The following is a 57671-nucleotide window of genomic DNA, read 5'->3' as shown; positions in this document are numbered from 1 at the left end:
GTTTCACCGCAGTTCCTGTACCTACTGTTGAAGTTGTTCCAACAGTTACATCAATTATTCCAGGACAGACACTAGATTTATCTGTCACTGTCACGGATAAAGATGCTAGTTTTAAAGATGAAAAAGTTTATTGGTGGTATAGTCTTGACCAAAATACTTGGTATCCTTTTTCTGATGATGAAGATGAAAGCATATCAATACTTGGAGGTATGGGAGGAGCTGAAAAGAATTTTATTTATAATAAAAAAGCTGAAAACCTATACATAAAGGCAGAATATAAGGGAAATGCTGTTTATGGTGAAGCAATAAGTAATATTGTTACAATTCACTATAATCCTGAAAAAATATCATTGAATATGAGTTTTACTGAAAATAATTTTATCCGAAATATTCCGAATAATATTAAGGTAGAGATGAAAGACAGTTCAAATAAACCAATAGTAGGATATGATATTGAATTTTGGGAAATCCCTGTGACTCTTGATAATGATTATGACATGACAGGAATTGAAGCAAGAAGAATAGGAGTTGCAAAAACAAACAATGAAGGAGTAGCAATAAAAGAATATACTCCGATAAACAGAGGAAATTTCAGAATAAAAGCAATATACAAACTAAGTATAAATGTACAGAAATACGATGCAACAGAAATAAGTGATACGATTCTTGTACAAAAAAGAACAAGAAAAGTAATAACAACAATTGAACCAACATATAATGAAAATACAAAATTCCAAATACCCTTAATAATTCAAGATGAACTTGATCAAACGCCACTAAGTGAAACAGTAACATATTCATACCAAAAAACAGGAACAACACAGAAAACAGAAAAAACAATCACAACAAATAATGAAGGAAAAGCAACACTAGAAATTCCCGCACTTTCTGAAGGAACATATGTGCTGAATATACAACTTCCAAGTACTGCAGAATATTACAGGATAGATACACGGAGAACTCTAAAAGTAACTAAAAAAGAAATACCTGAATTAAATTTCTATGATATTACATGTAAAAAAGGTGAAATTACTACAATTAACATTAAAGCACCTTCAGATTATAGAGGAAAAATTGAACTTAAAACGGTTCAGACAAATAAAATAATAGCATCAATAACACCTACAGATAATGATAAGGGAATCCTTGAAATTAATACAATAATTGATGAAGATATCGGAAGATACAATTATAAACTTGTTTATGCGTCTGATTCAAAGTACTCTGGAGGAACTACAACAGACTTCCAGGAATTGAAAATTTACGGTAGCTTCAGCATTAGTTGTGCTAATGCAGTAAATGGAATTATTGAAGCAAAAAGAAAAATAAATCTACTTCTTACGGGAAGAATAACTGATTTATACAATGAGGATTATACTGGTAGTGTATCATGCTGGATTAATGGTGAAAAATTTGCAGATCTAAATGTATCAGAAGGATATTTTGGAAAAGATTCTGAAGGAAATATGATCGAAGGAATTTCAATTAATATCGATGATTCAAGAATAGAAAACGGAAAAAATGATCTTAAATTAATCTGTAGTGACCAAGAAACAGGAGTAATTACTGAAAAACCTTATACTCTAAATGTAACCCGTCAAGATGATTTTGTATTCTATGCTGTTCAAAAAGAAAGTGTTTATGATGCAAATGCTGAATTTAAATGCTATTATCCAAGTGATGCAACGGGAAAAATAGAATTTTATGAAACAAATGCAAACGGAGAACACCTTGAATCATCACCGATTGCAACACTTAATGCGGTAGGTGGAACAAATCAGACAAACGGATTAAAGGCAATACTCAATCATCAAAAATACTTCTTAAATAAAAATAAGGCTGGTGGAACATATTACTATACCGCTAAATTAATCGATGATCCGAAATATGTAACATCTGAAACAGTACCCGCAAGATATTATTATCACGTAAAAGCAGTTATAACACCTACAAGTACTGATATAAGAGCAAAAGAAAATGAAAATCTAACAATAACTTTAACTGTGAAAGATTCATTAAATCAACCACATACTGGAACATTGGACTTTGAACTTACATATAATAATTCAACAACACAAGGAACAATAGATGTAACAAATGGAGTAGGTACATACACAGTTCCAAAAGAAAAAACGAAAAGTCATAATAGGAAATTCAAATAATATAACCAAAATAGTATGGAAATATGAATCAACAAGTACCGGAATAAATGATGATCAAAAATCAAGAATAAACACAACGCTTGAAACAAGAATATATAATATAAGTGGAGAACTTGCAGGATACTTTGTAAATAGTAGTAGTGGATTTAATGATAGTCAATTTAAGGAAATGGTTCAAGATTCAAACCATACTGATTTATTTGTATTTTATTCATGTCTCCCTACTGAATCTAATACAAATTATCAAAATGTCTATGCTAAAAAGGATACAAAGCAATTCAGAATTCACCCAGTAATATCAGTATTTCCAAATTCAGGAGATATAAATGATACAACAGGATACAGTACTGAAAGGCTTGACCTGGTTAAATCAGCAATAACAAAAGTTCTTTCAGATTATCCGGACTCTGCTGGAATATGTCTTGATTATATGAGATATAAAAGTGGGCAAGTGATAGATACAAGCCACATCAATACAATTACTGGGGTGATGAAACAGCTTGTTAATCATATTAAACAGCTTGAAAAAACGAATCAACGAACATATATCATCACTGCAACAGTTTCTCCCGAAGTTTATTCAAATGAGAATTGGAAATGTAACTATTATAATCAAAGCTATAAAGAGTTTTCTCTTGCTTGTGATTATGTGCTTCCGATGTTGTATGTTTATGATTATGTTAGCAATTATAATTCTGATAAATTCTATGCTATGCAAAATATCTTTAAGAAAATTATTTCACTTGCCGGAAAAACTACTGCTAAAAATAATTTTGTAGGTATTCTACAGACGTATAATGAAAAAACAAGTCCTATCACAAGACTACCGGTAAAAGAAGTGATTTATAACACCATGGCAACTTATATGCTTGCAGAAAACGGTTACCTGTATTTCAGAGCGGGACTTACTAGTGGACTATATACCACTCCTTCACAAGTAAGAAACTACAAATCAAATACAGGTGCAGGAGCTAACAATAAAGTTGAAAGAAATGTAGTAATAAAACTCGAATCAACAACAATCAGTAAATCAACAACAATCAGTAAATCAACAACTGAAGGAATAAAATTCAGCATTCTTGATACATACGGAGGATATGTAACCGGAGGAACTGCAACAATTTTCATCGATGGAACAAGTCAAGAACTCACAAATCCGGTTAGTTCATCCCAAAAAACAAGTCTTGCAGTTGTTGACCAAAAACCGCTTACTTTCAAGGTTAAGAATTTGACTACATTTTCTACTGGAAAGCATACTATCAAAATAGGATATAATGGAAATGCAACAAAAGGAATAAAAAGTGGAACATTAAATGAAACTGAAGTAACATTCACAACATAGGAGAATAAAAGAATGACAAGATATGTATTAAGGGCATTATGGAATAGTCCGGAAGATAGCATATATACATCTGCAAAAAGCAATGTAATTATAGTAACATGTCTGAACCCTCAATTACAAATAAATATAGCACCTACTGAATATACGGTAAAAGAAGGTGGAAAAATAAAATTTAAAGGTTCGGTCGTTGATGAATATGGAAATTAAGTTGAAGGTGACACTGGACTTAAATTTTATGTTACTACTCCGAGTGGAAATCAGTATATAGAATCAATAAATCCTACTGATAATGATAATATTGAATTTGAATACTTATTTTCAGAAAAAGGGGATTACGAAATATATTTCACAGTGAATCAGTATACAAGTCCTACCGGTGAAACATATAATGCTAACACTTCAAATAATATCAAAATTAAATGTGGAATAATTGAAACAAAATTAACCCTAACAAGCGATAGAAATACAAAAACAAATTATGGGCGGTGTAATGTAGATGATAAAGTGACTTTAAAAGCCAAAATTACGACAAATGATAATAAACCATTATCCGGTAAAAAAATAAACTTTTTCACTGAAACACCATCATATAAACTTCTTGGAAGTGTAACAACGTCAGCAGATGGTGTTGCATCATTAATTCTTCCTGTAAGTGTTGTAGGAGACAATAAATATAAAGTTCAATTTGATGGGGATGATCAGTATAAAACAAGTAGTAGTGAAAATTATACAATTAATGCGATAAAACATTCAACTAAATTCATGCTAGATAACCCTACAATATACAATGGATGGAAAGTCCGTGGAAAATTTGTAGATGAACAAGAAAGGGGGATAGGATATACAGAAATCCATTTAACAATAATTGATCCTTCCAATAATACAAAACTTTTTGACCAAACAATCCGAACGAAAGCGGGGGGAATATTTGAAAGTTCACCCCTAAATCCTACTTCAAATACGAAAACATTAAATGTAATTCTTAGTTTTATGGATTCAACAGGAAGATATGAAAGTATTACTTCAAATCAAAAAAACGATAAACTACAGCCCCCAAATATCATACAAAACAGTAACATTTAATATAATAAATGCAAGTTCAAAAATACCTTACAGATCATGGACAAATCTAACGAATATTCATGAAGGAGGAAAATATATACAATGTGGGTCAAGCTGTAAAGACGCATATGCTATTGCGGGACGAAATGGAACAAGACATACGCCCGCTCCTCTAAAGATAAACAACTTTAATTTTGATATTCCGGATGAAGTTATGATTTCAAGTATTAAAGTCTCAATAAAAACAAGAAATAGGAGTTGTAGTAGTGCATCAGCCCAGATAAAAATTCCCCGACCTACTATTGCTATAAACTCAACATCAGGAGGAAAAAAAGCAACATTCAATAATGGAAATGAATACATACCACTAAATACTTTTACGACGTGTTTTGCTACTTTTGAAAATATTAACCTTGCAAGTACTATCCTGAATGATCCTAATTTTTATGTTTATATTTCTTTTTCAAAAAATACTTCAACAAATATAGGAATACTTGATATACAAGAAATTAACGTAGAAATGAATTATATACCAATTCAAGTAGGAGGAACATAGAATGGTAATAAAAAGAAGATATCCAATTGAAGTAACACATACATATTCAGCAAGACAGCAGTTTAACGATCCGAAATATCATTGGAAAAAATGGGGAGGTTTTGATTCACTAACAAAAGAAGGAGGAGAAATAATATGTGGAACTGGAAACTATCCACGAATAGCTACGAAAAGTGGAACATATAATACACCTGCTCCTATCTATGTGAATTTTGGAAAGCTTGGAATTGAAAATGGAGAAAAACTTGAAAAAATTACTCTTTGTTTTAAGCAGAAAAAGATATGTACTTCAGAAGATAAAAGCCCACAGAATTTCCCAATATTCGGTGCTCCTACGGTTCGGAGTTATAATGAAGAAATTGAAAATAATAAAGTAAAGGCAGAAGTACTTACAGGTGTTGCACCTTCATCAGAATATGTAGAAACAAAATTAGTTTATACAAAAATGACTGTACATGATGTAAATGTTCATGACTTCGGATTTATAATAAGATACCCGGCAAATACAAGTTCAAATGAGGGTAGATTAGCAATTTCAGATGTATATCTTGAAATTGAAACAAATGGAGTAGATGCTACATTTTCAGCACAACTTCCGAACAAAGAAATATGTGAGGGAGAAACATTTGAAGTAACGCTGAATGTAACTCAAAATGATTCGAATCCTTATACTCCAGTATTTGATTTGAATTTTGGTGAAGGAATCGAATTTATGAAAATTGTAAGGGGAACTGGAACGGTGAAAGATGTTTCAACAGATCCGAAAAAACATCAATGGCAATGGACTTCAACATTAACAAATAAAAAAGCAACAGTAACACTTTTATTCCGGGCAACGAAGGTGGGAACATGGAATTTTTCAATGCTAGATTCTATGGCTACTTCTAAAAAATTTTCATTAAATATAAGTGTATCTAAGAAAAAAATAAACTTTAAAACTACTTGCAGACTTCTTGAAACCCCAAATATAAAACGTGTAAAACAAGGAGAAAGAGCTGTATATACAATAGAAGCGAGGACAAGTGATAGTATAATAAGTGAACTTCCTCTTGAAATTCATTTCCCGATAAGTGCTGAATTTGAAAATAAAGCAGAATTGATAGATGAAAATGAATTTAAATTAAAGGACACAAAGACGGAAAGAATAGTAACACTAAATATGCACGTGAAAAATCAATTAGGGATTCTTATAATGGATATGACTTTTAATGATAGTGGAGTATATCCAATAACAATAACATACGGTGGTGCTCTTGTTGATACATGCCTTGTAACTGTTCTTCCAGTCGAATATGATCACATAGCATTCACGAGACAAAAAATAACTGATGAAGATGTAATAGAATCTCTTAGTACAGATCTGGATTATACCGCAATTTCATATGCAAAATATGTATATAAACAGTCAGGAAAAGAAGCAGAACTACCAAAACTTGATGATTATCAAGTCCGGTTTGGTGTATATAATGGTGATGAAAATGTATCAAATGATATATTTCTTGAAAATACTACGTGGTGTAGCAGTAGAGAAACACAAAAATTAGATGAATTTCGTGTTAAATTTCATTATAACGCAAAATATCCTGTTTATTTTGTCTGGACTATTGATTATATTGAAAGTCCTTTTTATGAAAATATAACTGTAGAATTTACTGAGCCTGAACTTTATGAAACAAAAAGCAATAAGTCATATAATCAAGCTCCAGCACTCTATGCAAAACCGCTTATAAATCATATAAAAGGAAAAAATTATTATGCTGAGGTAAATCTTCCGGCTAAGAAAAGTACAACTGTTGTAAGATGTCATAATTTTAATGAAGAAGCAGTTTTTAGAAGTTCCAAAAATATAGTATGTCAAGGACTGCAAGTGGAATGGGATTATGAAGTGAATCAGCAAGTCGAGATAGTTCTTGAAGTCCGGGTAAATACATTTAACGCGGGTACGGTGAAAGGATCAAGGAGTATAACACTTCCAGCTCCGGGTGTAGGACAAAATACGAGAACCAGAACAGAAGCAATTGGTGGGCAATGGGATCTTTACGGGCTTAGCCCTCATCATTTCCGGAGTGATACACTAAATTACTTATGGCTTGATGTGAAGTTAAATAATCCTACCACCACTGATGCTCATGTGAAGATAAGCAATATAAAACTCAGATTATTCTTGATGGATTACTTTGATTATGAGTATGGCTTTGAAATTGATGGAGAAAGAGCAGAGGACTATGGAATATTCTTTAAGAAAATGACATGGGATTGGGGAACACAAAACGACGTTAATTATTATCAAACTTCAGGAACAGACATGACAACAGCATACCGGAGTAATATTACTAAGAAAGAACTGACTTTAGATTTTAACATTGGAAATTGTGATCTTGAAGAGTCCGGAATACTTCTTGAAAAAGTTGTGAAACTTTTCACAAATAAAAGAACACTCTTTAATAAGCCAATTCCAAAACGTATAATTTTTGATCATCTACCCGAATATGAATTTTGGTTTGTACGTGAAGATGCAATGGAAGTTGAAGAAGAGTATGGAATGTATAATGTAACCTGTAAACTTGTAATTCCAGAAGGAACAGCAAGAAATAGAGCAATAAGTATAACAGGAACAACAGGAGCTAATACGGGAATTGCAAGAGTAACACCATCAATTGAAGGAATTGTGAATAAAAATGGAATTATCACAATAAATGAAGTGAACTCTGATCAAAGTATGATAATTAAAAATAAAGATGAAATTAAGGAAGGATATTTCTATAGAATAGAGTGTAGTACAAGAAAAGTATACTTAACACCTCCAAATTCAAATATTACAAAAGATATTACTGCATCTGTGCAATGGAACAGTCAGTGGTTTATTCTTGAAGATGAATATCAATTTAAATCTCCTGATAGTAATATTACGAGTATAAGGTTCAAGGAAAGACAGTAGGGAGGTAGGATAATGTCAGATATAATTGAAAATCTTAATATAATCATTCTAGATGAATCTGAAAATTTTTTAACATGGCTTGATTCAGAAAAATTAGAAATCAAAGAAACAAGTCAAGAAAATACGCATAAAAAAGTAAGTGTAACATATCCACTTGAAAACCCGATAACAAGCTATGATAAAAGCTGGTTTGACGCCGGGAATAAAATATTTATTCCATCAACAATAGGTGCAGAAGCAGGATTATATGTGATAAATCAAGATGCAAATATAGACTTTTGGGAAAAGAATGAAATAACTTTTGAAGCAGAAGAAGTATTAGTACAACTTAATAATATTGTATATCAATATGTAGGTGAAAAATCACTCACTGTAAATAAGGAAAATCTGCAAAAATGGTTTGGAAACTTTTATTCGATAGGTCATGTTGATTCTATACCCGCACCTAAAAATGTTATAGCACCTGCAGGAACAATGAGTCTTATGAAACTACTCCGACTAATTGAAGAGGAGACAGGGTATGTATTTGGAACACGGTATAAGCTTGAAGATGATAATCAAATTTCACGAGAACTCAGACTTAAAGCACCTGAAAATATAGGGACAACACATGAAGAATACTTAGATTTGAATTATAACCTTGAAAGTTTGGATCTTACTATTGATGAGTCCGAGACATACTCTGCGATGGCTCCGGAAATATCCCTGAATGAAAATACAGCTTCAGAGACAAGTACAACAACACAAGCAACAGGAAATGGAGCAACAACAAGAAAAGACCTAGAAAAAGTAATAAATGCATGGAAAGAATTAGAAGTTGAATATCGTGAAAATATTCCGATGATTGTTGAAAAAGGAGATGGTGATGCCATAAAATATACTGCATATTGGTATGCACCTTTCGCAAAGGATAAAGGAAAGTTAAGTATTTATAATACAAATTATACTGAAGCGAAATATAAAACGATAATTCCATATGTTTCAGAAGATATCCTGCCCCCTCAGAGTAAAACGGGGTGGGTTTCAACAAATGAAACAAATGAATATGCAATTTACAATGTTCTTGCTAATGCGTTACTAAAAAAAATAACTCCATCTTTTGAATTAAATATTGATGTTAAGGACATACAACTTATAACAGGAAATTCAAAATTTGGATATAACCTCCATGATAAAATATACGTTAAAGTGCCAGGAATTGAATATTATGTAGGTTGTACAGTAACAGAGACAGTAAAAAACCTCCATCTACCGGGAGAGAACTCTATTAAACTTGAAAGTAATGTTGATAGTTTGTATCTTCAAGAAGAAACTGAAATAAAAGGAAATGATCAAATAATCCCGTCGGGAGTAGATACAGTAGAAATAACAGGAATACTTCAGGAGTTAGTAGAAGAACATAAGCCGATAGGAGGAGAGGTTGTAACAGTAAATATAAAACTTGATGAAGCATATACAAATCCTGCTGTAAATAGTGAAATTACTTCAACAACACAAGCAACAACACCATTCAAGCCTGAAGAAGAATATTATACTTTTACTAGTGATGAAATTAAAAATATGGCTAATATTATATTTAACTATCTTATTTCAAAGAATGAGTATCCGAAGGCTGTAAATATGAAAGCAACAAACGGGAAAATATATAGTGTGCCTTTCATGTGGTGTAGAAGTATTTATTATGCTTATCATCAGGTTTTTCTGAATGATGATCTTGATAAGAATACAGGAAAAGGAAAATTTCCGGAAAGTATTGAAGTACATCATTATACAAATCCGGATATATTAGCTATTTTTAATGATTATGATAAATATAAAGGTTCAAGATATGAAGGAAAATATTATGCTGATTTCTTCTATACAGCAATTCAGAAGAATAGGGATGCGATTAAAAATAACTATTTCCCAAATAGTAGTATAGATAGTATTAATTTTGACATGGTGGGAAGTTCTGACCTGCAGTATGGAGGGGATTGTTTGCCTGTAGCTGTAAGTAATATTACTGAGGTATTTTTTGATTATCATACTGAAAAAGAATTACAAAAAAATTTTAAATACAAAAATTGAAAATGGTATACCAGTAAGTACGTCAAATATTAATTTGAAAAAGCTTTCAGAATATGGATATGTAGTAGAATGGAAAAATATTAAAAAGGATGATGGATTTACAACAATACAGAATTATTTAAAAAATCCTGCAGTAAAAATAGAGTTTGGAGTTGATTCATCAAAACTTCCTTATAATTCTAGTGATATGAAATCTAAAGGACATTCTTTAGCTTGTATTAATGCGTTTATTGGTGAAAATGGGAAGAAATATGTAACAGTAGAAGATGGAGCTCAGCTTGATTTTGATCCGACAGCATATGGTATAGGTAATATTGGTAGTGATGATAAGAATGATGGAATGAAAAGAATTATACTTTGGGAAGATTTATTTAAATCATTATCTTCAATATATGAAAATGGAAATGTTGTATATCAAGATTCGAGTAAGAGTATTAAAGCAATTGTTGTAATTTCTTGTCAGAGTGCAAAACAGAAAACAGTTACAAATCATACAGTAACACCGGTAGTAAGTGCAGGAACATTTGACCCATTAAACCATGAATATAAATTTGATACAGATACGATAAAAGAAAAATTCAAAGAAATAATAAGACAGACATATGGACCGTTAGATGAGTGCAGTGTGAAGGTGAAAGATACAAAAGGACAAGAATATAAAGTTAGTGGAAGATGGATCTATGCAATGGCTGAAGCACTTTGTGACTCATATCACTCAAATAATAGAAGTTATGAAAAAGGGATAATAACTGTAAATAAAGATAGTTATACAAAATGGTACTATGACAATTGGATCAATTGCAATTTTCATTGTTATAATGAAAATTCAAAAAAAGATGATCCTCAGGGATTTAAGGTGTATGTAGCGGAGGGACTCAAGAAGTTAGGTATTATTAAAATGCCTTATGATATTCAAATAAATGGTGGAGAGTATATTTGGGATACAATTATGAATAATCAAGATGGAACACTAAAAAAATTTAAAGTGAAATTTACAAAAGAAAATCTAAAAAAATACTTACATAATTGGACAAGTATAGGAATATTGACTAGTGGTGGTGAAAATATTTATGATAATTCGATACGAAAATATCTTACGAAAATTGTTGATGAATATAATGATAATGCAATACTTGTAGAGTATTCAGCTGATGAAGATAAAATATGGAGAATATGGGGAATAAATACAGCTACTCCACGACATGATGGCGAATTACCTCTTTGGTATGATAATTTCAATACATATAAAAACTGGAATGACCAATTTAACGAGAAAGATCGGGGTTTGACTATTATCAGTTACCTTTCTAAAGAAGAACTTGAAAAAATAAAATAAGTAGAAAAAAAGAGGGAGATTACAGATGACAATAAGATACTCCGAAATGGTAAAACGCCGGAAAGGAATCATAACAACCAATGCAACAAAATTCAAAGATGAAAATGGAAATGTATATGATAAAAATGAAATTATTGAAACATACATGCTTCCAAGCTGTTCTAGAGCTTCTTTACACAAACAAATCAACGGAGAACCCTTTTATAAATATAATAAAGTACATTACTGGTTGAATAAATGTCCTGGGTGTGGAAGAAAAGGAACACTGACATTGAATCCGAAGAACACATTTGAAGGTGAATTAACTTGTCGTCCTGAAGGAAAACGTTCACTCTGTGACATGGATTGGTGCGGTGTTTGTGGATATGAAAAAATCGAGGGTTCTACGAAACATCTTACCGAAGTTTTTCCCATAGAAAATGATAATACTTCTCCTCCTACTCCTACTGATACTACTACCACTACTGATACTACTACCACTACTACTGATACAACTATTACAACTGATACTACTACAGATCCCTCAGGAGAAGTTGTGGATGATACAGTTACTATTACTGATTCAAATGAAAAGACAATAACTCAACAAGTAATAGATGAAACTTATACAAAAGCATATTTTCAAGAAATACAAGCACTCAAAACCGACAAAAATGGAGTATTTAAACATAAAATCAAACTTCCTTATAATGGAAAATATAATATAAATGTTCATTATGGAGGTAGTCGTTTATATAGTCCTTCTACAGTGAATTTCAAGATTGATAATAAAGGAATTGCTAATTTTACTCCCGTACTTCTTGAAAGAATTACCACTACGACATATTCAGACAATAGTAATGATATAAACAAGGAAGGAGACGCAAAAAACAACCATCACACCTATACCAAACGAACTATAATTAACTATTCTGAAGGGGTTGAAAAAAGTAGAAGTACGGAGATAATACAAAATGATACCCAAACAAAATCAATAATTTCAAATAATGATATTTCCACATCACCTACTACTCCAGTTAGTCCTACACTTACAGGACGTCATGATCCATTCAGTGAAGATATAAGCTTAACCGAAAGAGGAACACCCAATGTGGCAATAATGGGAAATGCAACTTATAATTACAAATGGTACAGTAATACAGCTACATATACTCTACTTAAGGAACATTACACCGAAGTAATGCACAGAGACAGCGTATGCCTACAACTGAACAACTATAAGGATAGTAAGTTCACTGCATTTCGAACAAAAGAAGAACCAAATACATTTCATGTTATACACCGTGAAGCATGGAATTCCGTAGAAGAAACACTACTACGCTACCTAGTACTAGGGAATGGTATTCCATACCCTGATGAAATAATAGTTGATTTTAACCAGAAAATTACAACAATAAATGGAAAAGAAATTAAATTTAAAAACCAGACAACCGGAAATATTGTAAATTTTGTAGTAAGAGATCAACAAAATACGGGGTATACCTGTGGTCCTACGGCTAGTAGTGTTTGTAGCCAAGTCCTTCATAATTATTATAGTGAATCAAAAATGCAAAGTGTAATTCGGGCATCAGGGAGTTCAGGATCAGAGCATGGAGATATTACAAGAGGATTAAAAGAACTTGGGTTTAGCGTTGAAATAACCTATAATTGGAATAAAGTAGTGGATCATCTATCAACAAGAAGACCAGTAGTATACCACAAGCCTGGGCATTATAAAGCAGCAATTGCAATTTCAAATGATAAAAATAAGATATACATGATCAACAGTAGTGGGAACGCAAATTATTCCCCGAAAAACGGGTGGACAGCTATAAGTGGTCCTAAACGTGAATTCGCTTATGAATCAGGGCGTCAATCAGTCCTTGTGAGCTTAAATTATACTGTTTCTGATAAAGATAAACAGAAATTTAATCATTTTTATAGTAGTATGGGAGGAGCATGGACACGTCCAGAGGTTCAAGAAAAGATTGCGGATGCTCATCAGGGTTTGAACGCATTTTTATAAAAAAAAAGGAGGAGGATTTAAATGGTTAAATATGATACAAGCAGACCAATACAAATATCAATGGATTATACTGATTGTAGAGGTTGTCAAAAAGATAAAAATAAACTTCAAAAAATTAAAGAAACATTTGAAAAAAAAGGTTTTAAAGTTGTAAAAACAAGATACGGTCCTGGTTCTTCAGCAGATATTTATAATTATGATTTTTGTAATTGTAATGATCGTGTAGCAATTCTTTTAGTAAATGGTGCTGATCCTGCAAATATTCGTGAAGCAGCCCAAATACATCCAAAAAAAGATGAAAATGGCAAATTAGTTTATGATAAAAATAAAAATTTAATTTATAATTATACTTCCGGATATAAATATTCACAATCTACATTATATCCAAAAAATAATGTTACAATAATTGCATGGTGGTATACTGCTTGTGATCCAGTAAATCCTGGTGGAGGTTGTGAAGATCATATTAGGGATAGAACAAGTGTTGATGGATACTTAAAAAATCCGCGGAAATATATAGGAGAATATAATGTACCCTGTTTGTGTAAACATACAAAAGACATTCAAACAATCGTAGATTATATTGAAAAAATGTTTACAATTACAAAGAAAAAAGATGTAAATGGAAATTATATGCCTTTATATGATGTAATTGTAGAATATGGTTGGTCAGAGGGAAAAGCTAACACAATAGAACATGAACTAAATTTTTATGGTATTTATGAAGAGGGGGGAGATAATACACTCCCATCTACTACTATTACTGATACTACTATAACTACTACTGATACAACTATTACTACTGATACTACTACAGATCCATCAGGGGAAGTAATAAGTGATACAGTAACGATAACAGATACAAATGAAAAAACAATAACACAACAGATAATAGATGAAACTTATACAAAAGCATATTTTCAAGAAATACAAGCACTAAAAACAGACTCTAACGGTGTATTTAAACACAAAATCAAGCTACCATTTAATGGGAAATATAATGTAAATGTTCATTATGGAGGTTCTAAAAATTATGCTCCCTCAACAAAAAGCTTCTTGATAGATAACAAGGGAGTAGCTAATTTTACTCCTGTACTTGTTGAAAAAAGTACTACTACAACATATTCAGATGGAAAAACTGAAATTGTAAAAAATATTGATTCAGAAGGGAATAAACATACATATACAGTTCGTACTATAATTAATTTTGAAAATGGTATTGAAAAAAGTAGAAGTACGGAGATAATACAAAATGATACACAGACAGTTTCAATAATTTCAAATACGGGTATAGATACTGCACAAACTGTTACTACTACTCCTCAGGGTACTACTACAACTACTACTACACCACTTCCAACAAATCCTACTACACCAACTACTCCCACTACTCCTACTACTCCTACTACTCCTGTTAGTCCTAGTCTTACCGGACGTCATGATCCATTCAGTGAAGATATAAGCCTTACAGAAAGAGGAACACCAAATGTAGCAGTAATGGGAAATGCAACATATAATTATAAATGGTATAGTAATACAGCTACATATACATTACTAAAAGAACATTATACGGAAGTAATGAAGCGTGATAGTAAGTGCCTACAACTTCATAATTATAAAGATAGTAAGTATACTGCTTTCAGGTCAAAAGAAGAACCTAACACATTTCACGTAATACACAGAGAAGCATGGAATGCAGTAGAAGAAACACTACTAAGATATCTAGTATGGAGTCAGGGAGGTCCATATCCTGATGAAATAACAGTAAATTTTAAGGATTTAAAAACAACAATAAATGGAAATACAGTACCATTTAAAGCAGCGAATGTATGTAATATAAGTGTTCGTGATCCTCAAAATGACGGTAGTTCATGTGGTCCTAAAAGTTGTAGTGCTTGTACACAAGTCTTGCACAATTATTATAGTGAACAAAAATTTAGAAGAATGATAGGAGGAGGAAGTACGGGTCCTGATCAGCATAAGGTAGCACTTGAAAAACTTGAATTTAAATGTAAATATCATAATGCAAATATTTCAAAAATGAGAGATCATATAAAATCAGGAAAACCTTTTATATTGCATGGACCGAGTCATTATATAGCAGTTTGTGATTATGATAATGAGGGAAATTATTTTTATGTAAATAGTACTGTAAATTCTAGTTATGGTCATCTTACTGGTTGGCATAGTGAATCAATATTAAAAGATGATAGTACTAGGCAGATTAGTAGAAATGGTGTGATGATAGAATTAAATTGGACTATTACTGAACAAGAAAAACAGAAATTTAATCATTTTTATAGTAGCATGGGAGGAGCTTGGAATTCACCACATACTCATGAAAAAATTGCAACTACAGGATATCAATATACAGATGGAGGTGCTCAATGGTTGAAAACATTTTTATATCCTCCAAATTATTAGTTGAAAAATTGTAGTTTGTTTAAATTGTAAAAATGAGTATAGTTAATATATATCAAGTATATTATAATTAAAAAATAGAATACCCTTAAGGGGTATACAAATTTTAGTTAAAAAAAAAGAGAAAAAAAAGACTTCCCAGCCTCCCTCTCTCTTATATTTTATTTTTTTCATAATCTTAATAAAAAAATATCGGGTAATAGAAAATTGGATATACAATAAATATATTTGTAAAATCAAGATACAAAAATCTTTTTTACAAAAACCAAAAAAAATTAGGAGAAAAAAAATAAAATGCTAAATTGTAAAACAATAAACCTAAAAAAAGGCTCAAAAGGAGCAGAAGTAAAAGAATTACAAACAATACTCCAAAACAAAGGATACTATGACGGAAAAATCGACGGAGACTATGGAGACATAACAGTACAAGCAGTAAAACTCCTCCAAAGAAAACAAGGAAACGACCCAGATGGAAACTTTGGACCTAAAACATGTAGTAAATTAGATCAAAAAACAGGAACAACACCAACAGGAAATATAAATGCAAGTAACCAAAAATTTCTAAAAGATGAAATCATTAGAGCCGGAAAAGTATTCAGACAACATATCAAAAACAATAATAACTATCCTAACTATATTGAAATGAAAAATAGTAGTGGAAAAACATATCAGGTCAGTAAAGCACTGTATATGGGCTTATTTGAAGGAATGAATATGTTCGCAATCAAAAATGGAAGACTACCTAACTTTGTAGTAGCAAGTAGTACTGCTAATAATCCTCTCTGTATAGATTATCAAAACAACGGAGTTAATTGCGGTCCTACAAGTCTTTCAATGTGTATACAGATGTACGGAGAATATATAAGTGAGCCTATTCTTGCTCGTGCTTGTGATACAGGATCAAATGGAACAGGACCTTCTGAATTAAAAATGGGGGCTAAAAAATATGGGTATAAACTTGTTGAAATTCCTAGAAATATTAATGCAGTAAAAGAAAGTCTTGCTAAGTGTAGACCAGTAATAATGCACATACACACATCTTACAGTGGGGGACGTTCTTGTCTTGGGTATAGAGGAGCTTATGGTCATTATATAATGTGTTATGGTACAAATGGTAATTATTATAAACTTGCAGATCCGACTAAAGGTTTCAAGACTTGCAGTAGTACTAGTATTGATAATGCTCGGAGTGGTGAGTTTATGAAGTATTATTCGGTTTGTATTGTATAGTTTTTTTGTTTTTTATTCTTTTTTTTATCTTTTTTCTTATTTTATTATTTGTTTTTTCTTGTTTTATTAGGTTTTAATTGTTTTTTTGTGATTTTACTTGTTTTAATTGTTTATTTTTATCGTTTTTTAGCTATATTTTATAAAAGTTTATATACTACTTTTAATATAATATATATTATCAAAATGATACTTATTTTACAAAAGGTGAAAGAGAACAAAGGTATTTTTAGTGAGAAAATGATACTTTCATGGAAAATGGAAACTACAATTGAAAACATTCGTTTCAAATGAAAAGTTAAAATCTCTCATAAGTCTATAAAAATAGATATACGATCGAAATAGACTAGAAAACTAAAACCGAAAAAAAATAAAATTTACAGCTTTTTTTTATGAGAATTGGGATTAAAAAATAAAAAAGTATAACTTAAATTTCGTTATATCAAGGTTTACGTGAACTTAATTTCACTATACCTCGATATAACGAAATATTTTTCGATATACTAAGATTTTCTACTTTTTGTTATTATTTTTTCTAAAAAGTAGTTGGTGATGATATTTGAGAGTGTTTTAAGAGTTTTTGACATTATGTTTTTGACATTTTTTTAAACATTTTCTCATTTGTTTTTACACTTGAAATAGTATGACTTCAAATGTAAAGTATATCGAATTTATACAACAATTATACAAATAAACTATAAAATATAAAAGTGACATATCATAACACCTTTTACATTTTTAGTATAATTACTTGACAATAATATTTATATATATTATACTATATATAGTTATAGTTTATAAAAAAGAATAGAAAACGATTTATAATAAAAATAAAACATAAAAAAGTAAATAATTAAAATAAAAAATAAAAAAATAAAAAAATAAAAACAAAATAAAACAAATAAGTAATAAATAGTCTGAACAATAAATTAAATCCAATATAAAATTGGATTTAATATTATGCTCTAAAAAAAATTTTTTTAAATCTAACCAAAAAATTATTATATAAACTCATAAAAAAAGAGAGTGGCTCTAACATATCATTTTTTTCTTAGTACAAAAAAAATTTAAAAAAAAATCACTCTAAACTATTAATATGTTTTAATAATTTTCATATGCAAGAAGGATATCCAATGATTTCACAGTCTTACGACCAGCATGCTTAGCAAGCATAACAGCATCTTTTGATATTTCTGTGCCAATACTTTCTAAAATTTTTGTTAACTCTATTCCAGCATCTTTACTTACTCTTACATTACTTGTGTTTTTTATCATCCTCATGACTGGTGCTATTGGTATTTCCGTCATAATTTCACCTTCTTATATAATAGTATGTATTATTCTATTATATATAATTAATGTAAGAATAAATTTTTATTATTAAGATAAATTAAAAATAAAAATAGAATATTATATAAAATAAGTTATTAAAAAACAGTATTTATTTAGATTTAAAAATATGACCTAAAAAAAAATAAAAAATAAGAAAAAAACATGAACATAGAAGTTATAGAAAATATGTTATATTTGAACACAGGTTATTCTAAAAAATATCAAAAATTCAAAAAAAAAAATAATTAATTAAAAATAGAGTAAAGTCCTTTATTCTCTTTTTTTTGAAATTAATAAAAAGAAGAACTACAAATGACAAAAGGTAAAACAAAAAAAACCTATCATCATCAGTGAAAAACAAATACTCTTACCACAATGAATAAAGTAAGAGTAAAAAAGAGGTAATCTCCTTTTTATTAGAAAATTCAAAATAAAAAATAAATATTTTAAATCTACTTTAGATTAATCATTTTCTTTTACAATATTTCTAGAAATATTATGAAATGAGTGAACGTCTAATAAACGTTCAAACAATAATATATTGTTCATTATAACATATATATTTTATTTATATTATTTCCACACTATAGTACTTCATAAAGTCACTACTTCGTGCATTATCTATACTTGATGAGCTACAAGTTTTAAATCCTTTTGTAGGATCTGCAAGAAGATAATTATTTCCTTTTGTACCGTAACACATTATATAATGACCGTAAGCTCCTCGATATCCTAGACAACTTCGCCCTCCACTATATGATGTATGAATATGCATCAATACAGGTCGACATTTAGCTAAACTATTTCTTACACTATTCATATTACGTGGAATTTCTGATAATTTGTATCCATATTTTTTTAGCTCCTGAATTCAAACTTGCAGGACTTGTTCCATTACGGGTTGTTCCACATACATTTGCAAGAGTTGACTCACTGATATATTCTCCGTACATCTGTATACACATTGAAAGACTTGTAGGACCACAATTATATCCATTATTCTGGTAATCAATACAAAGAGGATTATTAGCAGTACTATTTGCAACAACGTAATTAGGAAGTCTTCCTTTTTTGATTGAGAACATATTCATTCCTTCGAATATTCCCATGTATAATGCTCTACTAACTTGATATGTTTTTCCATTACTATTTTTCATTTCAAGATAATTTGGATAATTATTATTATTCTTTATATGTTGCCTAAATACTTTCCCAGCTTTAATAATTTCGTCTTTCATAAACTTTTGACCACTAGCATTTGTATTTCCTTGTGGTGTTTCTAGAGTTGTATTTTGATTTATTTTACTGCATGTTTTTGTTCCGAACCAGCCGTCAGGAGAGTTACCTTGTTCTCTTTGTAAGAGTTTTACTGCTTGTACTGTAAGATCACCATAAATCGCATCTATTACTCCATCATAGTATCCTTTTTTTTGGAGTATTATTTGTAGTTCTTTTACTTTTGTTCCTGTTGATCCTTTTTTTAGGTTTATTGTTTTACAATCTAACATTTTATCACATCAATTAAATTTTTTTTTATTTTACTATATTATACTAAAAAATTTAATCTAACTAAAACACCACAAATATAATACTACATATATATCAAACCACCTAAAAAATAGTAGTTTAAAGGAATACATTCACACCTGAATTCGCATTACAAATTTTTTCATGAACATAAGGCTTATTCCAAGCACCACCCATACTATTATAAAAATGATTAAATTTCGCCTTATCAGTATCAGTAATAGTCCAATTTAAACTCACCCTAACTGCACTCCGTCCACCACGCCGTTTTTCAACAGTTGAAGTATCAGCCCAACCTGTAGTAGGACTATAATTACCACTCTCCGTACTATTAATCATCAAAATCTTACTTTCATCAGGAGAAATAGAAGCTGCACAAATATAATGATTCCACACATGGATTACAGCAGGACGTCCACTTCTAAGGTGACTTATCAATGTATCACGTGATGAATATAATTCTGCCTTAAAATTCAATTTATTTAATGCTCTCACATGAGCAGACGGAGCAGAACCACTACCACTAGTAGCTCCAATAAGTCGTTGTAAATATTGTTCGCTATAATAATTATGTAAAACCTGAGTACAAGCACTACAACTAGTTGGACCACATGTATATCCAGTATTCTGTTTATCTTTTACACTTATATTTACAACATCTTTACTTTTGAAGTTTACTGTTGTTCCATTAATAATTGTTTTTTGTTCACCAAAATTAATGGTAATTTCATCAGGCCATGCTATTCCTTGTCCATGAACAAGATATCTAAGTATACATTCTTCTACTGCATTCCAACGAGTACGGGAGATAACTCTAAAAACATTAGGTTCTTCTTTTGTTCGAAATGCAGTATATTTACTTTCTTTATAATTATTAAGTTGCATTGAAACACTATCACGATGCATTACCTCTGTATAGTGTTCTTTAAGAAGTGTCACTGTTTCACTAGGACTATATTTTTTATACCTATAAGTACTATTTCCCATATGTGCAACATCAGGTTCTACTGTTCCATCTGAATTTGTAATTACAGGTATATCAACACTAAATGGATCTTTTTTACCTGTTATTGAATAATTTGTATTTGTATTTGTATTTGTGTTTGTATTAGTTGTAGTTGTTGCTCCTTTTACTCTGGTATCATTTTGTATTGTTTCAACACTTCGACTTTTTTCTGCTCCATTTTCATAAGTTATTGTTGTTCGTACCGTATATGTATGTTTAACTTTACTAGCATCACCTTCCTTTTGAATTGTGGTTTTACCTTCTTTTGTTGTTGTAGTGATACATTGCTCTATAAGAGTAGGTGTGAAATCAACTGCTCCTTTATTATCAATATTATATGAAGCAGTTGTTGGAGCATGATATCTGCTACCCCCATAATGAATATTAACAGTATACTTTCCATTATAAGGAAGTAGTAATGATTGTTTGAAACTCCCATTAGGATCTGTTTTTAGTGGCTGTATCTGCTGGAAGTATGCTTTAGTGTATGTTTCCTCTATTATAATTTGGGAAACAGTATCATCAGGAGAAATAGTAACAGTATTTGTATTATTATTGTTATTATTGTTTATATCTGATTCACCTGCAACTCCATAAAACTCTAGTTCATGTTCAATAGTGTTTGCCTTACCCTCAGACCAGCCAAACTGGACAATAACATCCATCAAAGATAAATTTTTACCATTACTATCTTTTTTCTTTGTTACTGTGAACATTTTTGCAATATTATCTGCAATAACAAGAGGATCTTTAGAATCACTTTTAGCGAATGCAGGAATATGATGTTTTCCGATGAACTCGCGTGGATTATAAATCGGACCTGTAGTCTCTGAACCTCTTATTCTTTTTTCACATTTTCCACCCGGATTTACAGGATCACAAGAACCGTACCAATAAGCCATACAAACAATATTATTACGTGGAGCTAGGTTTTGTTCTGCATACTTGAAGCTTCCACTCCGTGCTGAACCGCTTGGACTACGTAAATAATTTCCATCCTTGATTTGTGCTACTTCATAAAGTGAAGCAGGATCTGCCCCATTTACAAGACTAATACCTACATGTCCTTTTACTTTTGCGAAATCATCTTTCGTAAGCAATGCTAATCCATTTGGACTATACCTTTGACCTACTACATTGAAACCTTTTGACTTCAAACTATTTTCTATTTGATTTAGCATGCTTCTATCACGGTCACAATTTCGACATCTTGTATAGTCCATTGCTAAGTGAATGGGCTTGCTAGTGTCATATTTAACCATATTAATCCATACCTCCCATTTTTTTATGTTGTCTTTGTTGCTGAAGCAGTATGATTTTTAAAACTCTTTTGTTTAGCATTTTTACATGAAATAATTGAAATGGCTTTAGATGAATTATTTAATTTTGTATTATAATAATTATTTTTTGTGTATAAACTATTAAATGCACCATATATAGAATCCCATGAAACTATTCTCCGCATCCCATCATTTATATCATCTTGATATACATAACTAGCATTCAAATAGAAACGCCACCAGTCTGGTTTAAAATCAGGATACCACCCATCTTCAACCATCACATATTTTTTTCCATTTTCCGCAATGAAAGCTCCAGTACAAGCAATAGCATGGTGGGAATTTTCTTCAAATTTTAAATTATTATATGCTAATTTAGTATCATTTACTGAAAACGTTACCTTAGTATTTGGTTGATCAACATATTTTTTCACTGTTTCAAAACCATTTTCTTTTGTAATATTCATAGGGGTAACTGTGTATCCATAATCGGGTAGATATTTTCCTAAATTTTTAACTGGTGTTCCTGCACCCTCCCCTTTTGAATTAATTGTTGTTCGTAATTTTTTTTGTAGTTCTTTTTCTGTTTTATAATCAAAAAAGAGTTCAGTAATATTTGACACAGCTACATCTAAACAGTCTCCACCTGACTGATGGTCCCCGCTTGTTACTTTATCTATTGTTGTTGATGAGTTAGGGAAATATTTATTTTTTATTAGGTTATTACTATGGTTTATTAATGAATAGAAATAGTCTACAAAGTATTTTTGGTCTTGTCTTGCTCCTTTATAATTTGTGAAGTCATTAAATCTTTCTAGTACTGTTTTGTTGCTATAATGGTGGAGTTCTAGACTATTAGGATATTTTCCTTTTCCTAAATTATTATTTTCATCACCATCTAAAAATATTTGGTTTCTTGCATAATATAATGCTCTACACCATTGGAAAGGAACATTATATATTCTTCCATTTGTTGCTCTCATATTCACTGCAGGAGGATATTTATTATTTTTTACTATATTGTTAAAGATTATATTTGCCATGTTTACAATTTCATCATTTGTAAATGTATAATATTCTTCTTCAGGCTTAAACTCTGTTGTTGTCTGCGTTATTGAAGTAATAATTGAATTTGTATTTTTTGATACATAAGGTTCTTTTAATGATACATTAATTGTTACCAATTCATTAGACAAGGGGATATGTGATTCACTTAGTTCTTTAAGTATTCCTGTAATGTCTACTTGATTAATTGATGAGGGTATTATTTGATCATTACATTCTATTTCTGTTTCTTCCTGAAGGTATACACTTTCAACATTACTTTCAAGCTTGATAGTATTTTCATCAGGTAAGTGAAGATTTTTAACTGTTTCTGTTACTGTACACTTAATATAATAATCTATACCTGGAACTTTAACTAATAATTTATCATGAAGGTTATATCCAAGCATGCTATTTCCTGTGAGAAGTTGAATATCTTTAACATCAACATTCAATTCAAAACTAGGAGTTGTCTTTTTTAATAATGCATTCGCAAGAGCATTATAAATTGCATATTCATTTGTTTCACTTGTTGTTACCCAACCTGTTTTTGTTTGAGGTTCAAGAACAGTATCATCAACATAAGGAACTACTGTTTTATATTTCGCATCAGTATAGTTCAAATTATAAATAAACATATCTCCTGCATTTTTTTGAAAGGGTGCATACCAATATGCAGTATATTCCACCCCATTATTTTCGGTCTTGTCAATTATCATAGGTATAGATTCACGATAATCTACCTGGAGTGCTTTCCAATTGCTCATGACTTTTTCTAGTTCTTCACGTGTTGTTGATCCCGTTCCTGTTGTAGTTGTTGCAGAGGTGGACTTATTTATATTGTCTGCCGTGTTTTCATTTAATGAGAGTTCAGGTGCCATTGCCTGGTATGTGTCTGTTTCATCCATAGTCAAATCCAAACTTTCAATTCCTGCATTCAAGTCCAATGCTTCAGGGTGTGCAGTTCCAAGATTTTCAGGTTTTTTTAAGCGGAGTTCCCGTGTAATTATATTATCACCAACAAGTGAGTATTTTGTTCCAAACATATAACCAGTTTCTTCTTCAATAAGTCTTAATAATTTCATTAAACTCATTGTTCCTGCAGGTGATATAACATTTTTATTAGGATCAAGTGTATCAACATATCCTATATCATAGAAGTCTCCAAACCATTCTTTTAAGTTTTCTTTATTAACTTTTAGTGCATCTTTTCCTATGTATTCAAATATAATATTATTTAATTCAACCAGTACTTCTTCTGCTTCAAATGTGACTTCATTTTGATTCCAAAAGTCAATATTAGCATCTTGATTAATAACATATAGACATGCTTCAGTCCCTAGTGTAGAGGGAATAAATATTTTATTCCCTGCATCAAACCAGTTACTTTCATAGTCTGTCATTTCTTGTTCAAGGGGATAGGTTATGCTAATTTTTCGTTGTGTGTTCATCGCGTTTGTTTCTTTAATTTCTATTTTATCTGCATCTATCCATGTTATAAAGTTTTCATAAGCGTCAAGTATGATTATATTTATATTTTCCATTTACCAACACCTCTTTTATTTTCTTTCTTGGAATCGTATCATGGTAATATTACTATCTGGTGATTTAAATGTGTATTCATCTTCAATGATAAACCAGTTACTATTCCATAATATGGAGTTTGTTATGTCTTTTAGTGTGTTTGTTCCATTTGGTGAAAGGTATGCTTTACGATTCATACAATCAATCGTAAATGAGTCTCCAATTTTAATATCATCTGTTTTAAGTGTCATTGATTGTTTACTATTCGATTCTGTTATTGTAATGATTCCGTTATTATTTGCTATACCCTCTATTGTAGGACTTACTCTTGCTACTCCGGTGTTTGCTCCTGTTGTTCCTGTTATACTTACTGCTCTATTTCTTGCTGTTCCTTCAGGTATCACTAGTTTACATTTGACTGTGTATGCTCCATATTCTTCTTCAACTTCTAGTGCATCTTCTCTTACAAACCAAAATTCATACTCTGGTAAGTGGTCAAATATTATTCGTTTGGGTATTGGCTTGTTAAATAATGTTCTTTTGTTTGTGAATAATTTTGTTACCTTTTCAAGCAATACTCCGCTTTCATGGAGGTCACAATTTCCAACATCAAATTCTAATTCAAGGTCTTTTTTATTGATATTGCTTCGATATGCTGTTGTAATATCAGTTCCGCTTGTTTGATAATAATTGACTTCATTTTGTGTTCCCCAATCCCAAGTCATTTTTTTAAAAAATATTCCATAGTCTTCTGCTCTTTCACCATCAACTTCAAAACTATATTCTTGCTCCTGGAAATCCATCAAGAAAAGTTTTAATTTTATGTTACTAAGTTTAACTGTTGCATCCACATTATTAGGATTATTCAAGTGAATATCAACCCAAAGATAATTTAATGTATCACTTCGGAAGTAATGAGGACTGAGTCCATATAAATCCCATTTTCCACCTATTGCTTCTATTCCTGATGATACTGTTTCACCTGTTTTTGGAGCTGGTAGTGTGATACTTCGAAGTCCTTTGAATGTTCCTGTTTCATAAGTGTTTGCTTTTACTTCAATTATCATTTCTACCTGTTGATTTGTTTCATATTCCCATTCTACCTGCATTCCTTGACAAACAACATTTTTTTCATTGCTAAATACTACTTGTTCGTTAAAGTTATGGCATCTTACTATGTTTGTACTTTTTTTTGATGGTAATTCTACTACTGCTTGTTCTCCTGATGATAATATGTGATTTATCACAGGTTTAGGATAAAGTGCTGGTTCTTGATTGTATGAAGTATTATTTTTTGTTTCATAAAGTTCAGGTTCACTAAATTCTACTTTAATCTTTTCATAAAAAGGACTTTCTATGTAGTCAATAGTCCATACAAAATAAAGAGGATATTTGTTAAAATAATGAAAGTTTACTCTGTATTCATCAAGCACATTCGTTTCTCTACTTTGTGACCATTCAGTATTCGCTAAAAATTCTTCCTCTGATACATCATCATTAAGGTTATAAACTCCAAATCTTACCTGATATTCTCCCAGTTCAGGAAGTAGTCCATCTTCATCATCATCTGTATAAATATATTTTGCATGGCTAATAGCTGTATAGTCAAGATTAGTACTTAATGCTTCTAATATATCTTCATCTGTTACTTCAAGTTTTGTATATGCCATTTTTGTATAATTTTTTGGTAACACAGTTACATAACATGTATCTACAATTTTCCCATTATACTCAGCTTGAATAGGATAAACACCTGAATCATTAAATCTTAGAGCAATTGTGTAAAGTGATTCAAGGTTGACGATATCAGCATTCATTGTGACTTTTTTTTCTGTTTTATCTGCAGTCCATTTGAAATTGTTTTCTTCTTCTAATTCTTTTATATTTTCAAATTCAGCACATAATGGAAAATGAAGTGTAATCGGTAATACATCAAGAAGTGAATTTCTTGTTTTTGTTGATAATTGGTAAATTGCTCGTTCATCTTGTTTTATTCTTTTAATGTTAGGTGTTTCTGCTAGTCGACATGTAGATTTACAAGATAATTCTTTTTGAAGTATGGGTAGATTTATTGTATATGCATTATTTGTCAGTGCATCAATCATTGAAATTTCATATGTTCCTGTTTTAATTGCAGTGAATTGAAGTTTTATCGTTGCTTGTTTTTGTGTGAGTGTAGAAGTCCATTGATATTGCGGTTCTTTATCAGTTCCAATATTTTTGAATGTTCCATCACCACTTATTTTTTTATCAAATCGTAACACATTGTTAAAATTTAATTCAAATACGGGTGTATATGTTGCCATATCTCTTTGTTCTACATGTAATTCTAATTCAAATTTTTGTCCTATATCAACTGTTTCAGGATTTGCTTTTACCGTGTAATCAATATCTACTGCATCTGTTTCAAGTTCTAGATAAATATTCCCTATAGTTAGTTGACCTTGATTTTGGCTAGTGTTTGCAGGATATATTATTAGAAAACCAAAATCAGACACGTTCACATCATGAGCTGTTAAATTTCTAAATTCTAAAATTACTTCTTTATTATCTGCTGTTGGTGCTATTCCTGTTACTACTTCTGCTTTTACTTGGTTATTTTCTATTTCTTTATTATAACTTTTGATTGTTGGTGCTCCAAAACTTGGGTAATTACTTGACTTTTTGTCTGATTTAGTACATATTGTATTTTGATTCATGTGAAGTTTTACAGTTCCAAGTTTTGAACCATTTGGTAGGTTTAACGAACCAAAATTAACATATACTGGGGCAGGTTTATTAAATGAATCATTTTTACTTCCAATTTTAGGATAGTTTCCTGTTCCACATGTAATTTTACCATCAGGTTTTTTCATTGTGTCAAATCCACCCCATTTTTTAAGGTGATATTTTTTAATATCAAAATGTTGTTTTGCTGTGTAAGTGTGATCCACTTCTATTGGATATACTGTTTTTGTAGTCATTTTATGAACCTCCATCTTGGATTGGTATATATTCAATGTCTACAGTTATATTTTCAATATCAATACGTCCTATGTTTGTTGTCTGATTTTTTCCAAAAGTGATATATACAAAAAAGTCTGATGAATTCACAATGCTACTTCCCAAATTCAAATTTGAAAAATTAACAAAACAAGTATTAAAGGTATTGTATGGTATGTATGAACTTCCATTATTAAACGTTGTTTGAGTTCCATCAGTTTTTGTGTTAATGCTTACTGTGGGTCTTGGTATTTTGACTTGTGCAGATTGACTACTACAACTCCTGTTACGTGTGCTAATTGATACTTTCATATTTGATACTACAACATCATCAGGTATGCTAAAGTTAAAACCATTTACTTTGATTGGAGCAGGTGTATGTCTAGTTCCATTTTTACTTGCTATAGCACTATTATTTGTACATTTTGACCCACAAGTAGCATATGCTCCACTTGTGTAAATATTGCTTAAATTAGTCCATTCTCTATATGGTATTTTTGAACTGTCATTTATGAAGTTATATGATTTTGCAGTGAATTTAAGTTTTGTTGTATATTGAAGTGTTATTTTTTCAGAGGTTATATTTTCATATCTTCCCGTTGTGTCTGTGAAACTCATATAAACATCAAGAGTATTAGTTGTGGTTGTTATATCTAATGGCTCACTTTCAAATAATCCTTCTTCTTTGGTTTTGATTGTTTTTGTAAAGATTACTTTTTTTGTTGCGTCTGTTATTGTAGGATCTTCTACTCTGAGTGTTATATTTGTATATCCTATTCCTCTGTCTTGTTCATCGACAAATTGTCCTTTTACTTTCCATCCTTTGTATATTGTGTTATTATCAAGTATGAATTTGGTGCTATGTTTTATTGCATTAATTGTATATAATGAACTATTTTTTTGACCGTATTGAATATCACCGTCAAATTGAGCAATAAACTTTGTGTCTCCTATCTTGCTAACTGGTGTTATTATTGATGCTATTCCATCTGCACTTGTTTTAACATTTCCTATTAATTTGTATGATTCATTTTCAAAGAAGCTTATTGTTCTGTCATGAACTGGTTTACCTTCCTCATCTGTTAATTTTGCTGTTAAAACTACTTTATCATCTACTACACATCGTCCATAATTTGTGTTAGTTTCTTTATCTGATGATAATGATAAATTTGTATTGATAATTCCACATTTAATTTTAAATTCATCACTTGTTCCTTTATTGTAGGTTTCTTTTGATCCTATATACTGTTCTGCTGTGTATACTATATTATAAATTCCTTCTGTTGTGAATATGATTGAATCCTCTAATTTTTCAGAGTATTCTACTGTCGTAGTTGATGTTGTACCATCTGGGTATGTTATTGTTCTTTTAACAGTTGGATTACCCTCTATAGGATTTCCATATTCATCTTGAACTACTCCTGTAAATTTAATTGTTCCATTTTTCTTTACTCCATATGATTCAGGTGTTATACTAATTCTAAATTGCGGATTAAGACAGGTAACAATTATTGCATTGCTTCTTGCCTTTGAATATAAGTTATCTGCGTCACTGTTCCATAACGCGTATAATACATATTGTGACATAATTTTTTTTCCTGTTTTTTAGTTATTCTTTAAAAAATTTAGAATGAAAAAAAAGGGAGGTTAAGTTGTGAATGTAACTGTTGTTGTCATTGATCCACCATTAATTCCTTTTGCTTTATTTCCATTATAACCAATTTTCAAAGTATGTTGTCCAGTAGTGATTGAAGTGATATCTTTGATTTTAAAAATCATCGGTTTAGTATCTACAATAGGTAGGCTTGTTTTTGCATTCGGTGAGGCAGGATTTAGAAGTTCACAACTTATTCCGTCAATATATACTGTTGCAGTTCCTCCGGTTACATATCCTCCATATGTGTCAAGAATACTAAATTTTAATCCTTCCGTATTAATATCATTTTTGCTAAATGTTGTGCTTGTTGAATCAAGTTTTATAAGGACATCACGCTCAACCTTGTTATTTGCTCCTGCACCTGTATTTGATGTATAACGATATACTTGACTCGGAGTTGAATAGATGCCATTTGTTAATCCACTTCGGAAATATAAATAACCATTTTCTGCAAGCATATACATTGCCATTGTATTATAGATTAATTCTTTTACTGCTGTTTTTGTTCCAGGGTGATTGTCTCCATGATATGTTTGAAGTATACCTATCATATTATTTTTTGATGTTGTTTTTCCTGACATCGTAATCATTTTCTTAAATTTATCTAGCATTTGATAAAATGTAGTTCCATCATAATTTGAAATGTAATCATAAGAGTAAAGCATAGGCATTACAAAATCACAACAAAGAGAAAATTCCTTATAACTCTGATTGTATGCATTACATTTCCAAGCCTCATTAGTTGTATAAATTTCAGGAGAAACAGTGCTTGTTATAATATAGCTTCTTCCATTCATGATTTCAAGTTGTTTAATAAGATTTGTTAATTCTCTGATAACTCCTGTTATTTTATTAATCTTATTTGTATCAACATTTTGTCCGCTACGGTATCTACAATAATCTATACATATACCTGCAGTATCAGGATAATCAGTTAATACTTTTGTAATAGCATTTTTTACAAGTGTCAGACGTGAACTACTAGGACCACCACTATCTGTAATATCTGTACTATTTGGAAATACTGATATTACAGCATGTATTCTAAATTGTTTTGTATTTTTATACTCATATACTGTTTTATAGCTTGAATTTGACTCACTTGTTAAACTTGAATAGAATGTGAATAAGTCAGTATGGTTTGTACTTTGAACAGTTTCTTTAAACTGAGCATCATTAAAATTACTGCTACTGTTTACGAAGTATCCTGCTAATTTACTTGGTTGATTGTACATTCTTGTTTCTACATCAGTATTTATTTTTTCTAATTGAGTATCAGTTAATCCACTTGCTGTAGAAATATACTTCCATGTAAGCTTAGTTATATTTGTATTATTACCAATGATATATTGTCTATAACTTGTTGGTATGTTATAACTCCCTTGTCCATTTGTTATATTGATACTTCCCTCAGTTATAGATCCATTGTAGTCAATTTCATAATACAATACTCCTGTAAATGCTTTATTTAATGTATCTTTAACAGTTACACTTAATATTAAAGGATCATTTTCTTTTGCTCTTACATCAGTACTTCCAGGAGCTATTGTTGCTTTAGTATGATATGAATATTTAGCAGGTTGTGATTCAAAGTTTACATATCCAGGGTCGTCAATAAGCTTTGCAGTATAATAATACTCTCCACCAGATCTACCTCCAAAATAGTCTAGACTTTTTTTGATTGATTTTTGGGTTGTATTCGCAGGTTGTGTTCCATCAATAGCATTAAGTGTTGCGATAGGTGTTTCGTTCACATGAGTTCCATTTTTATCCGTTTCATAAAATACAATTTTTCCAGTTGCGTTCAAAGGATAATAGCATTTAAATTCATTGTCTTCACCTACTACACTTGCTTTTTCTGCTACCCATAATGATATGGAGTCTTGTTTTGTTACATTTAATGTGTATTTTGATTCTGTTATTGTCCCTGTCAAAGAGTCTTTACATATGAGTAGTAAATCATTTTTACCGTCTTGAATCATAGCACTATCAATATTGATATTTGTTCCTTCCATGATTGTATTATTTTTATCTTTTCCAAAATAACCCTCTGATACATTGAAAGTTCCATAGAATTCATCTCTTATACGACATTCGATTGTTCCTGTGTAAGGTTGATTATATATATTTGTAATATAACCGTAAAGTACAAGGTTTGTAAGTCTTTTTGCTTCAATTAATTTACTACTGTCTGCATTTTTACAATCTATTGTGAAACTTCCGTAAATTTGAAGTAGTTGTGATGTTGTTGTTGTGCTTCCAGCCATATATTTTTCATTACCCTCATAAACAAGAATATATGAGTATTCTCCTACTTCTTCAGTTACTGTTGTTGTTACTATTGCGGTTCCTTGATCATCAGATGTAAATGTATAGTTAGCGAATACTTTACCTGTTGTTGTATTTTTAAGTTCTATTTTTCCAGTATAATCACTTGGTGCTTTTATTTCAGTCGCTATTGTTTCTCCTTTCATACATCTTATATTTGAAAATGAAAATGTTGGAATTTCTTTTTTACTTACCTTAAAACTTTTTTGTTGGTTAAGAGCATAATAACGTTCAATACTAGGAAGTGAAGCAGTAACAGTATATGTTCCAATACTTAGTTTTGGAATTGTTAGTGAAGCAATACCATTACTATTTGTTGTGAGTGTTTGTGTTATCTTTGTTGCATTACTTGTATTTTGTTGATATACTACAGTTACTGTATCATTTGCTATAGGTTCATCTGTGTCTCTATCAGTGACTGTAATTTCAATTTTTACATCATCACCCTCATTATTTGCATAAGGTATATTTAGGTTCATTTTTCTTGTTCTTTTATCAACAAAAATACTTTTTTGGGTACTTGTTGAATCAAATTTCTGTGTGTTGATACTGAGTTCATACACTGCTTTTATATCCCAATTTCCTCTAGCACGTGGAGTGTATAGTATTGTTGCTACTCCTTTTGAATCAGTCTTAGCAACTCCTAGATATCGTGTATCATACATTGACATATTATATATTCCACCCTCACGTGGATATTCATAAAATTTTATATCATACTTAGGTATTGGATTGTTTGCACTGTCAGTGAATGTTGCGAAAATTTTAGTTTCTGTTTCCGTGGTGAATTGATTGCTATCAAATTTAAGATTCACATTTACATTTTCAGGGAGGTAGTGAATATTAAGAATATTACTATCATTCTGCCCATAATTTTGGTTTCCTTGATATGTACATTTAAGGTAAAAATTTTCACATTTTTTAGTATATGTGAATTTTGTTTTAGCTACATTATCAGAGTTAAGTGTTGATTCTGATGCTTCGAAAAGCACTTTCCAATCATTTTCATTATCAAGTGAATAATACCATATTACTTTATCATCTTTAAAACTTGCATCTTCATCTGCGACTGTTACACTAACTTCTAAAGGTTGTCCTGGTATAATATTGTTAACTGACGGTACAATTTCAACAGTTGGTACAGGTACTGCTTGGAATGAATATTTTTTTACATCTGTTCCATATTGTAATTTTCCTGTTGATGTTATTGAATTTGAATCACGATTATTGGTAATGAACATAATATGTGTAGAATTATCATAAATTGTAAAAGGAATTGTAAATGTACCGGCGTCATCATCACCTGATCCTGTTCTTGTCTCTGATATGGGAGGAGTATTATAATCAAGGTATAATGATATTAATTGATTTTTAGCAGGATTTCCTGTATTTGTTTCTATAAGTTTTCCTGTGATTTCAGTTGTTTGATGTTGAATAACTTTATCCGGAAAATTAATATCAGTAAAATTCACATTAGCATTAAAGTTTTTTCGTTCTTGAAATGGAAATGTAAACGAACCTGTAGCATCAGTTTTATAAATTTCATTATCATAACATTCTTTAATTTCATTATTATTTTCGTACAAATGAAACTTAGCATTTCGTATAGGATTCCCATCAACTGTTTTTAATGTTGCTTTTATGTTTACAGGTTGTGTATGGCTTGTTCTTGTTTCTTTTTCATCAAGAGTTAACACAGTTTTATAAAATCCTGACACGTAAACACTTTTTTCAGTTCCTCTATATCCATCTTCAAAACGGGTATAAAATTTAATATGATGTTTTCCGGAAGTGCTACAAATATAGTTGAAAGTTACTCTTCCATTTTCATTTGTTAGCTGTTGATCTGTGATAATAGTATCTACAGCAATATAAACCTGGTGATTTACAACAGGAACAAAATTACCATTATCATCTTTTGTTGTTAGATTACAAACTATAGCTACTGTTGTGTCAAGGTCTACTTTTATATCTTGATTTCCACCACTTGGATTTGTTATTTCAGCAGTCATGTAAGTTTCACGACCTAATGGTGTGAGTGTGAATACATTTTTTTCAAGTGATTTTATTTCAGATTTTCCTTTATAGGTTACATCTGAATAATAGTTTATAAATCCCTCTTTTGATGTTTTATGAGTCATAACATTTCCAAATACTCTTACATCAAGGGGTTTTATTATTTTTGGTTCTTTCATTTTATTATCAACTACTAATATTTTATTTTTATAAAAAAAAAATGAGTGAATTAAAAAAAAAAGGATAGTTGGATATTATTATCCATTTCTTAAAACACTCTTATTCATTTTAATTTTCATATTCGCATCAATTTCCTGGAAATCCTTATTACGTGCAATCATTTTCAAGGTATCACGATTTCCAAGTGTTTCACGTACAATACTTGTTATACTATCACGGTCAAGATTATTACCTCCATCAATATTTAAATTTAAATTTAGTGTAATTTCACCACTATGTGTTATATTATCATTTGTTCCACTATCACTGTTGGTTAATTCAAGTTTTGATGGAGAACCTGCATGACTCTGAGCAGGTGTCCAAGTTCTACGATTCATCCACCCCGTAGTATCCATCTTGTGACCTGCAACATTCGCCCAGTAATGTCCGAATTGATTCCAATGTCCATGAACTTTACTTGCAGGAAGTCCACAAGCATGAGCAAGAGCAATGAGGAAGTCTGTACTATCACTACAATTCATACCCCCATTATGTGCCGCGGCGACCCAATTTCCGTACCGTTCACTATCCCAGTAAAATTCGTAATGACATTGGCTAAATACATTTTCAGCCATACGACGGAAAGTGTCATAGCTTATTGTAGGCGTTCCGTTTTCAAATTCCTTAACTTTGAATAAGTCATTTCCTGTTGAATATTTACCAAAGATTTTAGGACCATTTACTTTCCATTCATTAGTCTTGTTTCTTATCCAATTTACGTTAGGTGTTACAATGTCACTCCAGCCTGCACCTTTACCTTTTTCATCGAAATATCGTAGAATATCAGGTGTAGCAATTAGATTACTATTTGGACTTTTCATGTATTCTATTTCAGCACCTGTAAGTAAAGGTCTTAATGTTATGGGATTCATTTTTGAATTTTGTTGAACTTGTGTAAGGGGTCTAACACTTCTTCTTACTACTGATCCAATACTTCTATTTGAAGTTCTTCCACGTCTACTTCCTCCTGCTCCTGGTGAACCTGCACCTCCCGGATTTCTAATTCTATTATAAAATGTTCGTATTGTATTCCATAAACTGTTAAATCTTTGTTCACTTTGTGATTTAATTTGTTGAGCCGCACTTATTATACTAGTTTTCATTTTTTCCCATGCTTGAATCATTTGTGTTGTAACTGATTTTGTACTTTTGAAAATTGAATTTAGATTATCTTGTGTTGTTTTTTTGATGCTTATCCATGAATTTTTATTTTTATTTGTAATATTATCTAGTTGTTGTGTCATCATAGAAGCTAATTGAGTATAACTTGAAATAATTTGTAAGTTATTTTGTGCGACAATATTTGCTCCTTGAGTACTTGAAAGTGAAATATTTTTTAAATTTGAGTCAATTGAAGCAAGTTGTGGATTTACAGTTGAAGTGAGTAATGAAATTGAGCTCATCATCATTTGACTATCTGTAGCAATTTGTTCTGAAGGAATTTTCATATTACTCATCATATTTCCCTCTTGTCCTATTGCTGTTGATGTAGATTCAATAGTATCTGGAAGAGTTGTTGGAGTTTCAATTGTAGGTGCTACTGTATTCATATTTGAAATAGCCTTATTATAAGTATCAGACATTGAATTAAAATCATTTTTATTAAATCCTGCTATCATTGATTCTCCTAGTTTTTCAGTTGCATCATTTAAAGTCATTCGATTTCCAAGAATTTCTTTATCTAGATATCTCATCTCCCCTGCAATTGCATGATACATATATCCAGGACTGTGAATACCAAGAGCATTTTTAAATCCATCTAACATTTGTCGTCCTAGATCTTTTATTTTTCCTACCAGATCACCAACACTATTTTTTATTTTATCTCCAATTCGCATAAGTTCGTCCCACATGATTTGAGGAAGTTGTTTTATTTTTTCTTTGAATTTATCTGCGAATTTTCTTGCACTTTCCTGAGCTTTTTGTACAAAGCTAGGAATCCATGTTTTAACCTTACTTATTGTATTTTGAAGCCAAGTCCAAATATCACTAGGTATTTTTTTAATTTTATCAATTATACCTTTTAAAAAATCAGTACCTGCTGTAACACCCTTTTGTGAAAATCCAGGAATCCAACTTACAACCGTTGAAATCGTTTGCATAAGCCAAGTCCAAAGTTGACCTGGAAGTTGACAAATCCAGCTAATAAAACCTGTAACAGCATTCCACGCAGAATTCACAAAACAAGTATATAAATTCATAGCCCAAGTCGAAACATTCAGAATAATAATATTCAGATAAAGCATAAATTGTTGAGGTAATGTTATAAGCCATTGAACAATACCAGTAAGAATACTCATACCCCACTCTGTAAGTTTTGTAAGAAGTCCACTAAACCATTCACCAAGCGATAAAATTAATTGATTTAAATATTCGGAAATAGTTGCAGGTAAATTCACAAACCATTGAATAATATTATTTAATAATTCACCACCCCAAGTAATTAAATTTGTAATTAATCCAGAGAACCATTCACCTATTGTTGTAAGTAATGATTCAAGACAATTATAAATATTTCCAGGAAGAGCAATAAACCATTGAACAATTCCATCAACAGCACTTCCAACACTACTTGAAAAATTATTAAATCCATCAATTACCCATTGAATACCACTCATCAACCAATTAAACGCACTTTGAAGTCCTCCCATAATTGCACTTCCAATTGCATTAATTGTATTTCTAACATCTTCATTTGTATTATAAAGATATACTAAAACACCGATTAGAGCAACAATTGCAATAACAACAATCATAATAGGATTCATACTCATAGCAACATTTAGTAATGTCTGAGCAATCGCCGCGGCACGTGAAACAATACTCATCAGTTTTAATGCTTCAACAAGTTGAACAATAGGAAGAACAATCATACTTACTGCAGAAAGTGCCATAATTGCAAGTCCAAGAATTACAATTACCTTTGTAATGCCCGGAAATCTTTGTTCAAGAGAACTCATAAAATCAAGGAAACCTGTTAAAATAGGAAGTAAATATTCACCAATTTCCCTCCCTACACCTTGAACAGTCATCTTAAATTTCATAAGTTTTCCATCAAATGAGTTTAAAAAGTCATTCATTTCAGGTTTTTTTTCAAGACAACGTTGTAAAGCTTGAGTATATCCATCAACATCTTCAGCTGTTCCTTTCCAACCATTGTCTATTAATTGTTGTTTGGTTATTCCCAGATTTCTTTGAAGTACAAGGAAATTTCCATTAAGTCCATCATATGCTTTATTCATCCAATTAGCGGCGGTTTCACCATCTTTACCCATTGCCATTGCATATGTTCCGATTGAATTTAATAAAGGTGGTGTTTTTTCAAGTTGTGCATTAGTTAGATTATATTTTAATCCTATTTGATTTACTGCTCCTGCAACTTTATTAAATCCTACAACCCCTCCACTTGTTGCTTCCTTTATTGATGATTGTAAATGTTTTGTTGCTTCAGCACTTCCTGTAATTCCGTTTGTTACTGAGGTAATTTGTTCTCTTGCTCGGGCAGCACCTATTGTAAATTCAGTTAGGCTTGATACTCCTATCATTCCAAATGCTGTTGAAATTGTTCCTGATAACATTCCCATATTTGATGAAATATTACTTATACTATTTTTTACTTCTCCAGCTTTTGTTTTAATATTATTAAATGCATCTGATGCTGATGTTTTTAATGAATTAAATTTTGTTTGAACAGTATTAATCGCATTTGAACAGGAATTACTTATTGATTGAAATGCACTCATACTTGTTGGTGATAGTGTTTGTAATGTTCCTTTTGCTACTGCTACTGTTCTTTCAAGTAGATTAAGTTGCCCTACAGCTTCACTTGCTCCTTGTGTTTGAATTTTAAGTTGTATTGCTTTTGATTCAAACTTTAGTGTTTCCATTCTTATTGAATTAAGATCTGCATTTACCTTTGTTTTCATATTTGAAATACTTTGTGAAACATTACTACTTAATCGGCTGAAAGCATTTGTTCCGCTTGTTTGAATGCTTGTTAGTGAACTTGTTACTCCACTTTTAATGCTATTGAAACTTGTTTTTATGCTGGTAGATAATGATGCGAATGAAGTTTTAATGCTATTTACAGGACTACTAAGTTTTGATATGCTTGTTGTGAGTCCATTTATACTATTTTTGGCTTGATTAGTACTATTTGACATTGATGTAAAACTATTTGATGATGAGTTTTTTAAGTTTAAACATTTTTGTGCTGTTTCTCCTATTTTGATTTTAAGTTTATCAATGAGTGATGTTGTTTCTTGTATATTGCTTGTTTTTGTATCTATGTTTATTGTTCGTTTTGTGTTTGCTAATTTATCTGCTTGACTTTTGATGTGTTCCATCGTTGTTTGCCATTTTTGTTTGATTTTTTCTGCTGAGTTAAGGAAAGGTTGTGCTAGACTACTTTCTTTGATTGATGTGCTTAGTTTTGTTGCTGTATTTTGTATGCTTGTTTTCATCATATTGAATGCATTATTTACTGTTGTTTTCATTTTTGTATATGCATTTTCTACTTTGGTGATAACTGGGATTTGTTTGTTTATCGAATCAGTAACTTGTTTATTGCTGTTAGCTACTTGACTGTTTGATGTTTTTGCTGTGTTTTCTACTTTTTTCATTGCCTTATCTATTTTTTCAAGGTTTTTGCTCATTTCATCTTTTGCTTTCAGAATGATTTGTAGAATTTGTTGTGATACCATTTTTGATTAATGCCTCCTATTATTTTTTTTTTGGATAATGTGGATAAGATTGAGGAATATTGAAAATAAGGATTATAAAAAGTTTTTATGAGTGAAGAGATTAAGGGTAACGAAAAAAAATATAAAAAAAATAATTATTTTAATTTTTAAAAGTTTTTTTTTACTATACTATATTAGACTATACTACTTTTTTTTCTACTCATAAAAAAAAAAATTTAATTTTTCCTTTTTTTTCATCCCATACAATTTTTTTTTATTATCCACCAATTTTCTGGTTTTAAATTATGAAAAAAAAGAGGTGTACTAGAATAAATTATTTAAAAAAAATAATACTAGGCTTAAAATTATTGCTAAAAAAAGAGTGAAGTGATGAAACAATATTTTAAGATTATTGTTTTTATTATTATTTCTTATCAGGATTATTTCTTTGGTTTTCTAACTCAGTTCGTCCTATATCAATAAATAATGCTTGTGCTGGAGTTAATTCATCATAAGATTTTGCTAAATGATATCCAAAAAAATCCAGTCTGATAAGATGTTTGCCTTCATTTGATTTTAAGACTTTTTTACCTCATCTTCAAGGTTGATATCATCATCAAGAGCATTTAATTTTTTAAGTTTTGTTACAAGTTCATCAAATACATCATTAGATAATCTTTCAGTTATATCTTTTTCATTGATTGTTTGACCGTCGATATTGAAACTACATTTGATAAGGTATACATTTGCATCGTATTCTGCTTCACTTGTATCAGCAAGGTTCAGTTTTGCTACTGCTTCAGTTCCTTGTGAACGTCTACCTTTTGTTCTTTCTGTTGTGTTGATTGTTCCAAGTGCTTTGTTTATTATTCTTCTGTAATTTTTTGTTTCTGCCACATTTATTTTTCTAACGTTTTCAGTTGTACCTGTTGATTCAAGAAATATAGGTACTTGTTCGTTTGTTCCTGCTAATAGGTCTTCAAATGCCATATTATTGCCTCCCAAAAAAAAATATTATATTTTTATTTTTACTATCTTTATCTATTCTTCTTCAGTACTAGTGTATGTTGAACTAGGTGTTGTTGTTGCTGTTTTTATTGAAGGGGTAATTTCTTCTTGATCATTTACAACAATACATCGAATATCAGTTCTTTTTTCTACTCCACTATTAAGTGCTACTTTTTTTGTTCCTGTAGCTTGAAGGGTGAGTTTTACTTCTACATCATCACTACCACTAAATTCTAACGGATCAATGCTGATTATACAGTTAAGTATTTCAATTTCAACATACTCTGTTGCATCTTCACAGGTCATTATTTTTAATTTTAGGGGAATTGTGAAAAGTTTACATTTTGATGGTATCCAGTATCCATTTTCATCTGTAATTGTTTCTAAATTTTCATCACCGTATTCTGATTTGATAACTGTTTCTAGGTTATCTGTATCAAATACAGTTGTGAGTTCTAATTGTATTTCACGTTCTCCTACGTTTGGTTGTCTTCCGTAGAATCTGTTACCCAGTCCTCTAGCACCGTCGATTTTATGATTATTTTTTATACTTAGTTTTAGTTCATTAAATACATAACTATCTACTCCACCAAGTGTTATTTGATAATCATAACCTATAAAGGGTACTGCATCTACTTCACGTATATCTTGCTCTGTTTGTGATATTTTTTTAGATTTTTCAGTTCTGTAAATCATTGAAAGTGAAGCAGTACTAAGCTCATCACTTGTCTCCAGGTTAAATTCATCCATTACACAACCTAGTAACGTTTTTTCAAGAACATAATCATCTACATCATATGTAAGTCTTGTTGTTGCACTAGGTAGTTTTGTAGAGTCTCCTCCGTAAAATTCATGACAATGTTTTGATTGTCCATTTACTGTTGTTGTTGAATGAGCATAATTCCCCAAAGTATAGTACATGTATTTGTGGAATACTTTTGTATCTATTGCAGTATCCATTTCACTTGATGGCTCTGGATAACCTACTCTCATTTTTTGTATTGTTTTACTTCCCCCGTTTAATGTTACAGGTTCAGCGTTTAAGCTTGCATTTGCTTTATCTGCTCTTATATGTGTATCATCATCTTCTGCTTCGTTTGCCCATTTTTGTTCAGGACTGAATGAAACTACTTGAGTCATTTTTTTATCATCCTTTCTTTTTTTTAATGTTTAAAATTTTTTTTTAGTTTAACTTAAAAAAAAATAATTATTCTTTTTGTTCTAGAACATTATTTTTAAAAATTATACTTTCAATATCACTAATTGACTTAGAACTATCTGAATCATCAATACTCACTGATTCCTGAGTAATGTCAATTACTGATTCACTCATTGTATTATCCTCATCAATAATACTAACAAGACAATTATTCCAAAGGAATTGAACTTTGAATAATACCAAAACACCAGCAACAGGTATAACTTCCTGTTTTCCATTTACTTTAAGATTTCCGTTAGGATAACCTTCTTTTACTTCAAAGCCTACAAACTTGAATAGTTCTTTGATGCTTCGTCTTGTATAATGTTTTAGGATTGAATCAATAACGCGCCCAACAAGATTATTAGCTCTTTGTTCCCCCTCTTCCAAGTCATTAGAGTATTCTATACAGTCAAATTCAATAGGAAATTCAACTGTAATCATCGAATGTTTATTAATTGACTCTGATTTTACGGGTTGCCAATTATGTTTTTGCATCCAAATTGATGGAGTTGTTAATGGTCTTTCGTTTTGAAGTGTAGTAATAAAATCTTCTACATCACCAAGTATTCCATCATTACTAATTTCTGTATTGATCCATGTTTCTACAGTATTATAAATTTCCTCTAGTACTGTGGTAATTGTTGTTGTTCTTGTCATTTCATACACCTTTCTATTGTTTCACTCCATAGCACAGGTAATTGTTTTTCAATTTCATCAATAGTTTTTTCTGCCATTTTTACAGGTTTGATTCCTTTTACTGATAATGTTCTTATGATTTGCCCATCAATTTCAAATTGGAGGAAAGGAGCAGTTTTTGGGAAAATTGGTGCTCCTCTATTACCATAGATACCTGTACCTGCTTCTAAGTATAATGCATAAGGCAGTTTATTTTGTATTTTGACTTGTTGACTGTTTTTTGTCATGCTCCATGCTCCTCTTAGTTCACCTGTTCGTTTTGGTGTTTTATCTTTTACAGAGGTGTATGCTTTTAGTCCTGTTTTGTTTAGCATTTCTTTTTGTATTTTACTTGATTTATTGCTGTAATCTATGTCTTTATTTTTTTTAAGGTTGATTTCAAATTTCATAATACTTTATTTCCTGTTATTGTTAACATTTCAATTTCTGAATTTCGGTAATCAACTGTTGATTTTTTGTAAGGTTCTAAGTCATCTTTTTCAGCTTGGGTAAATATCCTAAGAGGAACATATCTCTCTGTCCATTCATTTATATTTACCATACTTGTATTTTTGTAAATTTCTGCACTTGCTACCATATGAGCTGTAATTCGTAGACATACATTTTCATAAATGGGTGGTATTTCTGTTTCTTTTTTAGGATTGTTTGTATATTCATCGATCATATTTGAAGCATGAGTTATCCATTTTAATATGATTTCTTCTAATTTATTTGGATCTTTTCTTACATCAATACCCAATTTTGCTGGAGTTATTTGAGTAAAATTAATTACATCAACAACATTGCAATAAAAAGTTATTATCCTCACCACCATTGGTATTTTTTTAATATAAAATTATTCTGTATCATTTGTAGAAGATGAAGAATCACTCTTAGGAAGTGATTCAACAGTTTCAGCAAGTTCATTAATTTTTTTTCAAGATTATTTATTTCAGTCCGAATAAGATTGTAACGCCCTTTAGCTTTTACGCGCTGATCTAATTTTATTTTTTCATATGTAGGTAGCATTATTTTTACCTCATTTTATGGTTCTACTTTAGGTAGTGCTTTATATTCATCATCAGTCATTTTTGCAACAACAGCATAATCAGGGATACTATATTTAGCATCTGAATCCATTGTGTAGAAGTATGTGTTACTACTGGTATCTGCATGTCTATCAGGTTCAATTGTAAGATTTCTTCCCACACCAAAGTTTGTATTTTTTGGATTTGTAAGAAGTATTGATGCTTTACCACCATCTAAGTCTGTTCTTGCTTTTGCATTATTAAGTGTAGGGCTTGTTTTTATAGGTATATTTTCCCAATATAGAGGTATTCTTGTTGTGAGTATATCTACAACTTTATCACCTACTTTGTTAATGAAATAGTTATAGTATGCTCTGTAAACATTGGTTGGGACATAGAATGTGTAATCATCTTCATTTTGTGCTTCTTCAGGTAGTGAATAGAACATGTCTTCAAAGATTGATATAATTCCATCTGCTACATCAAAGTCTGTACCTGATACAAGTTGTTGTCCTGCTGATACAAGAAGACCATCTCTACGTGTGTATTGTTTATCAACTGTTTCTCCAAGTTTTGTGTTTCCGAATACTCTTGCTGTACTTACTCCACGATTAAATGCGTCTTGTGTGAGACTAAGAGCATTGCTTAATAAGTCTTGACCATATACATTATTTCTTACTTGTCTGTCTGATATAACAAGTTTTGCTCTTTGAGGTACAGGTTCAAGCACATCTTTTCCAATATCAATATTTGTTTCTGCAGGATCTTTATCGAAGTAGTAATGTTCAGGTAATATACCATCTTGTGTTACTTCTCCTGAGAGTCCTATTGTATAGATGTTTGCTTTTTCACCGTATACTGTTTGGTATGTTGCATCTTCAAGAATTGGGTCACTTAGAATTAATTTTTTTACGTAAGTTGCGAAAAGATTTGTTTCTAATACTGCTTTATTTGTATTTTCTTCTGTGAAACTTGCTTTAAATGATTCTTGTATTGTTGGATTGTAAATCATGTTTAGCAATGCTTGATTATCAAATGCTGGAATGATACCTGTATTTTTAAAACTTATGTTTTCTTTTCCTATTGATTTTGTACTTACCCCATTTTTGATGATATCATATATTACTTCACTTTCATGTATTTTCTTCATTTTTTGTGATTCTCCTATTCCATCATTTACTTTGATTTGTTTGGATTTGGTGGTTATGTTTCTTGTTGGGTTTGGTTTGGGTTTGGCTGATGATTTTTTACTTGTTGTTGGTTTTACATTGCTTTTTTTTGATTGGAGGCGTTTACGTTTTTCCTCTTCTTCCTCTTTTTCATCATCAGTTGTTGTATCCTCAGATTCTTTAGGTTTATCAGATTCTTTTGGCTCTTCCGATTCTTTTGGTTTATCGGTTGATTCTGGTTTATCTGTTGATGTTGTTTCTTCTTCATCAGTTGTTGATTCCTGTTCAGGTTTTTCATCAGATTCTTTTGATTCATCAACAACTGGTTTATTATCTGTTGTTGGCTCATCTGTTGATGTTATTTCTTTTTCATCAGATGATTCCTGTTCTTTTTCCTCATATTCTAATGATTTGAAAAAAGCTACTAATTTTTCTAAGAATGTTGTTTTATCCATCTTTTTTTCCTCATCAATTGATTTATTACTCTCATTAGCATCAAGTAAACATGATTGACAAAACATAGCACTACCTACACAAGGCATTCCTGTTAGTGTGACTGTGAAAAGTACAGGGTCTTTAATATCTTTGATAAGTGTTCTTTTAAAACTTATTTTGTCTGCTAATTTTTGAACTTCTTTTTGATGACTTTTAGCACTAGTACTTGTATTAACTAGGTTCATGAGTTCATCAGCATATTTTTTTTCAGCAGTTGTTGCACTATAAGCTGTAATTCTTTTTTCTTTGATTGCCTGAATCATCACAGGATTATATATTTCACTGGTAAGCCATAGTGTTCCTGCAGGTATTGTCTGAGTAGTCCCTGTTACATCGGTGAAATTATTGTCTTTTTGACTTATCCACATTTGTACAGGTTTACCTACTTGTTGCAGGTAGTAGGGTTTTGTCTTATTTGTAAATTGGTGTTCATAATCAATGATATTATAATTTTTGAAACTTGATGCAAGTTGTTGTATTTTTTCAGGTGTTAGTAATTCCTCTCCATCTGCATAGTCACAGTCTGGAGTGTTGGGGAGGAATACTGGTGCGGTTACTGTTATTGTTTCATTAATTTTGTTTCACCACTCACTTTTTCATCTTTTTTTATATTAGTGTTCGACAGTCATGTTATTTTTTTTATTTTAAATTCTAGTTTTTATCTTTTTTTTCGGAGGTTATAAGACAAGTTTTATAGTATAATATAGTAAGTATAGTTTTTTAGGTGAGCTTGGAACTTTGAATCCAATTTAATCTTTTTTTTACTCACCAACATAAAAAAAATAAAATTAATTTTAAACATTGTTTATTGTTGAATACTAAAATCACAGTATTTTCTTTTTTCGTGTTTAGCATTAATAGTTAGTTCATAAACAATGACCTAATAATGAGTATAAATAACTAAAATTTGTATAAAAAAAAATAAAAAATAAGTTATGACTAAGCAGGTAACAACTCACATCGACAATTAATAACTTCTTCAGCATCACCTCTATCATCACGAGGAAATTCAAGTCCATTCGGAAATACTTCGTCCTTAGGGATAATCGTACCTTCCAATTCTGCATGACTATCCCTAACTTTATCATCACCTTGGGTAATCCATTGTTTATTTTTTATTGATTCATCATTCATAATTTCATCATATGCTGACTCATTTTTTGAACCTTGTATTATGCTTTCAGCCATTCTTTTTGCATCCTCATTAAAAATTTTTCTTAATTTATCATTTAATGATTTTTTCAAGTGGACTGTATCTTTTTTATTTTTATAGTGTTTTTGAATTACTCTACTTACTTTTTTTGTTGTTCTTTTTGAAAATGTAGAATTAGTATATTTTTTTTGTCTTTTCAACCTGTAATTTTTAGCTTTAAGTTTTCCAGTCAAACTTGTTTTTTTTCTTGTTCTTTTAAATCTTGATTTTACCTTATTACTTATAAGTTTAAACCATGATTTTTTTGTTATATCATCTGATAAAAGAGAGTTAGTAACTTCCTTATTGTGAAGCAGTTCAGTATATTGTTGATGTCTTTGTCGTGCTAGTTCCATACTCTGCTCCACATAACTATCCATAAGTTCGTTATACCATTCATCATAATTGCTAAGAAGCATATATAATTCATTTTCAAGTATATTCAAGTTCATAGATGGATAGTCAAGATTTCTAGTGATGACATCAATTATCTGTTGAAACATAACACCAGTATATTTTTCGTACAGCTCATTTTCTAATTTTTTTTCTAGCTTTAAACTCATTTTTAAAAATTTGTTGAATTCTTGATTGAGCTTTTTTGCCTGAAATGTTTTGAAGCTCATTATCAGATACTGTTGTTGTGTCATTTCCTTCCCTCTCTATTCGTTCTGCTTCATCTAATAATTGTTGTTGTACATTTTCAAAGAAACTATCATCAAAGTCTTCAATTGACTCTTCAAATACAACACGTTCAGGAACCCCTTTAATTGTATATTCATCAAGAAGAGGGTTATTAGGATCCGCTGATGCTCCAAACTGTTTACCAATTTTTTCTATTGCTTGTCTCCTTGTAATAAGTCCATAATCAAGCAAGTCTTTTATCTGAGTTATTTGTTCACTAATATCAGTTTTACGAATTTGATTAAATTTAAAAATCCAGTCAAAAATACCCCAATCTTGTTGAATGATAATTTTATTAAAACGATTTTCAAAAAGTGTTTGTAATGGAGCAATCACTCTTTCAACAAAACCCTCATAATCAGCAAGTGCAGTATTTCCTCCAAGATTACCTGTTTTTGTTGTACCAATCAAGTCACTACTAATTCCATGACTTGCACAAATTTCCTCTTTATTATCTTGTCTAAGCAGTCTAAAACTAGCTTCTTTCACATCATTACTTAGTGGAGTAAATTGTATGTTAGCTGGTGTTTCATCAAGAGTTGGAACACTGAGAACTACTGCACTATGAGGATTTTTAATTACTTCTTTGATTTGACTTGCTACCTTGTATCTTAAGGTCTTCGTTATATCATAGTCAGGATTTTTTGTTCCATCGTCAAAATATTCAGGCACATCGTAATCTTGGAAGTCCCCGCTAATAGATACAGCGAAAGCAGGAAGCCCATAATTTTCAAAAAATTTATTATTAAAATTAGCTCTTCCAATTTCACTTTTTATTGTATCAAGTTCTGTAGTTATCTTAGCACTTCCATAATTAGCAGAATTAGTTTTATATTTAGTTACCCATATTACTTCATGTGCTGTTTCATCAAAAGACAAACTACCTTGTTCTACAATTTCACCTGTATATCTATTTACATCATATTTAATTCCATTTTCATCATAATTCTTTCCATAAAGCACGAAAAATGCATGTTCACCATTATATTCTTGTTTAATTCTAACTTCATCATTATGAAGCATACAATATGTAATATCAAGTCGTTTAATATCAATGATATGATGGTCAGAGTCTTCAGTATCACGTATAAGTTCAATTCCTGCACAACCAAGAGCTTCATAATCATATATGACTTCTTGAAGTTCTTCTCGTAAATCTTTTGAAAAATGAGTTATAAGGTCTATTATTTTATTTTTATTTTCTACATTTGGGTCATAGTCAATGTCTGATACAGGTACTATATCCCAGCCATGACCTACAACAGCATTACTTATAATATCACAACATTGCTCATGAAAAACATTTAAACGAAGTAATCCACTCAGAAATTGAAGAGGATACTCAGGAACTTTATAACCCTCCCACTTATCCATATCTATCTGTGCACTCCTACTAAAGCTTCCATTTTTGAATGCATACTGACTATATGTGTTACGGTCTATGAGTTGTGGATTGCTATATGTATCATAATTATCAACTGTAACAAGATAACTGCTTGATAGCAATTCTTTATCATCATTCATATATTCTGTAATTATCTTCACCTTCTAAAAAAAATTAATTATACATTTATTTTTGGTTTTTTCTTAAGCCAATACCTAGCACTTCCAGTCAAACTGTCCACAATATCATCTTTACCACCCTCACGACCAGTAAAATTTATTAATTGATCCACTAATTTTTCATTCCAAGGTGCTTTAATAATTTTGAAATGTCTGTCCTCACAAAGTGCTTCAAGTTCAAAGCTACGCATATTCTTAGCACGTGTTACTTTATCAGCTCTTATTGTGTATCCTTGAAGTTCACGTTGAAGATTATTTATCAATATTTTCGAAGCACTTCCTGGTTCTTGTTCTATTTTAATGAATGTTTTTTTTCCATCTTTGTACGCAGATTTTATGAATTTATTTTTTGTTTGACTTGCAGTGAATTTACCATTTACAAGGTCTAGAACATAAAGATTCTTTCCATCATACCCTGTTAATACTCCACTTGTTTCATCTCCTTGTTCACCACTTCCTGCGAAGTCCCAATACCGTAGTGTAGGTATATCACATATCTTATTTTCATCAATAACACAATTTAGTTTGTCTGTAAGTTCATCATAAAACCATTCACGTTTGAATATATTTCCTTCACGCTCTTTAGGGTCACCTTGATAAATCGCGTTGAACAAGTAGCTACCCATTGCTTGTTTTTCTTTCATGAGCCAATCGTAGCTTCGTTGATCTTCCCATAGTACTTCATTCTTTTTTCGTCTTAGGATATCAGATTCGGGGTCTGTGCATATTGCAGGCATGTTCACATCAACCCATACATTTGGGTCTATGGATTCACCACCACGTAGAATTTTTAGTGCTTCAAGTCCACTGATAACTGGTTCTGTTTCTTTGATAATTCCATGTAAGTCCTTAAGGTGCAGTCTTTGTGCAATTACAATCATTATAGGGGGTTTTCCATCTGTACGTTTTTGTAGTCTTGTTTTTGCTGTTCCACTAAACCAGTTACGTAGTCTTTGTTGGATTGTTTCACTTTCTGCTTCATTCACTGATTTTATAGGGTCATCAATAATGAACAGTCCTGCTCCAAATCCCAGGATACTTCCCCCAGCTCCTACAGCAAGCATCTGACCATCGTAAGGCTTTGCTATTTGAAATTTATTTTTTGCTTTATTATCACTACTAACTTTTACTTCATATGGTGAGAGGTAACCATAGTAATTGATGATGTCTTTTACACTTCCGCCGAACTCACTTGCTAGACGTTGACTGTATGATGAAAGTATTATCTGCTCATTAGGAAAATGTGATAAGAAATAACTACAAAAATTCTTTGAAATTAATGTGGATTTCCCATGCCTTGATGGAACGCTAAGTAACAATTTTGACATTTTACCTTGTATTGCATATTGTAGTAATTCAATAATGATGAGGTCAAAGTCACGTGGTTTCCAACGTCCACCATTTATTAGCATACTCCAACGTCCAAGTCCTAGTATTCCATGTTCATTAGCAGTGTTCATCATAACTAATCACTTTTGTTCTTTATCTTTGTCTACAAGCTTTTTCATAAATCTGAGTTCATTATTCATAAATTGTTCATCATGAAGTGTCTTTTGAATATTTAATTTTGTATTCACCATGCTTGTTGTATTCGCTTCCATGTTAATATTTTGCGTGTCTTTGATTGTTTCAGGCAGTCCTAGGAATCTAAGTGCTAGTTTAGTATTATTCACATTTGCATCTGTAAGGTTTTTCAAACTACTTGCTACACTAGTACTTTTGATTGATTCATTTTTTTCTAGTCTTTTAGTTTCAGGATTTGGAATTAATCCCAGATCAATAAGTAATGTTTGAAGTACAGCATCTGTAGCATCATGGTACTGATTTATTCGTTCTAATCTTTTCTGGAAATATTGTTCTTTTTCTTTTTCTTGTTGATGCATTTGTTTTTGAATGTCATAATCGTCTTTTGCTTCTGCTCTTGACACCCAATCATATTTTCGACTGTATTCTTTTAATTGTCTGAGTGATATATCAATACCATATTCTGCCTTTAATTTTGTTAGAGATCTGCCTGTTCCAAGTTTAAGATATTTCGCGAATAAGTCAAATGCTTTTGTGCTTTCGTGAGGATATCTGTACTCCCAAATATGTTCTGCAGCAGTACTCATAATTATTAACCTCTTCTAATTCAATATTTTTTTTATTTTTTTTCTGTTTTATATTTCTGATGCCATAACCAGTAATTATAATAATATTTTTGAAATTGTATAATTACCTATTCGTCCCCACACAAATGGAGCAATCCATGAGGTGCTATCCACACTATCAAAGGGTATTTCATCAAGTGTTATTTTTTCAAATTCCATTTTAATTTCAACCTCTCAAATTTGTAATATAATCATTTAAATTAAATTGTTTATCAATATTCTTTTTATGAATTGCATATGTTCCTGAATCTGTTGTTTCAAGTTCAATTATATCAAATACCTTATAAGGTTTCCATGTAAATTTTGCAACTACGATAGGTGTTGCTCCGAATCCATGTGAAAAATGTACAAGTTCTTCTACTTGTTCACTTCTTATGTAGATATGATCATTTTTACTACTTTTCACTTCAACTGCATAATATTTGTACTACTGTTCTTTCTTCATTGTATCCTTTATTTGACACCAGGAATCACCTTGTGAAAATTTGTAATAAAAATAATATTATTTGTGCTATTATTGTCGTGGTTATCGCTTTTACGTAGCTTTCTTGTTTTCTGAATTTGTCATCAAGAATACCATACATTAATTCTAGTTTTATTACTTTTTCATGATCTTTATTTATGTCCTTTCTGATTTGTCGGAGTTCTTTCATTATTTCTTCTTGATTTGTTATTACTTTTTTTTCAAGATTTCCTATCCTGTATTCTTCTACTGTTGATTCAAGGGAATTAATGTCATTTAAAGGAGTTATTTTTGTTTTATTTACCATATTCATCAATTCCTAAATCCGTTACAGGTATATCCTTAGATAAGTACCCTATTAGACCTCCTAGGCATAATGCAGGTATATCTGAAACGTTCAAATATATTGATAATACTGATGCTATTCCTACAAATACGATAATTACTATTTTTGTGATATCCAGTTCTTTAATTTCCATGATTTTTTTTACCTTCTTTTCTTTTTTATGTGTTTTTAATGATTATTTTTTTGTGTAGATTATTCATTTTAAAAAAAGAGATTATTTATTTTTTGTTCATTTTGTACTGATTCAATTCTTTTCTTGTTTTATGTATCCATGAATCTACAACAATTATATTTTTTTTGTGATATCTACATACATATATCCAGGATATATTATTCCACTTGTTAGTGGAGCTAGGATAACTAATCCACATTTTGTGCAGTATGTTTCTTGGTGTCTGATATCTTTTTGGAATTTTGTGCTATGACATTCAGGACACATTTTTATTATTTTATTTTTCCTTTTTTTTGTCATAATGTAATGATTCCCATTCGTAGCTCATGAATAAATGATATAATAAGCCCTAGTACTCCAAATATGAGAGGCAGATATTCCCTTAGCAATTTTTTTATTTTATTTTTATTTCTATTTTTTTTCATAGTAATTCAACCATAAGACAAAAAGATTATGTAAAAAAAAAATTACCTCTCCTTACTATAAGTGTAACGCTTTTAAAAAAAAAAGTAAAATATATTATTTATGCTGGAGGTGAAGTCGTCTGAATTCTGCTACAATTTTTTTGTATTCTACTTCTAGGTTTGGGTGTCTATGTCCATACAAATTTCCTGTTCCTATTTCTTGGGTGAGGATATGTTTATATTTTCTTCGATATTTTCTTACTCTGTCATTTCCATACTTGCGTTTTGCGTTTCTACTACATTCAGTATCACAGTATAGTTGATGTGGTGCTTTTGGTATGAATGTATTATTACACCATCGACATTTTTTTTGAGAGTATTTTTTTTGAATCATTACCATCATGAAAAAAATAAGTGATTTTATTTTTTATATAAATACAAAATAGGAAGGGGAAGTTAAATTTTAAGCTAGTTATTTTTTCATTTTTTTCCCTGATAAAAATTTAGAACTTTAAAAAACTGGAATTTTAATTTAATTTTTTTTCAACACTTAAAATAATAAAGTAAAAATCTTAACGTTTATGCCTATATGACGATTAATTTGGTAATATTTTTTCTAATACAGCATCTAGCTTATTCCCAGGTAGCTTCCCCTTTTTATTGTATGATTTAACTTTAACATTAGGTTTTTCTTATGATTTCCTATTATTCGCTCCCACCCTTTTTCATACCTTGACAGTAAAAGTATGAGCCATAATTATATAAATATTTGTTTAATCTAATCCCGGAATAATAATCATAGAAATAAAAGGAATCTACTTGTAAATTCCTTTTTCTATACCTTCTACTACTATTTTTCTTGCATCTTTGATAGAACTATCACTATAGTTGTATTCTTTCTGGAAATTTGGATGGTCAAGTATGCTTAAATACATTTTTCCGTACATTTTTGATGTTTCGGGTAATGTGTCTTTGATTGTGTTTAGTACGGTTTCTGCTTTATCTTCTGTTTTTTTGTCAAGTCCGATAAGTGCCTGGTTTTGTTCATCGGATGAAGATGTTGTTTTTTCAACTTTTTTAGTTTTTGATTTCTGAACTTTCTTATTTGTTTTGTTTTCACCAGTGATTTTTGAAGTGTTTGTTGCATCGATTCTATCACATTCTGTTACATCTAGGAATTGTAGGAGTAGATATCGGTGACTATATGTTTGAAGTGCTCCTATTTCTTGCATTCTTTTTGTTGAATTCATTTCTTGTGGTTCAGGGATAAGTATTTGAAATGTGACAGGGTCTTGATGGTCATCTTGTTCAAGGTCATATATTTCAAGTCTTGCATTTTGTTTTTCTATGTCAAATATGAAGTAGTCTGCTATTTTGAATTTTGTACAGATTTCATTTTTGACGGGTATTATATCCTGTAGTTCAAAATAGTTGAAATGTTGGTATTTATTTTTTCCACTTTTTTTTACATCTTGTTGCTGAAAGTAGCTTCTTCCATCATTTATTTTTTTCATTGTTTTGATATTCATTGTTTTTCACTCTCTTTTGTTTTTTCTTATTTATTATTTTTATTTTTACTAGTATATTAAATTTTAGGTCAAAAAGAATGACCTAAAAAGAGTAGAGTTAAAATAAGCACTCTACTTCATGTTCCTCATACTCTCGATTAGGATTAATTCCTAATTCTTCTATCAGGTGTGTTTTATTTTTGTCGAAACAAAGGTCAAACGCATCTTTGTCAGTTATTAATTCTCCGAATGCACTACTTTCCCATAGTTCATTCCAATAGATTATTGCTAGGTTTCCTTTTTGTTCACCATATTTTATTCTTACAAGTCCCATGTTTCCCCCTTCATTATTACAGGGAGCTTCATTATGACATGTGAGGTTATCTGTTGCAGGTACATATGCAACTACTTCAGTATGATTATGGTTGAATATTCTTATATCTATCATTTTATTTTCTCAGTTTTCTTGTTTTTCATGGATTTCAATTCCTAACACTTCTGACACTCTGTTAACATCACATTCAAGTACAACCCATTTCCCCGAAGGATAATAGTATGTGAAGTAATGTTTTATTATTTTCCAATTTTCTGCAGATATTTCTTTGTTTAATTCATACATTTTTTCTTTATCCATATCAAGCATTTTTTTGTCAAAATAATCTGCTTCATATTCAGTACATATTCTTACATCGTACCTATCGAATTTTGCAGATATATTGTAGAAATCACGATATGTTCTTTTATCTACATATCCTCCTAGACAATATATTTCATTTGATATACATACGAGTTTTGTATCATCATTGCAAGGTGTTGTTAGTGTTTTTTCTTTTTCTTGAAGTTGTAGCATTATACCATCAAGGATTTTATTTATTTTGTCCCATAGATACTCTTTGAATTCAGTATATTTCATGAATTTTGAATTGTCTTTTCCTGCTTTCCACGTATTTTCTTCGCTCCAATAGTATTCTGCTGTTTCTAGAATTTTGTCAAGGTCATAGTTTTCTTTTATGCTGTCCATTCTTTCATTTTCTGGAACTTGGGGTGCTACATCATTTGTGAAGTTTTCTAGTTTGTCCATTATATTTTTTTGGTCATATGCATCAAATTCGTATCGTCCAATTAGTTCTGAAAAATATTCATAGATTTGGTTGCATTTATTCCTTTTTTTTACTTCTATTGTTGTTTCCATTATTTTCACTTCCATTTTATTTTTCTTATTCCTTATTTTTTTGTATCCATATTCAAAAAATGTTAATGAGAGAAAAAAATAAATTCTCTCATAATACATATTGGTATAAATTTAGTTTTTGTATTGCTTCATGTGTGTTGAATAGACTTGTTGTGATTTCGTCAAGTTTTTTGTTGATTGATTGTATTTCATTGTATGCCATTGTAATTTCTTTTAGGTATTCTTTTGTGTTTTTGTATTCATCACATATTTTTAGTTTTGTTTTTGTATCTGTTGTTTCATTGTGTCTTTGTTGGTTTAGTGTCATTATTTTTTGTTGTAGGTTTTGTTTTGTTATTTGTAGTTCTTTTTGTAGTTGTTTTGTATTTACTTGGGGTATTTTTATTTGGTTGTGTGTTGTTTGTATTGTTTGACTTATTTCTTTTATTTTTTTTTGATTTTTATTTTTCATTTTTAATTACCTCTTTTTTATTGTCTATATTATATTATATTTATTTTAGTATATAAATGTTTCTATTATAAATTTACTAAAAAAATAATAAAGTAAAAATAAAATTTACCCTATCTTATTATACCAAATATTTATAAATTAATTCTTGTACATCTGAATAAATTTGATTTATGCTTTTTTCATTTCCTTTAAAGTCTGATTCTATTATGCCATATATTGTCCACACCTTATTTAGTTCTAGTTTGTTCAGTAGCTCTTGTTCTTGGAGCATTATATATTGGTTTGTATGTTCTTTATTTGATAGTTCCAATTTTATTATTTGGTTTTGTATTGTTTCTATGTTTTTTTCTATGACTGCTAGAATTTCCTCTATTTGGTTTTGGTTTGGATTTTCCAATATTTGTTTTTTGTTTAGCATTTTTTTTACCTCTTTGTGTTTTTCTATATAATATTATATAAATTATAGTATTTAAATGTTTCTATTATATATTTACTAAAAAAATAGTAAAGTAAAAATAAAATTTACTTTACTTTAATCACCACAATTAGCAATAATATAACTTTCAACTAAATTATAAATTTTGTTTAATTCATTTTTTAGCTCATCCATATTATTGTTCACATATTCTTCTTTGGTGAATTTAAAATAATTTTTTTTATTTTCTATACTCCAATCAAATAAGATGCTTGTTAATGTTTCGTCTTCTTTGTGATTGTATATCATTTTTTTTAATTCTTTTGTTTTTATTTCAAGAGCTGTAAGCTCCATATATTTAGGATTGTTTATGTAACCTTTATTATTATATGTTCTTAGGTGTTCTCCTTTCATGCTTATTTTTAGTGTAGATATTTTACCAGTTAAATAATCTACATTGTACCTAATTTCCCATATTGCATAGTTGTATGGGTTTGCTCTGTGTTTTTGTTCTGCTCTTTTCATGAAGTTTGAAGCTGTTGTGTATTGTTTTGAATGTTTTTTATTTATTTCATTTATTATTTTTTGTTCTAGTTTTTTGTTTTGTATTGTTTTTATTTTTTTTGTCATTTTGAATAACCTCTTTGTGTTTTTCTATATTATAGTATATAAGTTATAGTATTTAAATGTTTCTATTATATATTTACTAAAAAATATATGGATAAAAAATAAAAAATACTTGACCCTCCCATAATATTTGTATGAGGTCTTATACTGATACTATGTATATTGATTATAATATTTAAATGTTTCTATTATAAAATTACTAATAAAAAAGAGAGTAATAAAAAAAGTATTCAACGAACACAAACCTCTACCAACCCTCTTTTACCCGTCACATAATCATATCTATTCATATTCACGCGAAAAACAAATTCTGTATCATCATCAGAAATAGGAAATACTTTGTCAGACAAAGAAATTCTGGGCTCTTTAGAAAAAATTTTTCTTTTACAAAAATTTATAATAGGTGCAGGTTCATCCGAAGTTATATAACTTGTTCCATCCATATCATAAATATAAACATAATCATTAAAAAAACTTCTTACCAATTCAGGTAATCGAATAATTTTTATTTTATAAACTTTTTCCTTTCCAGCTTTATTTTTTGCTTTTCTAGTTTCATGACCAATTTTTGCAGATTGCTCCACAATTATATTTTTATTTTCATCCTCAATAATATTCACAATTATTACCTCCATATAATAAATTAAAATGGCTCCGCTACAATAATCCCTTGTTTACCACTAACAAACTCTACCTCATCAGGGTTAAAAATATACCTGAAATTATGATAATTGGATAAATTATTATACAAATGCTTTGGAAGTACAATACCAAATTGATTAGGATTCCGCTCCACAACATTAACCTTTTCATACTCATACATTGAACCCGGATTAACTCCCACAATATGAATTGTATCATCATTTGCCTTATAAAAATAAATATCTGACTTACCATCAGGACAAAGATAATTCCTCAATGAGCTAGGAAAAATTACACTAAAATCAGTATACTCCCTTTTTTGTCCAGCATCAGTAGTATATTTATGCCCAAGTTTAGTTAGCTGATTTTCATAATTAATAACAAGCTTCTTATCATCATTACTACGTTTAAAAAAATAACTCATAAATTACACCTCCATATATATTAAATTACAATAAAAACAGTGCAAGAGTAGTGATTACTCTGTGTAATAATCACCACCAAGTATGCTTATTTCAGTTTGATTTGATTTTATTGTACTTCCATTAAGTTTTGTTCCATTTTCATCATAGATATTAGTTACTATATTTTTTCCATTTATTGTTTCATATTCGAATGTTATTGTTTTGTCTATAAGTATTCCATCAGTTGTTTCTTCTAGATTACTGAAGTCATTTGTTTTTACTGCTGTCATGTATTCATTGTATATATTATGATAATTTTGACTGTAATTATATAGACCACTTGTTGTATTTTCAGGTAGTAAATATGTTTTTCCATTTAGGTTTATTTGTGACATGTAACCATCATTTAGGTTTTTGTCATTTAAGCCGTATTGTGTGTAATTGTATTCTATTGATTCATTTACATTTGTTTGTGCTGGGAGTGTTATGTTTTTTTCTGTTATTATTGCTTTTGTGTTTGTATTGTTATTTGGTGTTGTGTTTGTATTTCCTGTGAACATGACTAATAGGAATATTAGTATTAGTGCTATGATGAATCCTATTATTATTTTTTTGTTTGTTTTTTTTCTTTTTTCTAGTTCCTCTGGTGTGAGGTCTTTTATTTTTTTCAATTGTGTTCACTCCATTACTTTTTTTTGTTATTTGTTTATTGGAATGAATTTTAATGTTCCATGCGTGTTTGTTATAGGGTCTGTTTTGTCTGGAATGAATATGTATTTTATTGTATTGTAATTTTGTATGTTTATGACTAGTTTTTTAGGTATAATTATTTTTGTTGTGAGTGGTGATTTTATTTGTTGTATTGTGATATGTTTGTATTCTTCTTTTGGTAGGCTTATTGGTTCTGTTGGTGTGATGTAGTAATTGTTTTCTTGTTTGTATATGTATATATCTTTTCCTGTATTGTATAGTTCGATATACCAGTATGGGAATGTAACTGTGTATTTTTTGTATGATTTTCTTGTTTTTCCTTTTCTTTCGTGTTTTGTTTTTGATATGATTACCGGGTGTTCTTGGATTATTTTTGTTGGTTCTATTTCTACACGTAACATTATAATAATATTTATATATGTCTCTAATACACATCCCTGAGCCCACGAGACGGACCCCTA

General features: G+C 30.3%; 45 protein-coding genes and 1 pseudogene (1 of these 46 running past the window's edge). 11 read left to right on the top strand and 35 right to left on the bottom strand.

The features are described from left to right. The 11 genes from MSCUN_RS04950 to MSCUN_RS04900 all read left to right on the top strand — a co-directional run. Nucleotides 1-2162, top strand: the 3' portion of a protein-coding gene (locus tag MSCUN_RS04950) for an Ig-like domain repeat protein (RefSeq protein WP_095608504.1). The gene continues 1021 nt to the left of window position 1, outside the view; the window shows 2162 of its 3183 coding nt (coding positions 1022-3183); its start codon lies beyond the left edge, outside the window; the stop codon is at nt 2160-2162. A gap of 658 nt (nt 2163-2820) precedes the next feature. Next, nucleotides 2821-3504, top strand: coding sequence for a hypothetical protein (locus MSCUN_RS08215; protein ID WP_143744854.1), 684 nt, complete (start codon nt 2821-2823; stop codon nt 3502-3504). A 12-nt stretch (nt 3505-3516) separates the two neighbouring features. Continuing rightward, nucleotides 3517-3711, top strand: a complete 195-nt coding sequence (locus MSCUN_RS04940; RefSeq protein ID WP_095608506.1) for a hypothetical protein — start codon at nt 3517-3519, stop codon at nt 3709-3711. 144 nt (nt 3712-3855) lie between these two features. After that, on the top strand, nt 3856-4587 hold the full coding sequence (locus MSCUN_RS04935; RefSeq protein ID WP_170104051.1) for an Ig-like domain-containing protein: 732 nt from the start codon (nt 3856-3858) through the stop codon (nt 4585-4587). Further along, complete coding sequence (locus tag MSCUN_RS04930) at nt 4514-5122, top strand: hypothetical protein (protein WP_095608508.1); 609 nt, start codon at nt 4514-4516, stop codon at nt 5120-5122. Before MSCUN_RS04935 ends, MSCUN_RS04930 begins: the two co-directional genes overlap by 74 nt. Before the next feature lies 1 nt (nt 5123). Next, nucleotides 5124-8060 carry a phage tail family protein gene (locus MSCUN_RS04925; RefSeq protein WP_095608509.1) on the top strand — a complete coding sequence of 979 codons (2937 nt, stop codon included), beginning with the start codon at nt 5124-5126 and terminating at the stop codon, nt 8058-8060. Nucleotides 8061-8072: 12 nt separating this feature from the next. Then, nucleotides 8073-10127, top strand: a complete 2055-nt coding sequence (locus MSCUN_RS04920; protein ID WP_095608510.1) for a hypothetical protein — start codon at nt 8073-8075, stop codon at nt 10125-10127. Further along, nucleotides 10075-11463, top strand: coding sequence for a hypothetical protein (locus tag MSCUN_RS04915; RefSeq protein WP_095608511.1), 1389 nt, complete (start codon nt 10075-10077; stop codon nt 11461-11463). Before MSCUN_RS04920 ends, MSCUN_RS04915 begins: the two co-directional genes overlap by 53 nt. Nucleotides 11464-11488: 25 nt before the next feature. Further along, complete coding sequence (locus tag MSCUN_RS04910; protein WP_095608512.1) at nt 11489-13468, top strand: hypothetical protein; 1980 nt, start codon at nt 11489-11491, stop codon at nt 13466-13468. A 21-nt stretch (nt 13469-13489) separates the two neighbouring features. Further along, nucleotides 13490-15892 carry a cysteine peptidase family C39 domain-containing protein gene (locus MSCUN_RS04905; RefSeq protein ID WP_095608513.1) on the top strand — a complete coding sequence of 801 codons (2403 nt, stop codon included), beginning with the start codon at nt 13490-13492 and terminating at the stop codon, nt 15890-15892. 291 nt (nt 15893-16183) lie between these two features. Next, nucleotides 16184-17119: a peptidoglycan-binding protein gene (locus tag MSCUN_RS04900; RefSeq protein ID WP_095608514.1), complete on the top strand. Its 936-nt coding sequence runs from the start codon at nt 16184-16186 to the stop codon at nt 17117-17119. Between the two features lie 1098 nt (nt 17120-18217). Here MSCUN_RS04900 and MSCUN_RS04895 read toward each other — a convergent pair. The 35 genes and pseudogenes from MSCUN_RS04895 to MSCUN_RS04730 all read right to left on the bottom strand — a co-directional run bounded on the left by MSCUN_RS04895 (nt 18218) and on the right by MSCUN_RS04730 (nt 57611). Further along, nucleotides 18218-18424 (bottom strand): histone family protein, encoded by a 207-nt coding sequence (locus MSCUN_RS04895; protein WP_095608515.1) that lies wholly within the window; start codon nt 18422-18424, stop codon nt 18218-18220. 592 nt (nt 18425-19016) lie between these two features. Next, nucleotides 19017-19268, bottom strand: a complete 252-nt coding sequence (locus MSCUN_RS08210; protein WP_143744855.1) for a cysteine peptidase family C39 domain-containing protein — start codon at nt 19266-19268, stop codon at nt 19017-19019. 1 nt (nt 19269) lies between these two features. Further along, nucleotides 19270-19956, bottom strand: coding sequence for a peptidoglycan-binding protein (locus tag MSCUN_RS04890; RefSeq protein ID WP_095608516.1), 687 nt, complete (start codon nt 19954-19956; stop codon nt 19270-19272). 118 nt (nt 19957-20074) lie between these two features. After that, nucleotides 20075-22243 carry a hypothetical protein gene (locus tag MSCUN_RS04885; RefSeq protein ID WP_095608517.1) on the bottom strand — a complete coding sequence of 723 codons (2169 nt, stop codon included), beginning with the start codon at nt 22241-22243 and terminating at the stop codon, nt 20075-20077. A 23-nt stretch (nt 22244-22266) separates the two neighbouring features. Beyond that, a complete protein-coding gene (locus MSCUN_RS04880) occupies nt 22267-24849 on the bottom strand; it encodes a hypothetical protein (RefSeq protein ID WP_095608518.1) in 2583 nt (860 codons plus the stop codon). Between the two features lie 15 nt (nt 24850-24864). After that, on the bottom strand, nt 24865-27792 hold the full coding sequence (locus MSCUN_RS04875; RefSeq protein ID WP_095608519.1) for a phage tail family protein: 2928 nt from the start codon (nt 27790-27792) through the stop codon (nt 24865-24867). Nucleotide 27793: 1 nt separating this feature from the next. Next, on the bottom strand, nt 27794-29398 hold the full coding sequence (locus MSCUN_RS04870) for a hypothetical protein (protein ID WP_095608520.1): 1605 nt from the start codon (nt 29396-29398) through the stop codon (nt 27794-27796). A gap of 60 nt (nt 29399-29458) precedes the next feature. Then, nucleotides 29459-33991 carry an Ig-like domain-containing protein gene (locus MSCUN_RS04865; RefSeq protein ID WP_095608521.1) on the bottom strand — a complete coding sequence of 1511 codons (4533 nt, stop codon included), beginning with the start codon at nt 33989-33991 and terminating at the stop codon, nt 29459-29461. Between the two features lie 78 nt (nt 33992-34069). Then, nucleotides 34070-38734, bottom strand: coding sequence for a phage tail protein (locus tag MSCUN_RS04860; protein ID WP_095608522.1), 4665 nt, complete (start codon nt 38732-38734; stop codon nt 34070-34072). Between the two features lie 555 nt (nt 38735-39289). Next, a complete protein-coding gene (locus MSCUN_RS04855; protein WP_095608523.1) occupies nt 39290-39703 on the bottom strand; it encodes a hypothetical protein in 414 nt (137 codons plus the stop codon). A 51-nt stretch (nt 39704-39754) separates the two neighbouring features. Next, the gene (locus MSCUN_RS04850; protein ID WP_095608524.1) at nt 39755-40861 is read right to left on the bottom strand and encodes a phage tail tube protein; all 1107 of its coding nucleotides are present in this window, start codon (nt 40859-40861) and stop codon (nt 39755-39757) included. A gap of 67 nt (nt 40862-40928) precedes the next feature. Then, nucleotides 40929-41579, bottom strand: coding sequence for a hypothetical protein (locus tag MSCUN_RS04845; protein WP_095608525.1), 651 nt, complete (start codon nt 41577-41579; stop codon nt 40929-40931). Beyond that, nucleotides 41576-42007 carry an HK97 gp10 family phage protein gene (locus MSCUN_RS04840; RefSeq protein WP_095608526.1) on the bottom strand — a complete coding sequence of 144 codons (432 nt, stop codon included), beginning with the start codon at nt 42005-42007 and terminating at the stop codon, nt 41576-41578. Before MSCUN_RS04840 ends, MSCUN_RS04845 begins: the two co-directional genes overlap by 4 nt. Further along, the gene (locus MSCUN_RS04835) at nt 42004-42426 is read right to left on the bottom strand and encodes a hypothetical protein (protein WP_146192112.1); all 423 of its coding nucleotides are present in this window, start codon (nt 42424-42426) and stop codon (nt 42004-42006) included. The genes MSCUN_RS04840 and MSCUN_RS04835 overlap by 4 nt, the downstream gene beginning before the upstream one ends. A gap of 215 nt (nt 42427-42641) precedes the next feature. Then, nucleotides 42642-44852 carry an XkdF-like putative serine protease domain-containing protein gene (locus tag MSCUN_RS04825; RefSeq protein WP_245837641.1) on the bottom strand — a complete coding sequence of 737 codons (2211 nt, stop codon included), beginning with the start codon at nt 44850-44852 and terminating at the stop codon, nt 42642-42644. Between the two features lie 376 nt (nt 44853-45228). Then, complete coding sequence (locus tag MSCUN_RS04820; RefSeq protein WP_170104049.1) at nt 45229-45984, bottom strand: phage minor head protein; 756 nt, start codon at nt 45982-45984, stop codon at nt 45229-45231. Nucleotides 45985-46009: 25 nt separating this feature from the next. Continuing rightward, a complete protein-coding gene (locus MSCUN_RS04815; protein WP_095608531.1) occupies nt 46010-47686 on the bottom strand; it encodes a phage portal protein in 1677 nt (558 codons plus the stop codon). A gap of 38 nt (nt 47687-47724) precedes the next feature. Continuing rightward, nucleotides 47725-49188: a phage terminase large subunit family protein gene (locus MSCUN_RS04810; protein ID WP_095608532.1), complete on the bottom strand. Its 1464-nt coding sequence runs from the start codon at nt 49186-49188 to the stop codon at nt 47725-47727. Between the two features lie 6 nt (nt 49189-49194). Further along, nucleotides 49195-49836 (bottom strand): hypothetical protein, encoded by a 642-nt coding sequence (locus tag MSCUN_RS04805; protein WP_095608533.1) that lies wholly within the window; start codon nt 49834-49836, stop codon nt 49195-49197. 75 nt (nt 49837-49911) lie between these two features. After that, complete coding sequence (locus MSCUN_RS08435) at nt 49912-50034, bottom strand: hypothetical protein (RefSeq protein WP_275542262.1); 123 nt, start codon at nt 50032-50034, stop codon at nt 49912-49914. Between the two features lie 7 nt (nt 50035-50041). Next, a pseudogene (locus MSCUN_RS04800) lies at nt 50042-50287 on the bottom strand (hypothetical protein); the annotation flags it as partial. A gap of 58 nt (nt 50288-50345) precedes the next feature. Then, nucleotides 50346-50645, bottom strand: a complete 300-nt coding sequence (locus tag MSCUN_RS04795) for a hypothetical protein (protein WP_095608535.1) — start codon at nt 50643-50645, stop codon at nt 50346-50348. Further along, on the bottom strand, nt 50635-50817 hold the full coding sequence (locus MSCUN_RS04790; RefSeq protein WP_095608536.1) for a hypothetical protein: 183 nt from the start codon (nt 50815-50817) through the stop codon (nt 50635-50637). The genes MSCUN_RS04795 and MSCUN_RS04790 overlap by 11 nt, the downstream gene beginning before the upstream one ends. A 153-nt stretch (nt 50818-50970) precedes the next feature. Then, nucleotides 50971-51156: a TFIIB-type zinc ribbon-containing protein gene (locus MSCUN_RS04785; RefSeq protein WP_095608537.1), complete on the bottom strand. Its 186-nt coding sequence runs from the start codon at nt 51154-51156 to the stop codon at nt 50971-50973. Nucleotides 51157-51375: 219 nt separating this feature from the next. Further along, nucleotides 51376-51663, bottom strand: a complete 288-nt coding sequence (locus MSCUN_RS04780; RefSeq protein WP_146192111.1) for a hypothetical protein — start codon at nt 51661-51663, stop codon at nt 51376-51378. Nucleotides 51664-52075: 412 nt separating this feature from the next. Beyond that, entirely contained in the window at nt 52076-52789 is a 714-nt protein-coding gene (locus MSCUN_RS04775) for an ERF family protein (RefSeq protein ID WP_095608539.1), read from the bottom strand. A gap of 97 nt (nt 52790-52886) precedes the next feature. Then, nucleotides 52887-53216 (bottom strand): hypothetical protein, encoded by a 330-nt coding sequence (locus MSCUN_RS04770; protein WP_095608540.1) that lies wholly within the window; start codon nt 53214-53216, stop codon nt 52887-52889. A 9-nt stretch (nt 53217-53225) separates the two neighbouring features. Further along, complete coding sequence (locus MSCUN_RS04765) at nt 53226-53960, bottom strand: hypothetical protein (RefSeq protein WP_095608541.1); 735 nt, start codon at nt 53958-53960, stop codon at nt 53226-53228. A gap of 88 nt (nt 53961-54048) precedes the next feature. Next, nucleotides 54049-54411 (bottom strand): hypothetical protein, encoded by a 363-nt coding sequence (locus tag MSCUN_RS04760; protein WP_095608542.1) that lies wholly within the window; start codon nt 54409-54411, stop codon nt 54049-54051. A 118-nt stretch (nt 54412-54529) separates the two neighbouring features. After that, nucleotides 54530-54829: a hypothetical protein gene (locus MSCUN_RS04755; RefSeq protein WP_095608543.1), complete on the bottom strand. Its 300-nt coding sequence runs from the start codon at nt 54827-54829 to the stop codon at nt 54530-54532. Between the two features lie 114 nt (nt 54830-54943). Continuing rightward, on the bottom strand, nt 54944-55456 hold the full coding sequence (locus MSCUN_RS04750; protein ID WP_095608544.1) for a hypothetical protein: 513 nt from the start codon (nt 55454-55456) through the stop codon (nt 54944-54946). Nucleotides 55457-55683: 227 nt separating this feature from the next. Beyond that, complete coding sequence (locus MSCUN_RS04745; protein ID WP_095608545.1) at nt 55684-56073, bottom strand: hypothetical protein; 390 nt, start codon at nt 56071-56073, stop codon at nt 55684-55686. A 23-nt stretch (nt 56074-56096) separates the two neighbouring features. Further along, nucleotides 56097-56519 carry a hypothetical protein gene (locus tag MSCUN_RS04740; protein WP_095608546.1) on the bottom strand — a complete coding sequence of 141 codons (423 nt, stop codon included), beginning with the start codon at nt 56517-56519 and terminating at the stop codon, nt 56097-56099. 54 nt (nt 56520-56573) lie between these two features. Further along, nucleotides 56574-57170, bottom strand: a complete 597-nt coding sequence (locus MSCUN_RS04735; RefSeq protein WP_095608547.1) for a hypothetical protein — start codon at nt 57168-57170, stop codon at nt 56574-56576. Between the two features lie 27 nt (nt 57171-57197). Beyond that, nucleotides 57198-57611 (bottom strand): hypothetical protein, encoded by a 414-nt coding sequence (locus MSCUN_RS04730; protein ID WP_095608548.1) that lies wholly within the window; start codon nt 57609-57611, stop codon nt 57198-57200. Nucleotides 57612-57671: the final 60 nt, after the last annotated feature.

The sequence above is a fragment of the Methanosphaera cuniculi genome (assembly GCF_003149675.1).
Lineage (GTDB): Archaea > Methanobacteriota > Methanobacteria > Methanobacteriales > Methanobacteriaceae > Methanosphaera > Methanosphaera cuniculi.
Note: the sequence above shows the minus strand (reverse complement) of the source record. Positions and strands in the feature narration are given on the sequence as shown.

Coding starts and splice junctions, on each gene's coding strand:
- MSCUN_RS08215 (WP_143744854.1), top strand. CDS start 2,821: ATGTTGTATGTTTATGATTATGTTAGCAATTATAATTCTGATAAATTC.
- MSCUN_RS04940 (WP_095608506.1), top strand. CDS start 3,517: ATGACAAGATATGTATTAAGGGCATTATGGAATAGTCCGGAAGATAGC.
- MSCUN_RS04930 (WP_095608508.1), top strand. CDS start 4,514: ATGAAAGTATTACTTCAAATCAAAAAAACGATAAACTACAGCCCCCAA.
- MSCUN_RS04925 (WP_095608509.1), top strand. CDS start 5,124: ATGGTAATAAAAAGAAGATATCCAATTGAAGTAACACATACATATTCA.
- MSCUN_RS04920 (WP_095608510.1), top strand. CDS start 8,073: ATGTCAGATATAATTGAAAATCTTAATATAATCATTCTAGATGAATCT.
- MSCUN_RS04910 (WP_095608512.1), top strand. CDS start 11,489: ATGACAATAAGATACTCCGAAATGGTAAAACGCCGGAAAGGAATCATA.
- MSCUN_RS04905 (WP_095608513.1), top strand. CDS start 13,490: ATGGTTAAATATGATACAAGCAGACCAATACAAATATCAATGGATTAT.
- MSCUN_RS04900 (WP_095608514.1), top strand. CDS start 16,184: ATGCTAAATTGTAAAACAATAAACCTAAAAAAAGGCTCAAAAGGAGCA.
- MSCUN_RS04895 (WP_095608515.1), bottom strand. CDS start 18,424: ATGACGGAAATACCAATAGCACCAGTCATGAGGATGATAAAAAACACA.
- MSCUN_RS08210 (WP_143744855.1), bottom strand. CDS start 19,268: ATGAATAGTGTAAGAAATAGTTTAGCTAAATGTCGACCTGTATTGATG.
- MSCUN_RS04890 (WP_095608516.1), bottom strand. CDS start 19,956: ATGTTAGATTGTAAAACAATAAACCTAAAAAAAGGATCAACAGGAACA.
- MSCUN_RS04885 (WP_095608517.1), bottom strand. CDS start 22,243: ATGGTTAAATATGACACTAGCAAGCCCATTCACTTAGCAATGGACTAT.
- MSCUN_RS04880 (WP_095608518.1), bottom strand. CDS start 24,849: ATGGAAAATATAAATATAATCATACTTGACGCTTATGAAAACTTTATA.
- MSCUN_RS04875 (WP_095608519.1), bottom strand. CDS start 27,792: ATGACTACAAAAACAGTATATCCAATAGAAGTGGATCACACTTACACA.
- MSCUN_RS04870 (WP_095608520.1), bottom strand. CDS start 29,398: ATGTCACAATATGTATTATACGCGTTATGGAACAGTGACGCAGATAAC.
- MSCUN_RS04865 (WP_095608521.1), bottom strand. CDS start 33,991: ATGAAAGAACCAAAAATAATAAAACCCCTTGATGTAAGAGTATTTGGA.
- MSCUN_RS04860 (WP_095608522.1), bottom strand. CDS start 38,734: ATGGTATCACAACAAATTCTACAAATCATTCTGAAAGCAAAAGATGAA.
- MSCUN_RS04855 (WP_095608523.1), bottom strand. CDS start 39,703: ATGGCATTTGAAGACCTATTAGCAGGAACAAACGAACAAGTACCTATA.
- MSCUN_RS04850 (WP_095608524.1), bottom strand. CDS start 40,861: ATGACTCAAGTAGTTTCATTCAGTCCTGAACAAAAATGGGCAAACGAA.
- MSCUN_RS04845 (WP_095608525.1), bottom strand. CDS start 41,579: ATGACAAGAACAACAACAATTACCACAGTACTAGAGGAAATTTATAAT.
- MSCUN_RS04840 (WP_095608526.1), bottom strand. CDS start 42,007: ATGAAATTTGAAATCAACCTTAAAAAAAATAAAGACATAGATTACAGC.
- MSCUN_RS04820 (WP_170104049.1), bottom strand. CDS start 45,984: ATGTTTCAACAGATAATTGATGTCATCACTAGAAATCTTGACTATCCA.
- MSCUN_RS04815 (WP_095608531.1), bottom strand. CDS start 47,686: ATGAATGATGATAAAGAATTGCTATCAAGCAGTTATCTTGTTACAGTT.
- MSCUN_RS04810 (WP_095608532.1), bottom strand. CDS start 49,188: ATGATGAACACTGCTAATGAACATGGAATACTAGGACTTGGACGTTGG.
- MSCUN_RS04805 (WP_095608533.1), bottom strand. CDS start 49,836: ATGAGTACTGCTGCAGAACATATTTGGGAGTACAGATATCCTCACGAA.
- MSCUN_RS08435 (WP_275542262.1), bottom strand. CDS start 50,034: ATGGAATTTGAAAAAATAACACTTGATGAAATACCCTTTGATAGTGTG.
- MSCUN_RS04795 (WP_095608535.1), bottom strand. CDS start 50,645: ATGGTAAATAAAACAAAAATAACTCCTTTAAATGACATTAATTCCCTT.
- MSCUN_RS04790 (WP_095608536.1), bottom strand. CDS start 50,817: ATGGAAATTAAAGAACTGGATATCACAAAAATAGTAATTATCGTATTT.
- MSCUN_RS04785 (WP_095608537.1), bottom strand. CDS start 51,156: ATGACAAAAAAAAGGAAAAATAAAATAATAAAAATGTGTCCTGAATGT.
- MSCUN_RS04780 (WP_146192111.1), bottom strand. CDS start 51,663: ATGATGGTAATGATTCAAAAAAAATACTCTCAAAAAAAATGTCGATGG.
- MSCUN_RS04775 (WP_095608539.1), bottom strand. CDS start 52,789: ATGAATATCAAAACAATGAAAAAAATAAATGATGGAAGAAGCTACTTT.
- MSCUN_RS04770 (WP_095608540.1), bottom strand. CDS start 53,216: ATGATAGATATAAGAATATTCAACCATAATCATACTGAAGTAGTTGCA.
- MSCUN_RS04765 (WP_095608541.1), bottom strand. CDS start 53,960: ATGGAAACAACAATAGAAGTAAAAAAAAGGAATAAATGCAACCAAATC.
- MSCUN_RS04760 (WP_095608542.1), bottom strand. CDS start 54,411: ATGAAAAATAAAAATCAAAAAAAAATAAAAGAAATAAGTCAAACAATA.
- MSCUN_RS04755 (WP_095608543.1), bottom strand. CDS start 54,829: ATGCTAAACAAAAAACAAATATTGGAAAATCCAAACCAAAACCAAATA.
- MSCUN_RS04750 (WP_095608544.1), bottom strand. CDS start 55,456: ATGACAAAAAAAATAAAAACAATACAAAACAAAAAACTAGAACAAAAA.
- MSCUN_RS04740 (WP_095608546.1), bottom strand. CDS start 56,519: ATGAGTTATTTTTTTAAACGTAGTAATGATGATAAGAAGCTTGTTATT.
- MSCUN_RS04730 (WP_095608548.1), bottom strand. CDS start 57,611: ATGTTACGTGTAGAAATAGAACCAACAAAAATAATCCAAGAACACCCG.